The sequence below is a fragment of the Homoserinimonas sp. A447 genome (genome assembly GCF_054489325.1).
On the sequence record NZ_JBTMWW010000001.1, the window covers coordinates 3,044,752 to 3,100,985 of the forward strand.

The window sequence follows — 56,234 nt, forward strand, 5'->3', positions numbered from 1 at the left end:
ACCAGCAGAAGGTGGTAATCGGCAAGATCCTGATGACGAACCCGAAGGTCATCCTCCTGGACGAGCCGAGTCGCGGCATCGATGTCGGCGCAAAGGCTGAGGTCTTCGCCCTCCTCTCGCGACTGGCCGGGGAAGGGCTGGCGGTGCTTTACACGACCTCGGAGGTTGCCGAGTCGTTGAGCGTGGCGCACCGCGTGATTGTGATGAGCAAGGGCCGGATCTCAGCGGAATTCGATGCCCTGGGCACCGCTAAAGAGCAGGTAATGGCCGCTTCGGGTGAATCCGTGGCAGCACTCGAGACGAACGGAAACGACACATGAGCAGCACGACAGCAGCGCGTTCTGTGAGCCCCCTGGCCAGGCTCTTCCCGGATGGCTTCGACCCGCTGGCGATCCTGCTTCGCGGGCGTGCGTTCTTCGCCTTGATCGCGATCATCATCATTTTCTCGATACTGTCGCCGAACTATTTCAACCTCGGCAACCTTCTGCAGATGTCCCAGCACGTCGCGGTGTATGCGCTTCTCGCCATCGGGATGCTCTTCGTTGTGCTCAACGGCGGTATCGACCTCTCGGTCGGGGCGACGCTCGGGTTCTGCGGCGTTATTGCCGGGTTCCTGATGCAGGGCGTCACCATCCCGGAACTGGGTATCGCTTTCTACCCGTCGGTCTGGGTGGTGGTGGTGATCACGGTTGCGGCCGGTGCCTTCGTCGGCTGGATCAACGGCATCCTGATCTCCCGCTTCAAGGTGGCGCCGTTCGTGGCGACTCTTGGGATGATGTACGTCGTACGCGGCGCCGGCCTGCTCATCACCGGCGGCCTGACCTATCCGAACCTGAACGGCGACGAGGCGCTCGGCAACACCGGCTTCAACTACCTGGGTTTCAACAACTTCTTCGGGCTGCCGATCGGCGTGCTGGTGATGATCGTCGTCGCCGTCATCGCCAGCCTGATGCTGAACAAGGCACCCTTCGGCCGTTGGCTCTACGCCTCCGGCGGCAACGAGCGTGCCGCTGAGCTATCAGGCATCCCGGTCAAGAAGGTACAGGTCCGCGTCTATGTGATCGCCGGCATCTGCTCCGCGTTCGCCGGCATCATCATCGCTTCAGAACTAACCTCGGCAAACCCGACCGCCGGCGAGATGTTCGAACTGACCGCCATCGCCGCCGTTGTCATCGGTGGCGCCAGCCTCGCCGGAGGCAACGGAACCATTCGCGGCACACTCCTCGGCGCGTTCGTCATCGGCTTCCTCGCGGACGGCCTGGTCATCATCGGCGTCTCCGCGTACTGGCAGATGGTGTTCAAGGGTGCGGTCATCGTGCTCGCCGTCATGCTCAACGCCATTGAGTACAAGGGCAGGAAGGCGAAAACAGCCGCCACGCCACCCACCCCCACAGCTTCTTCCGCGTCTCAGCGCGACACCAGTGTCGATGCCGCTGACGCGAAGATAGCCGGCTGACTTCGTCCGCCGGAAACCCACACCGAAAAGGAAGCAACATGATTCGCAAAGCTGCAGCAGCACTTGCCGCTGGCGCCGTTGTCCTGGCACTAGCCGGTTGTTCGACCACCGATAACGCCGGAGCAAACGACGCTTCGACCGAGGGCGGCCTGATGACCATCATCACCAACGACCCATCCAACCCGTACTGGCTTGCAGAAGGCGAAGCAGCCAGCGGCGCGGCGGAGGAGCTCGGCTACACCACGAAGGTCGCGTCGCACGATGGCGACACCAAGAAGGAATCCGACCTCATCGACACGGCCATCACCAACAAGTCGGTGGCTGTCATCCTGGACCCGGCCGACGCGAACGGATCCGTTGGCGCCGTCAAGAAGCTGGTCGCCGCCGACATTCCGGTGTTCCTGGTGAACGCGGAGATCAACGAGGCCGGCCTCGCCCAGTCGCAGCTGGTCTCGAACAACGCTCAGGGTGCCGCCCTGGGCGCTGCCGAGTGGGTCAAACTGGTCGGAACCACCGGTGAATACGTCGAGCTGATGGGCCCGGCGTCGGACAACAACGCCGCCACCCGTTCCAACGGCTACGCATCGGTTCTCTCCCAGTACCCCGACCTGAAACTCGTCGGGCAGGAAGTCGCCGACTGGGACCAGAAGACCGGCTACGACAAGATGCAGAACCTGCTGTCGGCGCACCCCAACATTATTGGCGTGATCTCCGGCAACGACACGATGGCGCTCGGCGCGATCGCGGCAATCGAAGCGGCCGGCAAGCTCGACCAGATCAAGGTCGGCGGCTTCGATGGTGCACCGGCAGCAGCTGAGGCTGTCGCCGCCGGCACGTTGCAGTACACCGTGCTGCAGCCGGTAGCCACCTTCGCGGCCGAGGCGGTCAAGCAGGCCGACTCGTTCCTGAAGACCGGCGAGACGGGCGCCGACACCGAGAAGCAGTCGTTCGACTGCATCCTCATCACCGCGGACAACGTCGACAAGTACACGTCGTTCGCGCTGTCTGAGTAGTTAGCTGTGACCGGTTGCCACCGGGAATCTCCTGGCGGCAACCGGTCCACACCTTCCCGATACGAAGCTTCATCGCGAGAGAGCCTGTTATGACCTACCTCTACAACAACCCCGTCGAGTTCGCGGATGAGCTCATCGAGGGCTTCGTTGCGGCCAACGGGGCCTGGGTTCGTCGGGTTCAGGGCGGCGTGGTGCGCGCATCTCGCGGTCCAGCAGGAGAGGTCGCCGTCATCGTCGGTGGCGGCTCCGGCCATTACCCCGCCTTCGCCGGCCTGGTCGGACCAGGCTTCGCCCATGGTGCGGCCATGGGCAATCTCTTCGCTTCCCCATCCGCCCAGCAGGTCTACTCGGTCGCGAAGGCCGCCCACACCGGCGGCGGTGTGCTTTTCACCTACGGCAACTATGCGGGTGACGTGCTGAACTTCACCCAGGCGCAGGAGCGACTCATCGCGGAGGGCATCGACTGTCGCACCGTGGTGGTCACCGACGACATTTCCAGCGCACCGATCGCGGAAACCCACAAGCGCCGTGGCGTGGCCGGCGACTTCGCGGTGTTCAAGGCGGCTGCCGCGGCTGCCGAGGCAGGCCACGACCTGGAAGCCGTATTCGAGCTTGCGACCCGCGCCAACGAGCGCACCAGATCCTTCGGTGTCGCGTTCGGCGGCTGCACCCTTCCCGGTTCCGCAGAGCCACTCTTCACGGTGCCGGCCGGGCGCATGGCCCTTGGCATGGGTATCCACGGGGAGCCGGGCATCGGCGAGCAGGACATCCCGACAGCGGATGAGCTGGCCGAACTCTTTGTCTCATCGCTGCTGAACGAGGTGCCGGCAGCAGTGCCATCGGTCGCCGGTTCGCGAGTGGGCCTCATCCTGAATGGGCTCGGCTCGGTCAAGTACGAGGAACTCTTCGTCGTCTACCGTCGCATCGCCCAGCTCTTGACGGAGGTCGGCATCACAGTCGTCGACCCCGAGGTCGGAGAGCTTGTCACCAGCTTCCAGATGGCCGGCGCCTCGCTCACTCTTTTCTGGCTCGACGATGAGCTCGAACACACCTGGACGGCACCGGCGAGCACCCCCGCCTATCGCAAGGGCGCCATCACTGCGCAACTGCCGGAAGCAGCGGATGCCGACATCGAGTCGGAGCAGGAAACCGCGCCGGCCGCGTCGGCCGACTCCCGTGCCGCTGCCGCCGACATCCTGGCCACCATCGGCGCCATCCGCGATGTCATCGACGAGAATGTTGCCGAACTCGGCCGCCTGGATGCGATTGCCGGCGACGGTGACCACGGCATCGGGATGCAACGCGGTGCCACGGCGGCCTTAGCCGCTGCCGAGCACGCCGCCGACGCCGGGGCCGGCGCCAGAACACTTCTGGAGCGGGCTGCCGACGCCTGGGCCGACAAGGCCGGCGGAACGTCCGGGGCGCTGTGGGGTCTCGGCTTGCGCACGATCGCCGCGCAGCTCAGCGACGATGAGAAGCCGAGCGGCATGGCGGTCGCGGCCGGTATCGCGGCCGCGGCAGTCGAGGTGCAACGCTTCGGCAAAGCCGAACTCGGCGACAAGACCTTGCTCGACACGCTGATCCCGTTCAGTGAAGCACTGGGCGCCGCGCTGGCCGACGACGACCGGTTCACGGCCGCGTGGTCGAAGGCGACGGCGGTCGCGGAGTCCGCCGCCGAGGCGACCGCGGCCCTGGAGCCCAGGATCGGCCGGGCCAGGCCGCACGTCGAGCGCAGCCTCGGCACCCCAGACCCCGGAGCGGTCTCGATGGGGCTCATCATTCGCGCTGTTGACACTGAGTTCACGAGACGCCGGTTCAAGAAACAAGGAGAAGCATCATGACCAGCAAGCTGAGGATTGTCATCGGTTCCGATGATGCGGGCTACACCCACAAGGAGGCCCTCAAGGCGGACCTGCTTGCCAGTGAGCTCGTGGAGTCGGTGGAGGACGTCGGAGTGGATGCCGACGGGCACACCGCGTACCCGACGATCGCCATCACGGCGGCTGAGCTGGTTGCGGCAGGCAAGGCGGACCGCGCCCTGCTCGTGTGCGGCACCGGCCTCGGGGTGGCGATCGCCGCCAATAAGGTGGCCGGAATCCGCGCTGTGACCGCCCACGACTCCTACTCGGTCGAGCGTGCGGTGCTGAGCAACAACGCCCAGGTGCTGACCTTCGGCCAGCGGGTGGTCGGGTTGGAGCTTGCCCGCCGCCTGGCGCGGGAGTGGCTCACCTACCGCTTCGATGAGTCGAGTGCCTCGGCTGAGAAGGTGGCGATCCTGAGCGACTACGAGAAACACGACGTTGCGTAACAGCGACCGGTTGGTGATGTCATGAGCGGCCATCCCCGAACGATTCTGGGGGTCAGTCTCAAAATGTACTTCGATCACAAGCGCATGGTCGAGTGGGCGAGCCAGGTGGCCGAGATCGCACGACGTGATGACGGCATCCGCTCTGGTGAGGTTGAACTATTCATCCTGCCCAGTTTCCCGTCGCTGCCGGCAGTGCTCGAGGCCGTTGCCGGTACGCCGATCGCGGTGGGCGGCCAGGATTTGTTCTGGGAGGACCGCGGGGCGTTCACCGGTGAGGTGAGCGGTCAGGACCTGGCCGAGCTCGGTTGCCGGTATGTCGAGGTTGGCCACGCCGAGCGGCGGAAGCTGTTCGCCGAGTCTGACGAGATCGTGGCCAACAAGGTGGCCGCCGCCGTGCGCAACGGGTTGGTTCCGATCGTCTGCATCGGAGAGTCGGAGCGCGTCTCGCCAGCGGAAGCCGCCGCAGTCTGCATCGCCCAGCTCGACTCGGCCCTGTCCTTCCTGGAAACGGCACCACGGTCCGCTGGCATCGTGGTGGCCTACGAACCGGGGTGGGCGATCGGAGCGGATGCTGCAGCCACCCCCGACCACATCGGGGAGGTCTGCTCCCGCGTTCGCGAGTGGATAGCCGACCACCCGTTCGTAGAGTCGCGCGGTGTCATCTACGGGGGGAGTGCCGGCCCCGGCCTGCTCACCTCGTTGGGCGACTCGGTCGACGGCCTGTTCCTGGGGCGATTCGCCCACGACCCGGCGGCGTTGGAACAGATTCTGGCCGAGTCCCAAGCTCTCCTACCGCCGGTGGCCCGTTAGCAACTAGTACACTGGCGGCGATTTCGCGCGCTGGATGAGAGTGGGAATGATGACGACGGAACCTGCGGAAGCGCGTAGTCCCCGACAGGTCGAGCGCCAACGAGCCATCTCCGAAGCGGTGATGGCCGAGGGTGCCATTCGCATCGAGCAGCTTGCCGAGCGGTTCGAGATCAGCTTGATGACAGTGCATCGCGATCTGGACGAGTTGGAGGCGCGGGGTCTGCTCCGCAAGTCTCGCGGAGTGGCCACCGCCCAGTCGACGAGTCTCGTGGAGTCGAGCGATGTCTTTCGTCTCGGGCGTGAACTTGCCGAGAAGGCCGCGTTGGCGCAGACGGCACTGCACTACATCGAGCCGGGCCAGGCGCTGTTGCTGGATGACTCCACGACAGTGCTTCAGCTGGTCAAGCTTCTGCGGTCGAAGGCTCCGCTGACCGTCATCACCAATGTACTGACCGTGATGAACGAGCTGACCGGGGTTCGCGGGATCTCCCTGGTCGCGCTCGGCGGCAACTACTACAACTGGTGCAGCGCGTTCATGGGCAGGATGACCAATGAGGCGATCGGCCAGTTGCGGGCTGACACGTTCATCATGTCCACGGCGGCCATCACCGACGACATGTGCTTCCACCAGTCCCTGGAGACCGTGGACACCAAACGGGCGATGTTCGATGCGGCGGCGACACGCATCCTGTTGGTCGACCACACCAAGTTCGAGAAGCGCGCGCTGCACGCGGTGATGCACCTGACCGAGTTCGACCTCGTCATCGTCGACAGCCAGACCGATGAGTCGCATATCTCCCGGCTGCGTTCCCAGGGAGTGAACGTGGTTGTTGCCGGACAAGGCGGCACCAAATGACGTTGCCAGAGACGATTGTGCCGAACACGAAACTGCCAGCGACGATGCGGGCGAGCGTGCTCATCAGCCAGGGTGTTCTCGCCATCGAGCAGCGTCCGCTGCCGGTGGTCGAGAGCGACCAGGTGCTGGTGCGGGTCACCGCGGTTGGTGTCTGCGGTTCTGATGTGCACTTCTTCACGGACGGCCACCTCGGCGACTGGGTGGTCGACGAGCCGATGGTTCTCGGACACGAGTCCGGTGGGGTGATCGTTGCCGTGGGCGACCGGGTCGACCCGTCACGCATCGGGCAGCGGGTGTCGATCGAGCCACAGCGCCCGGTGCACACCTCCAGGGAATCGCTCGCCGGTCGCTACAACCTCGACCCGGGGATGCGCTTTTATGCCACCCCCGGTGTGGACGGGGCGTTCCAGGAGTATGTCGCCATCCAATCCCACTTCGCTTTCGACGTGCCGGACAGAATCAGCGATGACGCCGCTGCGCTGATGGAGCCGCTGTCGGTGGCGATCGCGACGGCGCAGAAGGCCGGGTTCACGGTCGGTTCACGGGTTCTCATCACCGGTGCCGGCCCGATCGGGATCATCACGGCGCAGGTCGCCCGAGCTTACGGGGCCAGCGAGATCATCGTGTCGGATGTCGCTGCCGAGCGTCGCGAACAGGCGCTCAGGTTCGGGGCGACACGCACGATTGATCCACTCGTCGACGACGTTGCCTCCCTGGGGCTCGGCGTCGATTCCTTCGTCGATGCGTCTGGTGCCGAGGCCGCGGTGAAGAGCGGCATCCGAGCAGTTCGGCCGGGCGGCACCGTGGTGCTGGTCGGCATGGGTGTGGCAGAGATCGCGCTGCCGATCCCGGTGATCCAGAATAACGAGCTGATCGTGACCGGTGTTTTCCGTTACGCCAACACCTGGCCGACGGCGATCACCCTGGTGGAGAGCGGCAAGGTCGATCTGGATGCACTGGTCACCGGGCACTTCGGACTGGACGATGTGGAGGGCGCGCTCAGGTCGACGGCTTCACCGTCGACCCTCAAGTCAGTGGTGAATCCGGGCCGCTGATCCCGATGCGCAGGTGACAGACTGGACCCATGGTCGACGTCACGGTCGTTGGGAGCGGTCCGAACGGACTGGCGGCGGCGGTGACCGCGGCGCGGGCTGGCCTTTCGGTGCGGGTTCTCGAGGCGGCACCGACTCTGGGCGGCGGCGTTCGCACCAGTGAACTCACCCTGCCGGGTTTCCGGCACGATGTCTGCTCCGCGGTGCACCCTGCCGCCATGGCGTCCCCCTTCTTCCAGGAGTTCGGCCTGACCGACCGGATCGAGTGGATCGTCCCCGAGGTGTCGTACGCGCATCCGCTCGATGATGGCCGGGCCGGCGTGGCCTGGCGCGACCTCGAACGCACGGCCGACGCGCTCGGCCGTGACGGACGCGCCTGGCGCCGGCTGTTCGAGCCGCTGCTGAAGCGCCTTCCCGAGATCGTCGACTTCACCGGGTCGACCCTGCTGCGGGTTCCGCCGCACCCGCTGGCGACCCTCAGCTATGGCTTGCGCACGCTGGAGCAGGGGTCGCCCCTGTGGAATGCCCGCTTCCGGGAGGATGTCGCGCCTGCCATGCTCACCGGTGTTGCTGCCCACGCGGCCGGGCGTCAGCCGTCGCTGGCGACCGCCGGCGCCGGGCTGCTGCTGGCGATGCACGCGCACGGTGGCGGGTGGGGGTTCCCGGCCGGCGGGTCGCAGGCGATCGCGGATGTGATGGTCGCCGACCTGCTGGAGCACGGTGGCAGCGTGGAGACCGGCGTGATGGTGGAGTCGCTCGCCGAGCTGGAGCCGACTCGGGTGACCCTGCTGGACACGTCGACGAAGCTGCTGTTGGACGCCGACCTCCCGTCCGGTTATCGACGGGCGCTGAAGCGGTTCCGCTACGGGTCCGGGGTGGCGAAGGTCGATTTCGCACTGTCCGGACCGGTGCCGTGGACGAACCCCGATGTGCGGCTCGCCCCAACGGTGCACCTCGGCGGCACTCGTGCGGAGATCGCGGCCGGCGAGAGTGCGGTCGCCCGCGGTCGTGTGCCGTCGCATCCGTACGTTCTGGTCACCCAGCCGAGCGTGCTGGATGCCTCGCGGGCGCCGGCCGGTCAGCATGTGTTGTGGGCGTACATCCATGTGCCGAAGGGGTCAGAGGCGGATGCGACTGAGTTGGTCACGTCGCAGGTCGAGCGGTTCGCGCCCGGCTTCCGGGACCTCATCCTGGCTAGTGCTTCCAGTTCGGCGGCGGAGCTGGCCGACTACAACCCGAACTACGTCGGCGGCGATATCTACAGTGGCGAGTTGAACCTGCGGCAGCTGATCAGGCGCCCGGTGGTGTCGCCGCAGCCGTGGCGAACACCGCTCGACGGCGTCTACTTGTGTTCGTCGGCGACGGTCCCCGGCCCGGCGGTGCACGGCATGAACGGCTGGTACGCGGCGACGCTCGCGCTACGCGAGAAATTCGGCATCACCACCCCGATTCCGCTGGGTGCGGAAGGTGACCCCCGGGCGTAACTTCAAGGCGTGGAGTGGTTCAACGCGCACGACTACGAGTTCGCCAGGGTGGTGCTGCAACGCGGCGTCGCCTTGATGTTCCTGGTCGCGTTCGCGTCGACGGCCACCCAGTTCCGTGCGCTGTTGGGGGAGCACGGCCTGCTGCCCGCGCCAGAGTTGCTGCGGCACGCGAAGTTCCTGCGTGGGCCGACGCTGTTCCGCTGGAAGTACAGCGACCCCCTTCTGCTCACGGTGTGTTTCGTCGGGATGGCGCTCGCGGCACCCGTCATTCTGGGCCTGCCGCAGTCGGGGCCGCCCTGGGTACCGATGCTGGTGTTCCTGGCCATGTGGCTGCTGTACATGTCGATCGTGAATATCGGCCAGACGTTCTACGGGTTCGGCTGGGAGATGCTGCTGCTGGAGGCCGGGTTCACCGTCGCTTTCCTTGGGTCGGATGCTGTGGCGCCGCCGATCACGATCCTGATCCTGACGGCATGGCTGGTGTTCCGGCTGGAGTTCGGGGCCGGGATGATCAAGATCAGGGGCGACCGGTCGTGGCGCGACCTGACCGCGTTGTTCTATCACCATGAGACGCAGCCGATGCCGAACCCGGTGAGCCGCTTCGCTCATCTGCTGCCGAAGCCGGTGCACCGATTCGAGGTGGTGGGCAACCATTTCGCGCAACTGGTGGTGCCGTTCCTGCTGTTCGCCCCGCAACCGGTGGCATCCGCTGCCGCTGCGGTGATCATCCTGACTCAGCTGTGGCTGGTGGTCACCGGCAACTTCGCCTGGCTGAATTGGATCACCATCGTGCTGGCGTTCAGCCGCATCAGCGACCCGGTCGCGCATTGGGCGCTGCCGTTCATCCCGCTCGATTGGGGTGCCGGCGACAACCCGGTGTGGTGGATGGTGCCGGTGATCGCCGTGTCGCTGCTGCTGGTGGGGCTCAGCGTGCAGCCGGTGCGGAACCTGTTCTCGAGGCACCAGTTGATGAATGCGTCGTTCAACCGGTGGCAGTTGGTGAACGCGTACGGCGCGTTCGGGAGTGTGACGAAGCAGCGGTACGAGGTGATTGTTGAGGGAACCCTGGATGCGTCGCCGTCCGATTCTGCGGATTGGCGGGAGTACGAGTTCAAGGGCAAGCCGGGTGACCCGGCGCGGGTGCCCCGGCAGTTCGCCCCGTACCACCTGCGGCTGGACTGGCTGATGTGGTTCCTGCCGCTGGGGTCGGTGCACGAGGAGTGGTTTTATGCGTTCCTCGGCAAGCTGCTGGAGGCGGATACCCGGACGCTTCGGCTTCTGCGGGTGGACCCCTTCGACGGGGAACCTCCCCGTTGGGTGCGCGCGAGTCTCTTCTTCTACCGTTTCTCAACCCGTGCGGAGCGTCGCGAGACGGGTCTCTGGTGGATGCGGGAGCGGGTGCGGGTTGCGATTCCGCCGGTCTCCCTGCCGCCGGACCGCTAGCGCGCTTACCCTCTCCCCATGGAGACTTTCGCGAAGCATGTCGGTACCTGGCAGGGGTCAAACGATTTCCGGTTGATGCCGTCCGACCCGTTCCATTCCGCGCCGGCCGGGGCCACGCTGCTCCGGGCTGCCGGCGGCAACCTGGCGTCGATCACCTACAACTGGGCGCATCCGGATGATGGCGAGCAGAGCGGGCAGCTGGTTGTCGGGCCGGGGGAGGAGGACGGCACTGTGGTGGCGTTCTGGGGTGACTCCTGGCACCAGCATCCGTCGCCTCGCACGCTGCTCGGCACCGTCGAGAACGGGGTGGTCATTGTCGGCTACGAGTATGCGGACGGCTGGTCGTGGAACGTGACCGTGGACGTGTCAGATGAGGCTGTGCTGCTACTTCGGATGGACAACGTCGTTCCCGAGAGTGCGGGCAACGCCGACTTCGCCGGGGGTGCTTACCCCGCAATGCTCATGTCGCTCACCCGTTGAGGCTCCTGTGGATTGAGTAGCTCGCGAAGGTCATGTCGCTCACCCGCCGAGGCCCCTGTGGGTTGAGTAGCTCGCGAAGCGAGCGTATCGAAACCTCCACGGGTAACTTCGCAGTTCCGCGGCGTTACTTCGCCAGCGGGTCGAACCAACGGAGCCCGTCGAACCGGGCGAATCCGGCATCGTGGGTAGCAAGCTTCAGACCGTGGGAGATCGCGAGGGCAGCAAGGTGCACGTCTGGCACATCGTTCGCTGAGAATTCGCCGCTCCGATACAGGTCGGCCGCTATAGACCCATGTTGCGGCGTGGGCACGGGAACCCAGGTGTTGGGCATCCGGAGCCAAGCCTCAACCTGATCCCAAGCTTGGCGCGCAGTCGACGGGTTCGGAAAAATACGCTTATTGCTTACGATGCGCGTGAATGCATTGAGCGATTCCCAAGGCAACGCCAATCGCTGGTCGCCCGCCAGCTGAACGTCGAGCCAGCGGAGGCATTGTTCGTGTTCCGGCGCCGCCGATTGATAAGCGTAGATGAGTAGGTTGGCGTCGACGAGAATCATCGATAGCGCTCACCCTCTGCCTCTGCGATGGCGGCTGACGTGTCTGTTATGTCGATAAGCGGCTCGCCGAGGTTGCGGGGCGTGGTTGGCGACTTGAATGGATGATCGCCCGGGGTGCGGGAGAGTTCTCTCAACCCAATACGCAGCGCGTCGTTCAATACTTGTTTGAAGCGTCGCCCTTCCGCAGCGCGTACGCGTTCAATCTCGGCCGCGACATCCGGATCCAGCGTCACAGTGGTTCTCATCCCTCCAGAGTATGCCGAAATGATGCCTTGATGCCTTTTCTTTTCAGCGAGAGGGGGATGTCGCGAAACTTCGGCGCTACGCGCTCGTGCGTTTCCAGCAACGCCAGGCTCCCCAACGTGGCCCAACAGGAGGTGTTACGTCGGATCGTCTGCCTCCACGCATCAATAGCGTCGAGACGGGCGTGTAGCTGCGCCGTTTTGACCGCTTCCCGATTCGCTTCGTCGAGGATCTCATCCATCGCGACCATGACTTCGCCCAACGTGATCTCGTCCAGGTGAGAGAACAGCCGCTTTATGAAATTCAGCTCCCACGTCGTGGGGATTGTCGACGCACCGTATGACGAACTCATAGATCCACTGTGGTCCTCGCGGTAACTTCACTGTCTGAGGCCTGGATCATCTGTGGGAAGCTGGTCGTGGGTCAAGACTTGAGGGAGTGGCGGGCCTTGTGCACCCACAGTTGTCGCCGCGCATCACTAGAATCCACAGCGTGACCCCGGATGATTTGCTTGAGTTCTGCCTGTCGCTCCCGCAGGCGGAGGAGTCGTTCCCGTTCGGCGAGGAGACCTCCGTCTTCAAGACGACCGGAAACGGCAAGATCTTCGCGCTGACCTCGCTGGGGGCCCGACCGCTCGCGGTGTCGGTGAAAGTCGACCCGGAGGAGAGCCTGGCGCTGCAGACGGAGTACACGCAGATCACGCCCGGCTACCACCTGAACAAGAGGCATTGGGTGACGATCATCCTGGATGGCGGTGTGCCGGATGCGTTGGTCGAAGAGCTGATCCGGGGCAGTCACGCGCTGGTGGCCCCACGCATCCGCTCGCCACGCAAGCCCGCGTAGTCAGTCTGCCGAAGGCCGCCTAGGGTCGGGGGTCGTAATGACTATGGTGGCGCCGAACCCGTCGGCGCTGCGTTCCCAGACGATCGCGTAGTGCTTCCAGATCGCACGCTTCTCGCCGGAAGTATCCGCCTGTTCCGTTTGCCTGACGAGGTGAGCGGGTGCATCCAGCGCTTCAAGCAGGCACCGGATGTCGCGCTCGGCGTCGTTCGCGGTTTCCGGCTCCTGCGCGAAGACGATGCGGCTCCCATCACGCGGGATGGTCTCCCACGCACGGTAGCCGATGTTGCAGGCTACGGACTGGTGTGCCAATGGGGTGAGGGCGGGACGAGCGCCGACCGCGATCCCGGGAAACATGATGGTTACCGCCACCGTGCCTAACATGCCGAGGGCGAGCCCGAGGATGCCGAAGAGCACTCGGTTGGTTGCGACACCGCCGGAGGCGGTCAACTGCTGGTGTCCCTCGAATTCTCGCGGGCATCGAGTTGCTTGGAATCGTGGTTGCGTTCCCAGCTGCGTTGGAGGCGCACCTCGTGTTGAGCGCAGGCGAGACAGTTGCACGGGACCTCGTGCGGCCCGGGTAGAAAGGCGACGCGCGGCAGGTGCTCGTAGCCGACGTAGTCGCGAAAGCTATAGCGCGGGCCGGTGCCGCGCACACCCTTCCCGTCGGAGAGGAACACCCCGAGCATCTCATAGTCGATCAGCTCGGGTGCAAGTCGGAGCGTCTTGACGAGGTGTTCGAATTCGGCGTCGAATTCGCCGACGAGACCGGTGTCGAGCTGGGCGAGCGCGTAGTAGGTGACGCGCCCCAGACTGTGCGCGTCAAGCGCCTTCACCACGTCGAGAATGCGGTCCTCGATGGGGGTGGATGCTTCGTCGCCGACTTCTTCCACGTAGAGGTTTCGCAGATTCTCGTCCATGGCGAGCACCCAGGTTCCCTGCCGTCTCTTGGCGGTGCGCCTCACGAAAATCTTGGGCGCGAAGAGTTCGAACAGGTCGTAGCCGGCTTCAATGATCATCTTCCGAGGCTAAGAACTGCCCGGGGCAGCAGGCTGGTGCCTACGGGAACCGGGGAGAAACCACCCGCTTCAGCAGCCTGTGGAGGACGTGATGCGTGGACGAGCCTACTTCAGGCCAGTTGCCCGATTCTCGATCGAGTCGAGCAGTAGTTCGACGCTGAACAGGAACGCGCTCTCGGTGTCCGGGTAGATGGTGCGAGCCGCCGCGGCCGCGCTCGGGAACTGGGTCGGGTTCAGCGCCGAATACTTGCGACGCTGTTCGTCGCGCAGCGCCTCGGTGGTGAGCCACGGTGAGAAGGCTGCGACCAGGCCGTTGCCCACAGTGTGGTTGTAGATGGTCTGGTGGAACAGCCCTAACTCGTCATCCGATACCCCGGCACGCTTCAGCTCGCGGATGGTCCACTCGGTCAGGTGGAAGAGCCTGGGCTCGTCGTCTGGCTGGCCGGCCATCGCCTGCGACAGCCCTTCGTTGTCGCGGTAGATCAGCCACCAGGCGTACATCAGGTTGCGAAGGTTTTCACGCCAGCTGCGGTGCGGGTCAGGCTCCGGGATGGCAACAAAGAGCTCATCGATCAGTGCGGTGAGTAGCTCGGCCTTGTTCCGGAAGTGCCGGTACATCGCTGTGGCGTCGGCGCCCAGTTCCTGGCCGAGCCGCCGCAGGGTGAGGGAGGCCAGGCCATCCTGGTGGAAGATCTCGCGCGACTTCTCGAGGATCATCTCGCGGTCGAGGTGGGCGTGGCGGCGGCCACTGGATGAGGGCGCGGGGTCTCCGTTCACGTCGCCTCCACTCATCTCCGTCGATATGCCACTCCATACTGCCAGTTCCGCTGTGGATGACCTTATCAGTGCAGTTGTCAACATAGTTGACATAAGCGTTGACGTCTGGGACGCTATCGGGCAACGGTCCTGCCGCTGCGCGCATCAAAGGTGTGCGCGTGCCTGCGCCGCGGGCCTCAAAGAGGAGAGTCATGCACAAGAAAGTCCTGGGCATTGCCACTGCCGCGCTGGTCGCGGTCAGCCTTGCCGGCTGTGGGGCAGACCTGTCTGCCGACAACGGGAAGGGTCCAGCCGCGAACGTCAGCGGCGACGAGATCATCATCGGCGCATCCCTGTGCCTCACCGGAATCCAGTCCCCACTGGATGAGCCGATCCTCCGCGGCGCACAACTTGCCGTTGATGAGATCAACGCCGCCGGCGGAGTGCTCGGTAAGCCGCTGAAGCTCGTCAACCTCGACGGCAAGAGCGACCCGGTCACGGTCGGCAACAACGCCGAGCAGCTGGTCGGGGAGGGCGCTTCCGCCATCATCACGCCAGCCGACTTCGACTTCGGTGGTCCGGCCAGCCGCGCCGCGCAGTCTGCCGGCATCGTCGGAATCTCGCCCGGTGCGTCCTCGCCCCTGTTCGGCTCCGACACACTCGGCGACAAGCAGTTCACGCTGTCGATGTGGAACACCACCATGGGTGCGGCCGCAGCCGAGTGGTCGTACAACGAGCTGGGACTGAAGAACGCGTACGTCGTCACGGACACGTTCATCGACTACACCACCTCGCTCAGTGAGTACTTCATCGAGTCGATGGAAGAGCTCGGCGGCACCATCGTCGGCCAGGACACCTACACGCAGGGTGACCAGGATTTCTCGGCTCAACTGCAGCGACTGAAGTCGACGGGATCGGAGGCCGATGTCATCTTCGTGTCGTCCTACATGCCCGACCTGGCGCTGATCATCCGCGACATCCGTGCTGCCGGTATCGACACCCCGATCCTGGGTGGAGACTCCTATGACGACCCCGAGTTGGCCAAGGTTCTCGGTGCCGACTTCGGTGACGACATCACCTACGCGACGCACAGTTTCCTCAGCGAGGAGGCCAGCCCGCTGGTGACCGACTTCATGGCGCTGTACAACGATGCTCACGGTGAAGACCCCGACACGGCTCTGGTGGTGAACGGCTACGACACCGTGAACATCCTCGCGCAGGCGATGGAGGAAGCCGGAACCACGGATGGCGCAGCTGTCGCCGAGCAGATGACGAAGATGACCTTCGACCTGCTCACCGGCCAGCTCAAGTGGTCGTCGGCTGACACCGGCCACGAGCCGCAGAAGGAAGCCGCGATCGTCTCCCTCGTCAAGGGTGAGCCGAAGTTCAACCGTTGGCTGAAGCCGGAGTGGGCTCCCGCTCCATGAGTGAAACCGTGAACAGCGAGAGGCTCACCGCCGAAGGCATCGTGATGAACTTTGCCGGGCTTCGGGCGCTCGATCAGGTGAGCCTCTCGCTGGGCAGGAACGAGATCGTCGGATTGATCGGGCCCAACGGTTCCGGCAAGACGACCCTCGTCAACGTGATCTCGGGGGCGTTGAAGCCGGCCGCCGGAAGCGTGAAGATCGACGGCAAGGAGGTGACCGGGTTCGCGCCACACCTGGTGGCGCGCGCCGGCCTGGTTCGCTCCTTCCAGTCGGTTCGCCTGTTTGCGACCATGACCGTCTTCGAGAACGTCCAGCTGGGCGCTCTCGGAGCCGGTCACGGCGCGCGCAAGGCAGCGACGATAGCCAACGACCTCATCCGCCTGTTCGAGATCGAACACCTCAGCGACGTGCTCACCGAGTCGCTGTCGTACGGCCAGGAGAGGATCGTCGAGATCCTGCGGTCGCTGGCCACCGGATGCAAGTACCTGCTGCTCGATGAGCCCGCCGCCGGGCTCAACGAGGAGGAGAGCGAGCGCCTGCTCGGCCAGTTGAGCACCATCCCGGAGAAGTTCGGATGCGGCCTGCTCATCATCGACCACGACATGAACCTGATCATGCGTCTGTGCCACCGCCTGCATGTGCTCAACCAGGGCAAGACCATTTCTGAGGGGACCGCCGACCACGTCCGCGCCGACCCCGTGGTGGTTGAGGCCTATCTGGGCAGCCAGGCGAACGCCGGAACCGAGAAGACGGAAACCCTATGAGTCTGCTCGAACTGACCGACCTCAGTGTGAGGTACGGCGCGATTGCCGCCGTCAACAACCTGCACCTGCGGGTGGCGGATGGCGAGCTGGTCGCCCTGGTCGGCTCCAATGGTGCCGGCAAGTCGACCACCCTGGCCGCCATCGCGGGAGTCAACAGGCCGGCATCCGGAACCATCGTCTTCGACGGCACCCCGATTCACGGCAAGCGCAGCGCCGACATCGCTCGCCGCGGCGTCTCCCTTGTGCCGGAGGACCGCGGGATCTTCCCCAGCCTCACCATCGAGGAGAACCTGCGCCTCGGCGCCTACTTGTTGCGAGACAAAAACTCTGTGGGCGAGGAGCTGGAGCGCGCCTTCGAGCGTTTCCCGATCCTGAAGGAGCGCAGGTCGCAGGGCGCCGGAACGCTGTCCGGCGGTGAGCAACAGCAGCTGGCGATCGCCCGCGCTCTGGTGTCCCGACCCCGCCTGCTCATGCTCGACGAGCCGTCTCTTGGCCTGTCCCCGACGCTGGTCGACCGCATGTTCGAGATCATCCAGCAGCTGCACGCCGAAGGCGTGACCATCCTGCTGGTCGAGCAGAACGTGACCCGCGCTCTCGATATCGCCGACCGCGCGTATCTGCTGACCACCGGCAACCTGTCGGCATCCGGCACCCCCCAGGAAATCAAGGAATCGATCGATATCGCGTCCGCCTACCTCGGTGGCGTTCGCGTGACCGGAACGGAGGAGTGAGATGAACGACGTTCTTCAATACCTTCTGAACTCCCTGAGCCTGGGCAGCATGTATGCGCTGATCGCGCTCGGCCTCATCATCATTTTCGGGATCCTGAAGCTCGTGAACTTCGCCTACGGCGAGCTGATCATGGTCGCCGGGTACACCTGGTTCGTGCTGCAGGGCGGCATTCTGCCGCTCGTCGTAATCGTGGTGGTGATGATCGTCGCCGCCGCACTCGCCAGTGTCGCGACCGAGCGGATCGCGTTCCGGCCGGTGAGGTCGAACTCGCTCAACGCCATGCTGGTGACGTCGTTCGCAGTGAGCACGCTGCTGCAGAACTCTGCGTTGCTGTTCGTGTCGCCGCGAGCCCGCGCGGTCCAGGTGCCTGGCTTCTTCCACACCTCCCTCGACCTGGGCGGGCTGCGGATCTCCGTCTCTGACCTCATCGTCATCGGTGTGAGCGCGCTCACCCTGTTCGCATTGCTGCTGATCATGCAGAAGACCCGGTTGGGCGTGACGCTGCGGGCAGCGGCGGACGACTTCCGGATGCTTCAACTCCTCGGTACGCGGGCCGACAAGGTCATCGTGTCCGCGTTCGCCATCAGTGGTGTGCTGGCCGGCATCGTCGGGTTCCTCTGGATAAGCCGCATCGGTTCGGTCTCGCCGACGGTCGGCATGACGCCGCTGCTGATCGCGCTGATCGCGATTGTGGTCGGTGGAATGAATAGCCTGTCCGGCGCCATCGTCGGCGGGTACTTCCTGGGCGCGATCACTGTCGGCCTGCAACTGGTGTTGCCGCAGGAGGCGCTCGCCTTCCGCGACGCGCTGATCTTCGCCATCGTCATCCTGGTCCTGGTCTTCCGGCCGCAGGGAATCATCAAGGGTCGTTTCGCGACAGAAAGAATTGGCTGATGAAGATGCCCTCCGTCATGGTCAGAGGTCGCAAATTCCTTCCTCTCGGCGTGATCCTCGTCGTCTTCGGAGTGATCGCGATCATCGCCTCCGCGCTCGGCATCCCGCTGGTGGACCGTCTGGCCACCGTGATGTTCATCAACCTCATCATGGTGTTGGGGCTGCAGATCTTCATGGGCAACTCCGGGTTGCTCTCCTTCGCTCACGTGGGGTTCATGGGTATCGGCGCCTACGCATCCGCGCTGTTCTCCATCCCGGTCGCATCGAAGGCGATGTCGCTGCCCGACCTGTACCCGGTGCTGGCCGGCATCGAGATGGGTTTCGTTCCGGCGATGTTCTGCGGTGCGGCGATTGCGGCGGTCTTTGCTGCCGTGGTTGGGTACCCGCTGATGCGGTTGTCGGACTCGGCTGCAGCGATCGCCTCTTTCGCCCTGCTGGTGATCGTGCACGTGGTGCTCTCGCAGTGGAGTGCCGTCACCAATGGGCCGCGCACGCTGTTCGGCCTGCTGAAGTACACCGACCTGTGGACGGCCGTCACCTGGGCGCTCATCGTCGTGGTGATTGCGTACCTGTTCAAGGAGTCGTCGCTCGGCATGAAGTTGCGGGCGTCCCGCGATAACGTGCACGCGGCATCCGCTATCGGCATCAATGTGATTCGTGCGCGCTGGCTCTCGTTCATCCTCTCCGCGTTCATCTGCGGCATGGCCGGTGCGCTGTGGGCACACTTCATCACCTCGTTCCAACCGAACGCGTTCTACCTGACGCAGACCTTCGTCGTGCTGACGATGCTGATCGTCGGCGGACCGCGCACCGTGACCGGGGTGGCGCTCGGTGTGCTGCTGGTGACGACAGTGCACGAGGGCCTGCGTTACGTGGAGAACGCGATCAGCCTCGACGGTACGCTGCCGTTCGACACGATCGGCATGACCGAGATCCTGCTGGCAATCCTGCTCATCCTGATGTTGGCGTTCCGGCCGGGAGGGCTGGTTCAGACGAAGGAACTCTTCTCCAGCGCGAAACGTAAGCGGGCAGCATCCGCCGCCGAATCCAATGAGTTGACCAGAAAGGCCTGACATCCATGGAAACCTTCAACTTCGATGTCCCGGATGACACTGACCTGTCGACCCTCGTCTACACCTTTGGTGGTGCCGAGCCTGTCGCCCAGTTGAGGCCGGGAACCCTCGTCAACACGTCGACGCTGGACTGCTTTGCCGGGATGGTCACCTCGCCCGATGTGAAACCGTCGGCTGTGCTCGATCCGCGGTACCTGAACCCGCAGACCGGCCCGTTCTACATTGAGGGGGCGGAGCCGGGCGACACCCTCGCGGTGCACTTCGTCTCGATAGAGCCGCGCTTCGACTGGGGTGTCAGCACCACCGTCGAGTACTTCGGTTCGCTCACCGGCACGCACGACACGGCGCTCCTGAACGCGCCGCTGCCGGAGCAGACCTGGTTCTACGAACTGGATGCTGCTACCCGGCAGGTGCATTACCACGCACGTGACAGCGACTTGAGCCTGGCACTGCCGCTCGACCCGATGCACGGCACCGTCGGTGTCGCGCCGGCGCTGGGCGAGGTGCGTTCGGCGCTGGCTCCGGGCAACTGGGGCGGCAACATGGACACACCTGAGATGCGAGCCTCCACCACCTGCTACCTCGGGGTGAACGTTCCGGGGGCGCTGTTCAGCCTCGGCGACGGGCACGCCCGCCAGGGCGAGGGCGAGACCTGTGGTGTTGCGGTGGAGTGCTCGATGAACACCTCGTTCATCGTGGAACTGATCAAGGGCGGCAGCCCGACCGCATGGCCGCGCATCGAAACCGACGAGTACCTGATCACGACCGGGTCGACCAAGCCGCTGGAGGACGCGTTCCGCATCGCCAACGTCGAGATGGTCACCTGGGTGTCGGAGCTGTTGGGACTGAGCACGATGGATGCCTACCAGCTGGTTTCGCAGATCAACCTCAGCCCGGTCGCCAACGTGGTGGATACGGTCTACACGATGGTCTGCAAGGTTCCAAAGGCACTGCTCGGTGAGACCGCTCTGGCCGCCTACGGTGGCGCGCACGCGTCGCTGCGCCGGCAGGCCGAGGTCTGGAAATCATCTGTGAGTTGAGGGTCTGGAAACTCTCTGTGGGTTGAGGGTCTGGAACGCTCTCTCTGGGTTGAGGATGTGGACCCTCTCTGTGGGTTGAGTAGGTCGCGAAGCGACCGTATCGAAACCGCCACCAGTATGGCGTGCCCTCAGTGCGCCCCGCCGACCCAGCCGAACGACTCGCCTTCGCCCGGGCCGCCCGGTTCCGTGGCCCCGCCAACCCCGAGCAGACTCCGCGTCAGCGTCGCCCCTGCAGACAGCAACTCATCGAGGGCAACCTCGAGGTCGGCATCCGTCACCGCCCGGTCATCTCGTGCGGCGGCCAGCACCGTCCGACGCATCAGCTCCTTCGCGAACGACCCGGTGACACCCTCCGCGCGGTCTGCGGCGTCGCGGACGGCGGCATCCGTCAACCCCAGCCCGGTGGCGTAGAGGGCGAACATCCGTCGCCGGGCGTCCTGGTCGGGTAGCGGGATCTCGACTGCGAGGTCGACACGCCCTGGCCGGGCGGCGAGCGCCGGCTCGAGCAGGTCGGCGCGGTTGGTGGTGAGGATGAACGCCACATCGGCGTCGCCGTCCAGCCCGTCGAGGGCGTCGAGCACCGCGAACAGCAGCGGTTGCGGGCCGCCGTGCATTCCGCGTTCGTGGGCAACCAGGTCGACGTCTTCGAGCACGACGATGGCCGGCTGCATGGCACGGGCCAGCTCCGCCGCCTCGGTGATGAAGCGGATGCTGGTGCCGGTCAGTAGCACGGCGGTCACGTTCTCGGTGCGGCTGAGCAGGTGGCGCACAGTGAGGGTCTTGCCAGTTCCGGGCGGGCCGTACAGCAGTACGCCCCGCTTGAGGTGCTGGCCGGCGTCGGTGAGCCGCTTGCGCTGGCTGCCGATGTCGACGACGTGCGCGGTGATCCGCTCGAGCACGCCAGGGCCGAGCACGATGCTGCCGGAGTCGACCTGCGGCCGTGGCACGAAGGTGGCGCCGGCGGCGCCGTGGGAGAACTCGTCCGCAGTGAAGGTGAGCACTTTGCCGCGCAGCACGCTGTGAGCCAGCATGAGCCGCCCCACCTCGGCGAGCACCCGTGCGCTGAGCTCGGTGTCGGCGCTGAGCACCTCGAGAGCGGCGGTGTCCCGACCGAACTGTCGCGCAGCCGCACGTTGCAACACCGCGACCGGCTGGCCATCAAAGCGGAACAGGCGGATGCCGTGGGCGATCACCCGGCGCCGGCTGTCCGGCCCGGTGTCCACGGTCACGTAGTCGACGGGTGCTGGCGCGAACGGCATGTGCGGGTGCATGAGCAGCTGCGGAAAGTCCTCGTGGTACCGCTGCTGCCCACCGCTCGCGCCGATCAACCGCGAGTCGTCGCCCGCCAGCATTTCCAGTGCGATGTCGGCGTCGACCAGCCGGTGTGGGGCGATCGATTCGCTGACGACCGGCAGCTCGGTGACCGATGCGCCCAGGTGCTCTTGCACAATGGTGCCGAGCGGCGTGACCTCGGCCGGGCGCATCCGCTGTTGCTGGATGACCTCCTCCAGGAATAGCCGGAACGTTTCGACGAACTGCTGCTGGCTGGCATCCATGGCTGAAGCCTAGGGGTGAGGCGGCGTCCTGCGGGTTGAGTGGGCCCGCCAGGGCCGTATCGAAACCGCCACGGAGCCCAGCCCGCGTAGGCTTTCCCCATGAAACGCATCGACTACTACGGACGCTCCTTCACCGTCTCGGACACCTTCGCGGATGCCCTGGTCGGCTACGTAAATCGCCGTGTCGAGAGTGGACTGCCACTCGGCGAGTTCATCCCGGTGCGATGTTTCACCACCGACCCGGATGCCATGGTCGAGGTCACCATCCAGTTGGTGTCCGGAGTTCCGCTGCTCATTTACCCGGCGGATGTGACGTTCATCGGTGCCGAGATCGTGGACGACCCCGAGGTGCTCGCGCGTCTCACTGGCTCCGCCCAAGCCTGACGACGAAGCGCGCTCAGTTCACCGTGTTTCGCCGATAGCGCGAGCTCGATGCGGCGCCGATCGGGCAGCGAGGATCAGCAAGGCGACGCACGCCCCGAGCACCGCACCGATGCCGTTCAGGATCAAGTCATCGATGTCGGAGATCCTTCCGGTAATCGACTGCACCACCTCGATCACCGCCGAGAGCCCGAAACCGACGATTGCGGCGACCAGGATGCGACGCCGCCTGGTCACCAGCGCTACCAGCCACCCGAGCGGGACGAACATTGCCACATTCCCGACCACATTGCCCAGACCAAAGGGATGCTCGGGGGCGGTCAGTTGCTGGTTGATCGTCCACCCGGGGATGAGGTTCGGCACGCCGTTTCCGGTCGCGGACCCGAGCAGGGTGAGCCCCAGGATCGCAACGACTGTCAGGGCGATGAGCCAGCGCGCCCAAGCGCGGGTGCGAGGCGAATCGATCACCGTCAGAACGACAAGCGCGACCAGCACGATGATGGCCGCCGCAGCGAAGGGGATCGGACTGAACCAGATGCGCATCGAGCCATCGTCCCACGTGTCCCTAATCGTGGGTTGAGTAGGCCGCTCGCGGCCGTATCGAAACCTCATCCACCGCACCTGCGCCACACTTAACCCATGCCCCTCCCCGAGGTCTGCGTCACCTACCTGCTGCGCGAGTCGCCGGCCGGCACCGAGGTGCTTCTCGGGCGCAAGAAGTTCGGCCTCGGCGAGGGCAACCTGGTCGGCCCCGGCGGCAAGCTGGAGCCGGGGGAGTCTCCGGCGGATGCTGCGGTGCGGGAGGCGCGCGAAGAGGTGGGCGTCAGCATCCGCCCTGGGTCGCTGATGCTGGTGGGCGAGCTGACGTATCCCTTCACTCATCACCCGAATTTCAGCCAGAAGTCGTGGGCGTTCGTGTGCCGCGAGTGGGAGGGCGAGCCGGCCGAGTCGGACGAGCTGGCGCCGGAGTGGCACCTGCTCGCCGACATTCCGCTCGACCGCATGTGGGACGACGCGAAGCACTGGCTGCCGCGGGCGCTGACCGGCCAGTTCGTGCGCGCCACCTTCATCTTCGGGGCGGATGCTCGGACGGTCGAGTCCTCGGACTACCGTCCCTGAGGCTGGTCGAGCTTGCTCCCTCTTGCTGGTCGAGTAGCCCGCGAGCGCAGCGAGCAGGCGTAGGTCCCCTGAGTAGGTCGCTTCGCGACCGTATCGAAGGGTCGAGACCCCCTACGGGCGACCCGTCACCGTGCATCCGCCGTCTCCAGCCGCTCGATCCGCCGACGGGCGGCCTCCTCCGAGGTGGAGATGCCACCAAGCACGAGTTGGAGCGCGCCCAGCATCACCCGGGTGGCCGTGACGGCGGGCAGCCAGGTGCGTCGGAGGCCGAGCATGGCGCGGTACCGGCGCGGCAGCGAGGCGACGGCTCCGGCGAACATGATGCGGTAGGCCGGTTTCATGGTTCTGGTCAGCGGCGGGTTGCGGATGAATCCGACCACTTCGGCGACCCGCTCGTCGTAGCGGAGCTCGCCAGAGTACGCGTCGAGCCCGTCCCGCAGCTCGGCTTCACTTCGCGGTGGGTTGGGGACGCCGAGCAGATCGCCGGCGGTGGCCCACTCGCGCACGTACTGGTCGGCACCGCCGGGGATCGGTCCACCCCAGAGCTGGTGGCAGGCGAGGAACGAGTCTGCGAACACCAGGTGCACCCAGCGGAGCAGTGCCGAGTCGCTGGCGGCATAGCTGCGCTCGTTGCCGGCGTTGTCGACGTATGTCCCGCGCACACGGTCGTGAAAGCGCTCGACCCGTGCCGTTTCGGCGCGGGCGAGTTCGGTGTCTGCGTAGGTGACGGTGACCAGCCACTTGACGGTGCCGGAGAGCCGGCCGAGCGCATCCTCCTGGTAGCGCGACCAGTCGTGCACGCCTGCCATGGCACCCGGATGCAGCGCCTGCAGCAGCAGGGAGCGGATACCGGCGACCATGGTCGGCAGCCCGCCATGAACGGCCCACGCCGCGGATCCCGGCCCGAAATAGCCGGCGTCGTCGCCGTGCTCGATTTTGTCCACCCAGGGCGGTAGGCCGTCGTCGTCGCCAGTGAGAGTGCTGAGCACATTGGAGCGCCAGCGGTTCGAGAACCCAGCCATGCCCTCACATTACGTCCTGCTCCTTAGAGCGGGTCGAGCTTGTCGAGACCAATCGAGCTTGTCGAGATTCAGCCGGGTACCGAAAGACTCACAACCGCCTGCACCGCTGCATGATCCGACGGCCACCCTTTCTCGTACCGGCTCACGTTGATCGCGGCTTTCTCCACGGTGATGCCGGGGGTCACGAGAATCCAGTCGATGCGTTTCCGGTCGTGCTCCGGCTGGCGGTAGTCCAGAAACGTCCCCCACACCTCGGTGAGGCGTTTCTGCGTGACATCCCACGTGTCGACGAGTAGTCCTTCCCCGGTGAGGGCGTCGTAGGGGTCGGTGTCAGCATCCGTGTTGAAGTCGCCGGTCATGATCGTGGGAAGCGTCGAGGCGGACACGATCTGTCGAAGCGCGTCGGCGGATCGCAACCGCGAGCTGCGCGACTTGTGGTCGAGGTGCGTGTTCACCGCCTGGAACTCGATGCCAGTGTCGAGGTCGCGCATGGTCGCGTCGACGACGATGCGCGGTACGCGGTTGCCCCACGAGGTGGAGCCGGGCACGTCCGGGGTGTCGGACAGCGCCGTCTGCCGCCACGAAAGCACCCGTAGCCGCCGGGAGTCGTAGAAGATCGGGCAACCCTCGCCGCCGGTGTTGGCTTCGCGGCCGTGTCCGATGGAGCGGTAGTGCTCGCCGAGCGTGTGGCGCACGAACCCGGCCTGGTCGAACAGGGCTTCCTGCACGCCGAGCAGCGCGGGCTGTTCCGCCTGGAGCAGTCGCCGAAGCAGCGGCTGGCGGTGTACCCACCGGTCGGGGCTGCGCGGCATGAGGTGCGGAAGGCGGCGGCGGATGTTGTAGGTCATCACATGCAGACCCGGTGCGGCGACGGGGCCGATGAGCGCCGTATCCGTCATCCCCCGAGCCTAAGCGCGTCCGCCCTTAAAGCGGGTCGAGCTTGGGGCCACGCCGCCGGTTCCGAACGATGCGGCAGCATCGGTCGGCCGTGCCGGTGGGGAGCGAGGCCAAACCGCACCCGGACCGTCTACCGCGGGTCTGTGCCGAACACATGCCGCGATAGCGCCTGAATATCGCGGTCCATGTTCTCAAGCTTCACGTTGATGATCTCGAACTTGGCGTCGACTCGTGATTCCATGGCAGTGAACCGCGCTTCCATGGCTTCGAACCGCGCATCCATGATCTCGCTTAGGGCAGTGAACCGCGCGTCCATAGTGCCAAATCGTGCGTTCATCGTGCGGTTGAAGTTCGTGGTGACGATGCCGATCAGGCTGAAGAACGCAGCGGCGAAAACGCCGATGAGTACCCATACCTGTGGTTCGGTCAGTTCGATCACCTTCCTATTGTCGCCTCGCGGTGACTGCAAAGCTAGGGGAGTTGTCGTTGGGCGTTGGCGCGCGCGGGACTTGTGTGAAGTTCTCGCCGATCCGCTGGCTGTGGAGGATGCCAGTCGAGCGCCGGCATCGCCCCTAACGGGGGCTGTGTCGCGCGAGAGATCCTCAATACGGTGAGTCGAGTATGCCTACCCACCCCGATCAGAGGATTTCCGTGAAACGTCGTAGCCCCGCCGCCCCCTTGCTTCTCCCGTTCGTCACCTTCGGCATCTATTCGATCGTCTGGTACGTCAAGACGAAGAACGAGATGAACCAGTCTGGAACCAGGATCCCGAGCGCGTGGTTGCTCATCGTTCCGATCGGCAACATTGTGTGGATCTGGAAGTACGCGGTCGGTGTCGAGCAGTTCACAAGCAACCGGATGGGTCGCCACGGCGCGTTCTGGCTGCTGCTCCTGCTCGGCCTAATCGGTAGTGCCATCGTGCAGAGTTCCTTCAACGGCGCACTCAGCAACTCCGTCAACACGGAAGCGGTTGCGGCTGTTGCCTGACCGTGTTTGAGCACTCCACAGAACTGCACGACCTGAGCCGGCGCCCCGCCGGCTACTCGGTCGTGCTCGAATGCCTCGCCCAACAGCAGCTCGCTGTGCCGCGCTCGAAGCTCAAGCGCATCCTAGGTTTCCGGCCGTTGCATCCGGATGCCTGGCCCTGGTTTGCCGGTGCCCTCGGTGAGATGCACGTCGGCCGCATTCTCGCGAAGCTGGGTCCGGAATGGCTGGTGCTTCATGCTGTTCCCGTGGGCGACAAGGATACGGACATCGACCACGTGGTGATCGGTCCGGCGGGCGCGTTCACCATCAACACGAAGCACCACCGTGGCGTGAAAGTCTGGGTATCGCCGAAGGTGCTGATGGTCGCCGGACAGAAGATGGATCATCTGCGCAATTCCCGTTCCGAGGCGAAGAGCGCCTCGAAGCGACTCTTGGCGGCGCTGGGCGTCAACGTCCCCGTGCACCCGCTCATTGTCGTCGTCGGTGCGAGTGACCTCACGATCAAAGAGCGTCCGGACGACGTGACGGTCGTCACCGATGCTCAGCTGTTGCGCTGGCTCCGACGTCAGAAGCCGGCCGTCGATGAGGCCACGCTGGCGCAGTTAAGACAAGTTGCTTCGACTGCACGCTTCTGGCATGACACGGCGGATGCCACGGTCGACCCGGCACACCTGGTCACCTTCGCCGCGCTTCAGGCGGAGGACATCCAGGCTCGCCGACGTCGAGTCGGGTGGATGCTGCTGGTGCTCGCCGGTGCCGCAGTGGCGCTCGCTCTCGCAGGACCCTCCCTCATCGCCGCTCTCATTCAGGTCTTCACAGGGGCTCTGACCTAGGGACGGCAGCGATACAGTGACCTCAACCCGATAGGAGCATCACCATGCCTGGACCCGGTTTCGCCGTCATCGACTTCGAGACCACCGGCCTTTCGCCCGCGAAGCACGACCGTGTGATCGAGGTCGCCGTCGTGCACGTCGATGAGCACGGTCGCGTGGAGGGTCAGTGGGAGACACTCATCAATCCGGGGCGTGACCTGGGGCGGCAAGACATCCATCGCATCCGTGCTTCGGACATCATGCACGCGCCCTCTTTCGAGCAGATAGCGCCGCAGCTCATCGACCTGCTGACCGGACGCGTTCTGGTCGCCCACAACGCCAGCTTCGACACCCGGTTCCTGGTGGCAGAGCTCGAACGTGCCGGCTACGAGGTGGAGCCACCGGCCGCCCTGTGCACCATGCAGCTGGCACGCGAGTACCTGCCCGGTGCTGGGCGTTCCCTTTCCGATTGCTGCGCCGCCCTCGATATCGACCTAATCGATGCGCACCGCGCATCCGTCGACGCGTTGGCGACCGCCCAGCTGCTGGGTGCCTACATTGAGTCGACGGATGATCGTGAGTTCTGGTTCTCGCATATCAGCGCCGCGCTCGACCAGGGCTGGCCGCCTGCCTCCGTCGTCTCGGTGGAGTGGATGCCGCGGCCGTCGTTCGCGCAGCCGGTGGAGGTGACGGCGCAGTCGTTCCTCGGCCGCATCACGATCAAGATGCCAGAGTACGCGGGCCCCGCTGAATGCCTCAACTACCTGGCGCTGCTCGACAGTTGCCTGCTCGATCGGCACCTGTCGGCCCACGAGGCCGAGGCGCTGGTGGCACTCGCAGAAGACCTTGGCATCGACCGCACGACGGTCGAAACCCTGCACCTCGAGTACTTCGAGGAGCTCACCAAGGTGGCGTGGGCGGACGGCGTGCTGACGACTGCTGAGATGGCCGACCTTGTCGAGGTGGGCAACCTGCTCGACGTGCCGACGGCCACGATCGCTCGGGCCTTCGAAGCTCCCGTAGTTCCGCCCACTCCGCTTGTCGAGCTTGTCGAGACCCGCCGTGCCTTCGCCCTCACCCCCGGCGACCTAATAGTCCTCACCGGCGAGATGATCCGTCCCCGCTCCGATTGGGACGCTCACCTCATGTCCCTCGGGTTCACCCCCTGGAATGCGGTCACGAAGAAGGTGCGGCTTCTCGTCGCCGCCGACCCAGATTCACTATCGGGGAAGGCATGCAAGGCACGCGACTATGGCATCCCGATCGTGGATGAGGCCGGGCTGGAGCGACTGCTTGCTGGCTGAGTTTCCCACTCATGCCATCGCCCTAGCTGAACGCGATGAGCGCGAACGCGATTAATCCAACAATGCCCACAATGATTCCGCCAATTGCGGTTCCGCGTCCGTGAGTCCTGTAGCCGTCGCGTTCTAGTTCATGTGATTTCGCAAGTCCGATTGCGGAGAACACGATGCCGAGAATGCTTAGAATCGCGAACGGGTTGATCAAGAAGGCGACGAGAGCGAGTACGAGGCCGGTGTACGCCATCGAATTGTTCTTGCGGATCTCCTTGTCTTTGTCCCCACGGGACAGGGTCTGGACAGGCTCTTGATGCTGATTAGCGAATGGTACGTACGGCTCCGGCGTAGGCGGCGGCGCGGGGTCAACACGCTTCTGATGCTCCGTCCATTTTGAACCGTCCCACCAGCGAGACTGCTGCGCATCCTGTGGATCGCTATACCAACCGGGGCTGGGCATCGTCATCTTCATCTCCGTTCGTCTCTGTCCGAGAGCGGGTGGTTCGATTCGGCGATCGCTGGCCGCCCGCACGGCGAGACACTCGTTTGCTGTTCTCGGTTCGTCGGCAGCTATTCCCCGATTGGCCAATCATCGTGAGCCGCTGCTGGAGGCTGGCGCCGTGTCCATTTGTGATGGTCCCGAAGCCCGTGGCTGACGGCCACTCGTACGAGGCCGTAGAACACGAGGAGGGTGACGGCTGTAATGAGCAGCGGAATCAGCAGCCCGAGCATTCCGAACACTGGCAGGTAGTCCATGAGTGTCATCATGGCAGTTTTGCAAGATAATTGAGAGAAACTAGGCGTTGACCCTCCTAATCGTGGAGTTGCAGCGCACTAGTTCAGCTAGCGCCGGCAAGCCGAACGAATTCAAGGTTCAATCGAGTCAATGAGTCACGGTGCCCGATACTAGCTCTAGCCATACTCAGGGTACTTTGGTACCTTTGCATACGCGTCAAATGTTGCCCACCGGAAGTGAACTCAAATGCCAGCCCTCAGCCCCATCAAAGTCGACGCTGCAACCGACAAGCGAATCGCCGATGCTGCACACTTCCTCGGGCGAACGAAGAAGGACATCGTCGACGCAGCTGTACGCGACTATGTGGATTCGCATCGCGACGAGATCAATGAGGGCATACGTGCTTCCTTGTCGCGACTAGATGGAACCCGCGCATCCGTCGTCTCCGAAATCTCCGGTTTGAGCCGTGACGAGCTAGACGATCTTGGTGGAGTTCCCGAGCGTTGACGGTGGCTGACGGTACGGTCCAGGCATGCCTGACGCCGTACGACCGACCAAACGATGCCTCACCGACCTCTCTGCTCCCATTCCTGACCTCAGCGTCAGATTGAGCGAGGTCGACCACGCGCTGGTTTCAAAGGCACAACAGCTTCCGAACGAAATCCACAGCGGTGGTGGGGATCGAGTGCGTGCACTAACTGACCGCATCTGGTTCAAAGTAAAGACAGGTCCGTGGCGCGGCGCTGGCTCAGATCTAAGCGATGAGCTTCCGCAGGAAGCTTTGAAGCTGGGTCAGAGGTGGTGGCTTGGTGCAGGCGGAGCCCGTCAGGCTGATTCTTCGCAACGCGACTTCTACGCACAGCTCTCGGTCGCAGCGCACCGGGACGGACCACACTCGTGCTCTACGGAGTTCCTGCTCCCAACTAAATGGGACATTCAGCGCCTTGTCGCTGAAGCAACCTTCAGCGCACTGTCGCTGATGGAAGGGCTAGTTCGAAAGGCAGCCGTTGAATCGCTCTTGAACTCGGACATTCGGTCCTTTGTCTTCGGTGACAGGGACGTCCGCGTTCGCATCAAGGTCCAGAACGACGGTCAGGCATATGTCGCGATTGGCGCCACCGGTTCACTCGACGTCACCTTTTTCGTCGCGCTTGTGTCGGCAATTCCAGGCGTCCCTCCTGGTGATTGGTTGCCTGAGCCGGAGGGTGGCCTCGGTATCGAGCCGGCTCCGGGCGAGGTGGTCTGGTCAGCGATGCTCGCCGCGGACGCACAAGCGCAGTTGTTAGCTTTCGAGACGTATTCCGAGTAATGCGGAGGGTCAGCATGACCGCGACTGCGGGTTACGCCGCAAACTCAGCAAACCGCGACGCAAGAGCCTCCTGCGAAGGGCGATCGGCCCGCTTGACGGGAAGCGTCAACGGCCGCCCGTGCATGTCCTGCAGTCCGTGCCTCAGCATGGGCCCGTCGATCTCGTTCAGCAGGTCGGCGTCAATCCGCACTTCATAGTCGGGCGTGATTCCGAGCAGGTTCCGGTCGTACGCGGCGTGGTGGATCTTGCAGAGCGCAATTCCGTTGGTCACGCGTGCAAGACCATTCACATCCGTGTCGCCGATGATGTGAGCGGCATCGAGCAGGTCCGCGTGTTTGAGGCTGCAGACCGCACACGTCGTGACGTAGGCATGCATCACCCGAGCACGGAATACCGGCTGGTGCAGTCGTTGGCGCACCATGCGCTCCGCATACCGGCGCTCATCCGTCGTCATGTGCAGCGGATCACCGAAGAATCGCATGGTCTCGTCCAGACCTACCAGGAACTGTCGCGAGACCTGGTCGTCAGCCACGATGTACACCGGGTAGTAGGCGACGAATGCTCCTGGGCGGCTTCCCTGCAGGTAGACGAGCGGATCCTTCTGCTCGAATGCCCGCCGCAGTTTGACGTTGTCCCCGCCGTCTCGCGATTGATACGCGTACCGCACGATTCCGTCGGCGCTGATCGTCTCGTCGCCGTACGGACTCTTCACGCTGGACATGATGGTCAGAGTGGAGTCAAAATCGCGAGGGTTGCGGATGCCACGGGCCGTGTCGAGCAGTGGTATCCGCTCGTTCCCGAAGTGGTAGCCCTCCAACTCGGCGCGTGTGAGCTCCGATTGGCCTGAACCCAGTTTCGTGTCGAGCCAGCGAAAGATGTCCTCCCGGATGATTCGCTGCTCGGCCTCGGACCTCATGAGTCATTGCTATCACGAGAATCGCTCGGCGTCCCGAAGGGCAGCTTCTGCCTCAGCTTCCTTCATTGTTTGCCGACACTTCGGGAAGTTGGAGCATCCGTGGAACCGTCCGTGCTTGCTTGTCCGCGGCACCATGACGCCATCGGCGCATGCCGGACAGTGGACGACGCTCGACTGGGCGCCGCCAGCCAACGTGAGCGGGATGCCCTGCTCCTTGACTAATTCCACGAGGAACTTTGATTCGCGATGGCGAACCGTCACCAAGGTGACCGCCCTTCGCGCGCGTGTGAGGGCCACGTAGAACAGGCGCCGCTCTTCCGCGTGAGGGAATCCTTCCCCTGCCGGCATCGCTAGCCGCAGGACCGGGTCATCCGCAGCCTTGCTTGGGAACGCGGCCTTGTCACGAGTAAGTCCGGGGATGATGACGTAGTCAGCCTCGAGCCCTTTCGATGCGTGGATTGTCGAGAATCGCACGTCGAGGTGTGCCAATTGCTTCAGCGCCGAGTGCGGGACGAGACTTTCTTGGTGGCGATAGCGCCCCAGGATGAAGACGGATGCCTTTCCGCCACGTCCAGGCGGAGCAGTCCCGGATGCGATGCGGTCGTTCAACTCCGCGAGGTGCATCCGAATGGTTCCGCTCACTTGATCGTCGTCAACTGCTGCGATTGCGACGATGCTTGGCGAATGCTCAGGGGTCGACGACATGACACGCTTCGGAAGCTGACTGGGGTTCTTGGCCACAAACTTGCTGGAGACGTCACAGAGCGACTGGGAACAACGGAACGTCCGTTGCAGTCGCAGCACTTCGCCCTCGCCGAACCATTCTTCAAATCCCGTCATGACTGACAAGTCAGCGCCGGCGAACCGGTTAATGCTCTGCCAGTCGTCACCGACCGCAAACAAATACCTTCCAGGCTGGTTCACGAGGGCACGGGCCAGCCGTGCTCTCGCGTAGCTGGCATCCTGCATCTCGTCGATCATGACCAACCGGAAGGGATTCTGCCATTGGCCGGACTCGACGTGGTCGGCGGCGAGGTTCAGCATGTCCTCGAAGTCGATGCTGTCGCTGAGGCGAAGCTCTTCTTCCCAGCGGTCGCGGATGGCCTGATAGAGCCGAAGGAACATCTCCTGCCGGAACCGTGTCTGTTGCCGTGACAACGATCCGGCACGGTCGACGAGCTCGCTGTCACTGAGTTGGTTGCTCTTCGCGTGAATCATGAACGAACGGAATGTGCCAACGAGCCGCTCGGCGTCGATCGGTTGTTGCCCGACGATAGGGCGCTCAGGGTTGGGGTCGAGTTCGATCCCTCGGCTGGTCAGTTCGTCCCGCAGATGTGCGAAGGCGGAACCGTCCCAGAGGTGCGCCATGGTCGTTTCAATCACTGTCGTGCCACGCTCAGCGTGAAGCCGCCGTTTCCATGCGACCCCTTCCGCATAGCCTACGAACTGCTCGGGCGCGTGACCGTGCTCGTCAAGCGCATAGTGCTCGTGATAAACGTCAATCGTGGGGTAATAGAAGTCAGGTTTGTACTGCCGGTGCTCCGCATCGGCAGTGTCCGTCTCGTATGGTCGCTCATACTCGTACTCGACACCGTTGTAGTAGAGCCAGTCGGCGATCATCCGCTCGCCTTGAGACTTCACGACCTCGTTTCGGAGGGTGCGGAATCCTTCTCGTCGTTGGGCGGCATCCCAGCCGTCGGGCTCGTTCTCTTCTTCGCCGAAGTCGGGCAGCTCGCGACTGAACACCATGCGGAACAGATCCCACTCAGTACGGAACCTTTCGTCGCTATCCCGGAGCAAGTCCACGATTTGAGCGAGCTTCTCGATATCTCCACCCGCCCTTTCCACCCACGGCGCGAGGCTGGGTTTGCGGCCGGTGGCCTGCCCGATCACGCTGAGCCCGAACGAGTGAAACGTGCGCGCCACGATGCGGTCGGCTGCGAGACCAAGTGGAGAGAGACGTTCGGTTATCCGCTCCTGCAGCTCGGTTGCCGCCTTGCTGTTGAAAGCCAGCATGAGCACCTGGTCGGGCGTAACGATGCCGCGGTAGACGGCGTACCCGGCCTTCGCGATCATCGTCGAGGTCTTGCCTGACCCTGCTGCCGCAATCAGCTGCACTCGATTGTCAAAGCACACCACCGCCAACGTCTGCTCGTCGGTAAGGGGCGAACGCTCGACGTTGTCGAAAAACGATCGGAGGTTACCCTGCTCCTCTTCGACGAAGCGGTCATTCCATTTGAAGACGTACTCGGCGAGGTTGGACGTCCACAGGTCAATTGCCTCCAGAATGTCACCAGGTTGATCAACCCGATGGGCTGCTAACTCCGGCAGCTCGAGCAACTCGCCGAACCTTCCTGCCGGCTTCGACTGTTGCCAGACCGCTGTGAACTCTCGCGTCAGCCATCCGCTGGCATTTTGATGTGTCGTGGCCGCTGAGAAGAAGTCGCGCGCCCAGTCCCGGACGACCAACCCGAGAAGGTCGAACTCTCGGGCTAGTTGCGCCAGACGGATGCTGGCAAGCACCCTGTCGCGCTCCCTCTCGATGGCATCGCGCAGGTCACGTGCACCAGCCGGGGACAGGCCGCGTAACCGGAGCGGTGACTGCCCACCCCACTCAACGCTTGACGACCCGAGACCGGGCCGAATTCGAGTGCGGCCGATGTCAGCGAGTGGAATACATCTGACGGCGCCATCGTCGCGAATGACGAGCTCATCGCCGATCAGCTCTGCCCGCCATGCGGAAGCACGCGTGATGCGCGCTCCCCACCTTGATGGCGTCCACGATGATGCCACTGCTGATCCCCCGATCATCCCCTGGGTGCAGCCTAATGCAGCCCACGTTGACCGTTGGAAGGCGCTTCCAATGCACCGCGTAGCCATGCGCCGGGTGCGAGGGGCGCTGTGCTGGGCTCAATAGGATTGGCAAATGACCGGCTTTGAGGTGCTCATAAGGAAACCGACATCATCAGCGAACGTTGCTGTGGGGCGGGTGATCTCGAGCCCGGCACAGACCCTAAAGGTGGTCGACTGGGGAGACGGTAACCCCGTGGAGGTGAAGCTTGGACCAGAGTTCGCTCCGGCGCGGGCCGGCTCTGTTCGTTACCTGCAATATACGAGACCGGACATGCTGAAGGAACTGCTGACGAACGACCCGAAACGGCTCTTTGTTCTCGTACTGGCAGAGCTGCGGAAGGCAACCACCGCGAAGGACCTCATTACTGCCGTTGCCTCGCACGATCTCGATCGAGGTCGCGTATCGGCGGTGTGGAAGAAAATCGGTCCCACTTTTCATGAGCTGAGCGGGGTCGAGCGTAGCCACGCTAAAACACCCACCTACAAATGGAGCAGGTCGGAGATCCCGTATGTTGCCGTTGAGAATCTCGTCCCCGAGACTCCGCTGTCCATGCCTAGCATTTCGGCGGCAGAAGTGAAGCTTGAGTCGATTGATGATTCCAGTCAAGACCCGCCCATTGAGCGGGACGTCCCTGATCAGCAGGCTCCCATCCGAGACATGGGCACAGGCAACCTACCGAAGGCCATGGAGCGCTTTCTCCAAGAGCCCAGCGAAGTCTCACGCGGTGAGATCCGTTCCGCCATGTCAGGTGAGGTAGGGGTTGGGACGAAGCTCTTGCTCAGCACCCTTCTGGGAGAGGACCTGAATATTGCTGATGCCGATTCCTCGGAGCTGGCGGAGCGTCCCATCAGGGTTGCGATTGATATACCTCCGCTCAACACGACGATAATCAACGGCCTGTTGGCGAAGTCACCTGAACCTAGGGAGACGCTCTGGCCCGTGTTGTTGGCGCACTCGGGTGCAGCTCGGTCCCAACTCAAGGATGATCCAAGTTTCCGCGATTGGCTTCAAAGCCCAGCGTTCGCTAAAACGACTTCCGCCATGATGCGCGAGGTCAATACTGCTGCACCTGACTCGCTGCTCGCGGAGCGCTTAATTGGCGCAATGAACCTGGCGCTCGCATCATCAAAAAACCTCGGTGCCTTGAGTGATCCCGCGCTCGCCGAGATGCTCGACGGGATATCCGCGGTTGAGTCGCGGGAATCGGACCAACTGCGCTCTTCGCTTGCGAAGGTGCTTGTGGAAAGGTGGAAGCAGGAACCGCTAAGCGGGCTGCAAAGAGCGGAACTCGAACTATTTCATGCGCGGCTCGCCCGCGGAATTCGCCCGATGCCGTTTGAAGGCCGAGGTGGACGTTCTTCGCTGACTGCAGCAGTCTTCCGGCGGGATCCGAAGGAAGCCTCGAAAGCCCGCTGGTGGGTCGGCTTCGACTTTGCAGCGCTTGCCGACGTTGGAGACGGCGTTTTGTCGCAAGCGCTTAATAGCGATGAGATCCTCCGCTCGGTCGTCGTCCCCGTCGTCGAACGAGAGCTCGACGCCGCAACGACTCGACGGGGATTGATGAACATCCTGGCGGCATCGTCCACAGTCGCTGGAGTCGTGACCGGGGAGCGAGTCGATAAGAAACTCCGCGAAATAGCCAGTGTCGACTCCAGAGTCGACTCGTGGCGCCAGGCGCTTCGGCAGGCAGCGTACGTCGAGCAGCTGGAAGTTAAGCTCCGTGAAGCAGAGTCCGACGCGGCGCGTGCTCGTACATCGGAAGCTGAGGCGAGGGACAGGGAGGTCGGGCTGCAGGGGGCGAATGACCTGCTAACAAGCAAGTTGGCGCAGGCCTCCACTGCGCACTCTGGAATTCGAAATCAAGAGCTTCGCCAAGCCCAGATCGATGCCGTACGTGCGCTGGCGCAAGCGGCTTCCCTGGTCGAAAGCGAAATATCGAAGCTTGAGTCGCAGGAGATGGTGACCCGGCTCCAGAGCTTCCTCGCACGTCAGGGAGTCGAAAAGATCGGGTCTGCCGGCAGTGTGGAACCGTTCGATCCAGAGCGACACGACGCTCCGGGAGCCAGGCCCGATGTCGGAGAACCGGCTCATGTCGTGCGCTCAGGCTATAACTGGAGAACACCCGAAGAGGAAGTTCTGCTCATGAAAGCGCGGGTCGTTAAGCCAGAAGGAGAATAGATGTCAGCAGAGGGTGTGCGCGGAGTCGACTTTGGGACGTCGACTTCATGGGTCGCCGAATCGACAGTGTTTGGCCCCCAAATTGTTCCGGTGGGCAGGGCTGAGCGGTGGTTTCCCTCGATTGTTGGCATTGATGGCGCTGCCTGGCTTGTCGGGGAAGAGTCGGGCGTGCTCCCGGAGGAACAACTCGTTCGCTCTGTTAAGCGGCTGATCACCCAGCGCGATGACACCGCGGTCGTGTCAAACGGCATTGCTGAAGTCGAAGTTGATGCCAACGAAGTGATCGTCGCAATCTTGACCGCATTGTCCGAATCTGCGGATGCGAACCAAGCGCCTCTCAACGTACCGGGGAGCATACGTCTCGGATGCCCTGCGATCTGGGATGGCGAGCAGCGCAAGAGGTTCATTCACCTAGCGAATAAGGCTGGCATCGCAGTTGGAGACAGCACCCTGATCGACGAACCAATTGCAGCGGGTGTTGCGTGGGTTGGGGAGATGCTTCGACGTCGGCAGACGGTTCATGGCAAAGTGTTGGTGTTCGACATGGGGGGCGGAACCCTCGACGTCGCGGTAATCGAGGTCGACGCGCGCTCTGATCGAGAACCAGGCATATCCGTACAAGCGGCTGACGGACTCGACGAGGCTGGCGATGATCTGGATGTTGGCATTGTGCGTGACCTCGAAGCCAAGTATGAGGCAGCCGGATTCTTCATCGACGCATTACCGCAACGCGACGACGTTCGAGCATGGGTTAGAGCAGCTGCAAGCCACGCCAAGGTCGAGCTCGGCTCGTCACTCGATGTCCCAGTAGTTGTCGATTTTCCGGATGTGGACGTCCCAATTGTCAATTACAGCCGTGAAGAACTGGAGACCGTGTTCGAGCCTCAACTCGACAGGGCGATGGAGGTCGTGGCTCGGGCGCTTCGAGCCGCGCTGATGGTGCAGGTCGCGGGGAGGCAGGACTCGACGACGCTCACGCCAGCTGAAGCTCGCGCGCGTACCCCTGAACAACTGATGAAAGGGGTGAGCTATGTGATCCTGGCGGGAGGCATGGCAAAGGTCCCCGCTGTCCTCAAACGCATGACGATGCATTTTCCCCCGGATGCCGTCTACATCGGCGCCAGTGATGATCCGTCACAGACCATCGTCGCTGGACTCGCAGAGCCCGAGTCATACGAGCGACTGAACCTCCATCGACCAGGCTTCGATTTCGCGCTGGAGTGGGAAGACGAATCAGGCGAGACCATGAGCGACCTTGTATACGCTGCCTACTCTCGCCTATACACGGAGCATGACGTGTTTCATCGGAACTCGACCAAATACTCCTGGAACCCCGCAAGCGGCTCTCTCCCCGCACAGGGTCGAGGCATGGTGAAGGTGAAGTCAGTGAGTGGGGTGCCCATTACGTTCCGGTTCGAGGGCGCGGATGCCGAGGGGATAGTTTTCGACTTTGGCCACGTCACTCCGCACATCAGTTTGGAGCCCAGTGGGCGTGTGTTCATCCGGGATGGCATGGGTCGACAATCTTCTGTCCGAATATCCCAATGGCCCGTAATCCGCGGAGTGGGTTTCGAAGCGATAACCGTTGTACGAGATGAGACCAAGGAAAGAAAAGGAGTGCCTGAACTCGTTTGGCATCAAAAACCATACGACTGAGAATCAGGCGTGCACCACGATCGTTGCGGCTAGCTCCACGCTGAGCGTCAGATGCCGCTTGTCCTCATACCGGCTACGGATCTCTTCTTTATTCTGTGTGAGGTTTCTGATGCGACCTTCGAACATCCGGCTCAGGCTCGATTCGGATCGTTCCGAGCGGTGCCGAATCAGTTGATCCTGGGCTCGATCAAGCTTTATCGAAACAGAGTTGAGCTCCGAACTGATGCGGGCGTCGACAAGGGCTGAATTGTCCTGGCCGCGTTCCAGTCGCACGTGCGCTTGCCGCTGCGACACGATCCGTTCAAGCTCCCGTGACAACGCTGAGAGGGCCGGTGGCACTGAGGTTGTATCCGTGGCGAGCGTTCCTTCGGCCAGCTCGACCATGAGCTGATCTTCGACGTCCTCATTTCGCAAGCCTTTTTCAACGTCGATGGCTGTGACCCAGAGTTCGCACAAGTCCCGCACTCCACTAGACCGCACGATGTCGATGCGCGCTAAGTATTTGCGGCCCCCAACGTCAGACGACTTTAGTCTGACCGAACCGAATCGCTGCAAGCGATGAGGTTCTAGCCCCAGTTGGTGGGTCGCCAGTCTGATCAACGGATGCCGCGCGGTGATGAGCTCACAATTCAAATCCTGGGCAACCTCGGGGCTTGTCGCAATGATGATGGGAATAGAGTCTCTCAACTGACCCGCCAGCTTCCCGAAGCCGATCATGGTGCCCCGGTCTGTGCGAGGCACTTCGCGTAGAGCAATAGAGAGGGACTGGGTGCCGCGAAACGTGAAGAGATTCTCCCTAGCGCCGTCGCTGAGAGATCCCCCGTACTTGTCGACCAGAAAGCGAAGTAGCCGCTCCAGCTCGGAACTGCCAATGTAGCGTCCGCTGGTAGGCCCATCGGGAGTCATGCCGTCAACGTCGAGTTGGGACACGGTTGTCAGCACGCCGCTTGATTCTTCAAGCTGACTCAAGTCGTCTTTCCTGCGTTCGGTGGCCACCGCCAATCGATCAATCTCAGCGGCCATCTGAGCGGGGGTCAGCCTCACATCCAGCACGCGCTCGTTGATCTCCCGCATGGTGTCCCGCATGATCGGTTCTAGGTCTCCAATGGACCGCTCGAACACGCCGATTCGGTTATAGAGTCGCTCGATGATGTCGCTTTCGATGGTTCCCGGCACGTGCATATTGAAGATGAAGATCTTCTCGAACTTCTGCCCAAATCGGTCCAGCCGGCCGATTCTCTGCTCCACCTGCATCGGGTTCCATGGAAGGTCGTAATTCACGAGCACGTTACAAAATTCGAAGTCGAGCCCTTCGGAGCCAACCTGATTCGCCACCAGGATGTCGAAATCCCCGCGCCTGAAGCTTTGGATGATCGCCTCTCGGTCCTCCATCGGCACTCCGCCGTGCAGCAGACGAGCCGAAAATTCTGAGCCGAGGCGGCGTGCGAGATACTCGACGGTGCCCTTGAAGAAGGAGAAGATGAGCACCTGCGTCATTCCGTTGGCACGCGCTATCTTCAGGCGCTCATATAGTGCGTCGAACTTGGAATCGTGGGTGATTCGCGTAGCCAACGCTGAAGTGTTTGTTCCGTGCCAGTCGTCGACTGCTTCGGCATCCTCTTCCCAGAAGTCGTAACCAACGTCATCGTCGCTAGAAGTCCAAGATTCTTTCTGCCAGAGGCGCTCCTGTGCTACAGGAATACAGCTGGACGCTTGGCGAAGCGGCATCTGCATGGCGAACCCGAGCGGCAAGTTGCGACTCAAAGCGAGCTGGCGGTAGTGCTCGTGAATTCCGTCGTAGAAAGCACGCTCCTGTTCGGTCCATTTCACATCGATTTGTTCGGCGATCCTTATCGCTTTCCTGTTCGGCACGTCCACTTTGCGGGTTCGGCTAAGAACTCCTCCCAGCGTGTTTAGTTCCGCCACCATGCGCTTGATCGCGGCGACCTCACCGTGCTCAATCGGCCTATTTCCGCTCAGCGTCTCCCGAAGCCTCCTGAAGTCAGGGCGCCGAGAGATCGCTTCACCGTGTTCCATGGCCGGAATCGACTCCAGTTCCAAGCGAGCGATTTGGCGCGAACGGGTAGTCACCGAACTAACGTTGCGTGCGATCGCGTTCAGCGCGCGATTGGGTTCGAGCTGACCTTCAAATATCTCCCGGTCCGGGAAGCCTCCTTCGTCTAGTAGGTTCACCAAGTTGAACAGGTCTTCGGAACCGAGATTTAGCGGAGTGGCTGACAGGAATACCAGGTAGTCAGCCCAGTCGGACAGCAGGTTTCCCACATGGTAGGACCGTGACGAACGATTGCGGAGCACATGTGCCTCGTCGACGATCGCAAAGTCGAAATGCGGGTTCAACTCTGCGAGATCTGCTAGAAGTTCGGGCGCTCCACGGAGCGCTTCGATGGAGATAATGCCGAGGAGGTCAGGATCTTGGTCGTCACGGAGCTGTTGTGCGAATTCCCTCATGTCGGATGCTTTGAGTATCGGAAGCGGTCGCATGAATCGACGCTCCATTTCTTGCTTCCATTTCACTTGCAGCGACGCAGGGACGACCACCAACCCTCGCCGAATAGGTGCGCGTTGCTCGAGTTCGGTCCAAATGAGTCCCGCCTCGATTGTCTTGCCGAGGCCCACTTCGTCGGCTATGAGTAGGCGTCCGGTTGATGACGTAAGAATTTTCAGTGCAGGGATGAACTGATATGGCTGAAATGTCGTCTTGGTGGCGGCATACGAGTAGAGCATGTCGGTCAACGGATAATTCAGCTTGAGCCACGTCAGGAGCATTGCGATGTCATCGGCTGTGGCCGGTTCCCGCGAGAGCCAAAACTCCGGTGAGCTTGGGTCACCGATCACTACCTCGAGATCGTCCGCATCGAAGGATTGGATCGTGTCCTTGAGCTCCACTTCAACCAGGTGACGCGAATCTTGGCGTGTCACGCGCCGTACACGCCCTATGACCTTCTGTGACAGTGGCCTGACGAGGTCGCCGGCTGCAATGGGAGCCGAGCCGAGGAATTGGCGAGCGTTAGCCCAGTGGTCAGTAAAGAGGTCCCGCGCACTTCCTAGGTGACTGTCATCTGTGCGGTACTTGCCGTGAGTGGCCTCCGTCTCAGGGCGGGCGTCATAGACCAGCACGCCGTGAACCGTCCCGTCAATGTCCGCAAGGTAGACACCATCGTGCAGCAGCCTACTTGCAGTCAGGGAATCGACGGTACGAGTGTCACCAACGGCTATCGATTCAAGTCGCTTCGCATCGAGATCCGTGCATCGCCCGACAACAAGAACTGAATACGGCTTCAGTTGAGCAAGCCAACTCCAACCGTCGTCACCGTGCGGTCGATAAGCGAGGTCGGCACCGTCATCGAGCATGAGCAATCTCCGAAATCCTTGAAGGTAATTCGACAGTATCCGAGCGCTAAGGTTCTGGAAACGCCGCGTTCGGGGTCCTCGACCTCGAATTCAGCCGGAGATGTCGACGTCGAATCAAATTGCCGTAGGAGGCCGAAGATCCAGCACCGGCACCACCGATCCATCGACCCCGCGTTGCTTGAGTATCTCCAGCATGTCCTCTTGTCGTGGCTGCCCGAGCGTCAGGCGGTAGAGCGTCAGCGCTTCCTTCAGACGATCGATCTTCGCCAGGTCGCGACTGAGAGGGAACGACACCAACTGGCGTTCGATCTTCGCATCGCCAGGGTAGATCCAAAATGGCGAGAACTCTCCGAGCTCCGAGTGGGTTTCCGCCGCTGCATCGAAGGCTGCCCGCCAGGGGTTCGGATCTCCTGAGGCCATGACGTCTGCACGGTGTGCTGCAGCGATGTTCTTACGCACAGCATGGCCGGCAAAACGATTGACTCTGCCCTCACGTTGTTCGAAATCCACTGGGTTCGACGGCACATTCCAGTGGACCACCGCATGACTCCACCAGTGGAAATCGATGCCTTCCTGGCCAACGCTGGTCGACGCAAGTACGAACGGCCAGAAGGGACTGTTGAACGCGTTGCGAATCTCCGGCTGCCTCGCACTTTCCTCCTCCTGGGCTTTGCCTCCGTAACGAAGAGCAAAGCGTGAAGTGAACGGAATCCGCTCACCTCCGTCGGCGAGGTTTCGCGCATGGTACGTGGACGGTCGCATGGTTACTGCGTTCACTGCCCGAATTGCCAGGGACATTAGCAATTCATCGTCGAGGGCAGCGCCAGCAGTCTCGCTTCGAAGCTGGAAAAGGTACTCATCGAGCGCGGCCTGTAAGTTGCCGTCAGCGCAATAGTCGAGCACCGAGTGCCAATAGGCTTCACCTTCAAACGCCTTGACCTTGTCCAGCAACAGCATGCTCTCAACCCTGTTGAACAGGCTGCGCAGACCGTTTGACAGCATCGCAGCGGCAGCCCATTGGCCGAGGTCCGTGGTCGCATCGTCGGCGTCACGCACGCGTCCGAGCGCGCGATAAGCGATGTTGCCGGGCGCATGTAGGGCGAGCTTTGCCAGGTCAGGATGCCACGCTGCGGCTCCTGCGGCCGCCATCGTCTCGACTGCTTGGACAACGTGCGCCATTACCTGGCTGCCTGCAGCGCTCTCCTCTAGCTCATCTTCTGTTCCGCTCGGCCGAGCCGAAACTAGCTGCGCCAAGTCGTCCGCGTCGAGCGGTACGCCGTTCGGGGTGGCGCCCGGTGTCGAGAAGAACGCCTCCCAAGCGAACCCGGATTCCGGCCCGTATGCGAGCCGGCCGGCCACAATGGCTTGAGCCTCTTCGGCGGTGACCTGGGCGGTGGCGCTCGTCCGAACCATATTGAGCGGATCGCCGGCTTCGGCCAGTGCGGGGTGCGGCCAGAAAAGCGTGAGCGTCGACATGCTGGCCGGCCCGAATTCCGCCGAAACTTTGTAGTTGAGACGGGCAGATATTGACTTTCGATTCTCGGCCGAATTCACCTTGAGGCGTGAGCCTTCCACGATTCGCCGGTCTGCTTCATAGCTCAAGAGGCTTGCTATGGCGGTCGGTGTCGCCGTCCAGGAAGAAAACACAACTCGCTTCGTGGCACTATCGTGCGCGATCGAGCCATAGACATCACCTGGCAAGAAGTAGGGGAGTGATGGAGGCATCCACAGGAGCTTCCACCAACCCTGCCCGAGTGTTTCATCTGCGACCGCCCGCAAATGGCTACTGCCGAGATCAACTTCGCCGTAGCCGCGAATCGTTTCCGCATCCAGCTGCTGGAGCGCCGTCAACTCGGCGCGCAAGCTGCCGTCGGTCTCGACCAGACGTCGATCGACTGCTCCGGCAATCTTGTAGTTGTCCATGAAGCTGGCAAAGTAGGGGATCGACTTCCAATACTCGAGCCCGATCGGAACGTCGAGTTCGGTTGATAGACGCTCAAGTGCGACATAGCCCGCGAGGTCGGCCACGCTCGCGGCGGAGGAGGCGAGCCGCCGTTCGATGAGCATGCCCGCGTCGTGGGGTCGCTCTGTCCTGCTCATCACGGTAAGGAGAGTTGTGCGTAGGCGATCCACCGATCCATCGACGGGTTTACCGGTCACGACTTGCTGCCGGTATTCAGCAAAGCCCGCGCGGATCTCGCCCAGTGAGACCGTGGACCCGTCAGCCAGAAAGCCGAGCGTGGTCATCAGGTCTGAATAATGATCGTCGCCGGATTCTTCGACTGCTTCCGTATACGGCTTGTAGGGGGTTGCCGACAGGAGAAGTACCTTCGCCGCTGAATAGTTGAAGAGCGTGTGCGCGAGCTCAGCCGCGTCACCTCCTTCTTCCACATCGAGAAGGTGCCTGAATCGTTGGAATTCGTCGAGTATGACGAGGTCCGGCTCCAACGAGTCCACGCTCGCGCCGGCGAGTGCAGCTCGTAGCCTGGATGTGAGGTGCCGAATCGGATCCTTGAGAGAGTCGGGTATTTTTTGCTTTCCCGCCAAGTCGTCCAGCGCGATGAGGTAGTCATTGAGCAGACCCGACTCCGTGATGCCTTGGCGGAATGAATTGAGGATGGACGGATCCACGCGCCCACCCAGACCGCGCTCCATTCGGCTGATTCGGTAGGAGAACGCATCTCTGGTCTTGATTGACGCTTGAAACAGCATCCGCGATGCACGCTGCTGCGGCCTCGACAGGCTCAGCAATTCGGTAAGCATGATGTGCAGAAGTGCGCGTTCCTCGCCGGAACCGGTGCGCCAGGAACCCATGTCGAATGATGTTCCTGGAGTGAACGAAACCAGGTTAACCGGCTTACCGTGCGCTGTCGGTACGCCAGAGAGTCGATGCGACTCGCGTGCAAGCAGTGTGAGCCTGCTCGTCAGACCGATGTGGGGGTCGCCGGTGACGTTGAGTCGTCGCAAGTTCTGCGAAGCCAAGTCTGAGTTTGAGCAGATGTAGACGATGTCGATTCGGTTAACGCTGTCATCGTTCTGCAGACGCTCGATGGTTCGGGCAATGATTCCCCGGGCGATAACACTCTTGCCCAGCCCCGTCTCGTCGGCGACAAGAAAACGCCCGCTGGCGTTCGGCGCATCGTAAAGGCGGTGCATCACATGATCAACGGCGTCTCGCTGAAATCCCTTGAGTTCCGAGAGGATGGCATCCGCGGAGAATCCGTTCATGTGGGTTCCTCTTTCTGTGCGAGCCGCGCACGCCAGACTGGCTCCCACACTTCATCGAACCCAGCAGGCAGCGACGCGGCGGAGTCGACCTGGGCCCTCATCCGCTCGACCAGCCTGGCCAGGTCGTCGAGAGCGTCAGGGTTTGTGGCAAGCGCTCGAACCAGGGTTTCGAAAACTCCTGCTGCATCACTCGACCATGAGCCGAAGCCACCCGTGTTGCCGAGTGGCAAGCGCATGTTGGTGGATCCGCCGAGGGTGAGCATGAGATAGAGGAACCGGAGGAACTTCTCCGGTGTGTTGATCTGCTGGGCCAGCACCGCATCTCGCCTGTTCGGAACATCGCCGATCAGTTCTGCGCATACCACCGTGCTTCTGCGTTCACCTCGCGAGTCGGTCGCATGGATGATGACGAAAGGTGTGATTTCAGTGAGGTCTAGACCAGCGAAAACTGCGGACGGGCCACCTTTTGTTGGCAACGGTTGCGCGTTCCCTGGTCTGGTCAGCAGCTGCACTTGGGTGACGATGTCGAGGGAGGTTTTCGGAGCGGTGAGCGCTCGCATTTCGATCGAGTATCGGTCTTCACCGTCGCGCTGCACGGTGTTGCGCAGGCGGACAGCGGCGAGAGATCGGATGGCCTCCTCTAGCGCACGGTCGGCTTTCTCTGCATCCGTCTCTTGTACTCCGCCAGCCGTCACATAGGGGATGGTGAGTTTTCGCAGATCTGACTCTTCGCCGAAGACAGCGCCGACCCCAATGCGCGGTTGTGGTCCCACCATCTCGACCAGCAACTCGACATTGCCCCCGAACGCTGCCTGCGTGGCGTTCGCCGATCCAACGAAGGCTCGTGACCCTGACAGGCGATCCAGGAAATAAGCCTTCGCGTGCAGGCCAACCAACGGGTCGTCGTCGACTTCATCGTTGTCGCGAACAGCATCGTCGAGCACATGCGCATTGATGTACTTGAGCGTGTCTGGTTGTAGTCGGTCAAAGCTCTCGGCCCGCGAAATAACTTGCACCGGCTCCCTGCGGGACGAAGTGATACTGGCGATTCCGTCATCCGAGACGAACGGTGAAATCACGAGGTGCCGCTTCCCGGTGAAGTTGAGCGTCTGTGGCCGGCCAATGCCGAGTGCATGGAACGAGAGTTCGCGAATATCGGGCGGGAGGTCCCATGCAACTTTCGATAGGCGATCTGAAAGACCTTCGATGCGGCTGAGACGCTCAGCGGGAAGCGGTGTTACCGCGAGTGTTGGAAGGGTGCGCAAGAGGTCGCTGAGTGGCTCATTTTTCTCGCTCGATACTTCACTCTCGGACCCGTCAAGCCGCACGACGAGATCCCAGCTCCGGTCACTGGTGATGTTGCGACTGGAGCAGAGCATCCGGTAGCTACGGTGATTGCCGCGGGCGTATTCAAGCAACCAAACTTTGGGATGGAACAGTGCGCCCGGTCGGGCTGGGGTGACCGAATGCACCATCGGCTCCAGGAATGCGACAAGATCGGATGCTGCCCTCGGCACCGCGATTTGACCGGCCTGGGCGAAAATGTCCACGCGGTCCGCGGCTCGTCGCACGGCGTCGAGAATGGCGATCGGATCATCACTCTCTCGCACCTGATGCCCCGCGAATGACAGCGGAACCGTGAGGGCGCTCGTGAGGTCAAGAGTGAAGGTCGTGCCGACAGCGTGCACGAGCTCGTAGCCGCTTGGTGGGCGCAATTGCTCGGTGAGGGCTGCGCGAGCATCAGGTTCAAGCATCGTCACGTTCCAGTCCGTCATGCAGGTCGATGAGGATGCCACGTACTTGTCGCCATCGGTAGGTGAGCGCGCCGGCGCCGGATGCGCCTTGCCAGCTTTGGAGTAGCCGAGGGTTTTGCAGCCTCGCTTGCGGACCCTTGTGCCGTCTCTCGCGTCGGTCGATGAAGGCGCGCAAATCACTATTGTCTGAAACCGGAGTGTGCCCGCCGGTTGTGACGGCGTCTAGCCACGCGTCGACGAACACCCTCGACGAGTTGTTGATGCGCGGGTTCTTCGAGTACACGAGCGTCCAAAAATCGTTGCGCCGCCACAACGCAAGTTCAGGTGCCAACACATCGCGGTTGGTCTGCCATTCGACGAGACGCTCGCGGTAGGCGTCTGCTGCTCCGGAAATGCGGTCGTATCCGGCTGCTTCATATGCTTCGGCGAGCAGGAGGTTGTAGAGCAGCGAGGCGCCATGCATGGCGAGTGAGAACATCTGTGCATGGTGAAGCTCGTCAGCGGTGTTCGAGGGCGCTTCGATGGTGGCCGGATCGAACCAGGGGGCAGCGCTTTCTGGTTGCGGTCGATTGTCCACGAGGTGGGCGAGAAGAGAACCCTCGGCCCCTTCGAGCATCCGGTCGTGCAGCCATCCTGCTTCTGGTTTGTTGAGGTCAAAACCTCCGTTTGTGTTCTCGGGGAAGCCGTCGGGGAGGGGAGGTAGCGTGCCAGACCAGGGGCCAATCGGATGCGGAAGGTCATCCTCTCCTGTGGTGCGGCCAAATCCCGCCGCGATCGCGTCAGCCTGGCTGAGCGATGGGTCAATGAGGATGCCATACTGTCGAAGCGCAACCCAATAGATGCTCGACGGGAGCGTCTTGAGGGCAGCGCCCGCAGTCCTGCCTAGCAGTCCCTCGCCGTCAGTGTCGCGCTTAAGCGAGACGATGAGGTTGCGTTCATTCTTGTCGATGCGGCGCTCGATGTCTTCAGCGTCCGCGCCATATCTTGTGGCTGCGACGAATGTCCAGGGGATGAGTAGCATGTAGCGAGCACGCGTGAGCAGGGTCGATGTGCCGGGGAAGAGTTTGTCACTGAGAGCGTCCCGAATCTGGCCGATACCCAACTCGTCGCGGCTGTCGCGCTCGCTGAAGAGGTTGACGATCTCGCGCATGCGGCGCTGGTCCTCGCTCGATGCGTCGAGCCAAGCTACGAGTGACGGCATTGTCTGTTCCCCCATTGCGCCCCGATTGGTCACCGGCGTTTGCACTGTCACACTATCGGTGACTCAAGCCGTCCTCGTGGCTAGTGGACAGTCTCTAGCCCGCAACGGGTATCCGCCGCACCCACTCAAATCTCTGCGCACCCTGCTTCCTGGTAGGCAAAAATGCATCAGTGCGCGGGATACAGCGTTCAGGAGATCACCGACATTCTGGCGATTGACCTCGCTGAGCTCAAGGCCCGAGACAGGAGCGCCCCAGGCGGCTCCGAGACATGGCTGCCGCGAGCCGAATGACAACCAAGAATCCCCGGAGCCTGACGGCCTCAGGGGTTCTCTCCTCGATCGACCTTGCTTAGGTCAGCTCGATCCTGAGCTCAAGGGCTAGCACGATCTTCTCTAGGGTCGCGGTCGAAATGTCGTCTCCGCGTTCAATGCGGGCGACCGTGGGGCGGGAAACGCCCGCGCGCCCAGCGAGCTCGTTCTGCGTCCATCCGAGCGAGACGCGGGTCTCGTGGATCTTGGTGGCGATCTCCGCCATCGGAGCGTCAGAAGCCCGATTTTCGCCCATGATCACCCCATCGGCTTGATGTGTAAGTCGATGAAAGCAATCTCGTCGGCATCGAGCTTGTACTTCGAGTAGAGCTGCTGGTCGATCTCCGGGATCGACTTCGACCAGTCAACGTCAGCGGCGCTTGTGAAGTCCTGAAGGGGGACGTACTTCCAGACCTTCGCCGGGTTGTGCTGCGTGATCTTGAGCACGCCGAGCATGGTTCGGGCGAACTTGCTCTTCACATATTTGAGGCAAGCATCGGCCTCTGACTGCTCCGCGAAGGAGCCGATCGTGATGAACGTCTGAGTAGCGGCTTCGTTCGGCGCCAGAACGAGGGGAGAAGACAGTACTTCGCCGAGAACGCCGGAACCGTTGGAAGCGGGCATCGCGACCTTGTGAGTGGTGAAACTTTCGGGGCCTGTGACGTAGTCGCTCCGGATCCAACGCGAAACGCGCTTGTTCTTGATAAGACCAAGCATCCGGACGTAACGGTGACTATCGGCAGGCTGGTTCTCATGGTAAAGAAATGAGAGCTGTTCAAAAGTCCTTGTGTTGACCTTGTATTGCTCACCTGCCGACATTGTGTCTACGGCCTCAGGGTAGTCGGCGTGCATCGCCTCGGTGTAGCGGTACGAGCGCGAGCTAGTGATTACGGATGCGATAGATCCACTCTTACCGAGGAGTACTTTGTGCAGAATCGCATTGAGCTCCGGGGACTTCGTGAAGGTTCCGATGGGCTCTTCGTTCTTCTCTTCGTCACGGTAGGTGACTGCGATACCACCCTTTATGTCGGTTCCAGGGAACAATTGGTCGCTGTTAGGGACATAGTGCGGCACAGTCAGATGCGGATCCGAAAGCATCTTCGCGTTCCAAACCTTCGGCGTGTATCCCGCGTTAAAGAGGAATCGCGCAGGGGTGATAAGCACGGCCTTCTTCCCGACCTCGTACGCGGCCTCCATGAACAGGTGGTAAATGGGCATGTTGTGCGTGGCGTCACCAGTGGCTTCGTCCTGGTAGGGCGGGTTGCCGATGACGACGTCGAACTTCTTGCTCATTATCAGTGTCCTTCCGTCAACATCTTGTCGACAATCTGCTGTCGTTCTTCCAGGCTCATCCGTGCAATGTCCCCGACCTTGAAGTGCCCGGAGCCTTCGATCCACGCCCGACGCTCGGGCACACCGCCGGAGACGGCCTCGAGAGTGATCTTGTGCAGCAGCTCGTTATGGCTCATCTCGAAGATCTGCTTCGTGAGAATGTGCCGCAGCCGCTCTTCCTGGTCCGGAATCACGCCCGTTAGTCCTGCATCGAGACGCCGCACGAGCTCCATGAGAAACAGCCCGGCAGTGGAGAACAGGTCGGCGAACGTCTTCGTCGGATCCTCGAAGATGCCGGGGTTCTCCGCTTCGAGCACATCGACCATCGTCTCCACCACCGAGCGAGGCGTGAACACAAGCGACGTCTTCTGCTGCGGGATGTAGGCGAAGATGTCCTCAGCCTGTGACTCGTTGAAGTAGTCAGCGAGCGATTCCTTCTTGTCAAGGAACTCCTGGACTGCCTTGTCGAAGACGGCTTCGTCAAACATCCCCGGGATCTGGATGACAGTTCCGTCTTCCTCGGTGACCTCCTGACCGTCGCGTAGCACGCGGAAGTCGGCCTCGGTGATGCCGGTGATCTCCTCGAATACGTGGTCAGGCGTGTAGTCATCGAAGTTCGCCAGACGGATGTCTCTGTTGCCGTACGCCATGAGGAACATGGGGATCGTGCGGGCGAAGCCGCGCAAGTGCGAGCGTGCGTCGTCCATCGTCTGGTTCGCGCGCTTCTGCTCCTTCTTCGTCTCTTCGCGAGTAACTACGTCGGCCGCGATCTCGTCGGTGCGCGCGTTGACCAGCGCGAGGATATCGGCACTGAACGACTCGTGGTGCGCAGCCTTCTCTTGCTCAATCGCCGCGGCGTCAGCTTCGGTGGCTGCTTCATCCAATGCGTCAGCGAAGTGCTTCTCGGCGATGCCTCGCTCGGTGAGAACGCGCTCAACGTCGGCCATGACGCGGGCCTCAGTTTGCTTCTCATCGCGCTCTACCTGCTTTGCAGAGAGGGTGTACTCCTCCGCGAGCTTCTCGCGGGTCTCGCGGGCCTTCTCGGTCACCAGCTTCGCGATCTGTCGCGCAGTGCTCTGCGGGGAACCCTCGCGATCAACGGGCGCGATGTCTTCGATGCGCCAGACGGGCTTGCCAAGTTCTGCGACCTTTGGATTGATGACCGTCTCGATGTCGACCTGGACATTGCCGTCGGGATCGAGCGAGGGCATAGGCTCTGGGAGGTCGATGCTCCCGCCGGTCTTGGTTTTCCCCTGCTTCGCCTGCGGCAGTTTCTCCAGGATCTCCTTGACGTGCTCCGAGTATCTGAAGATGCCCCCGACATTGGCGAACAACAGGTTCGAGAGGAACCCGCGGCGAACCACTTCCCGAGCCTTGAATGTCTGAGGGAAGGTCAGCACCTGTGATGCGTCGAGCTCAACCATGCGGCCATCTGAGTCCTCGCCGATCACCGGGAAGAAGTTCAGCAGCTCGCGGATGTTGTCCTGACGAACGCTCTGATCGTTGGACGGTGTCGAGCTCAGATTGTTCGCGAACGCGTCGAAAATTGTGAGCGTGCGCTCGGGTGCGAAGTCGAAGATGTATGCGTTCTTCTTCTGGAACGCCTTGCCGCCGCGCTCGAACGTGCACGAGTTCTGCGCGCGGAACGCGGCCTGCATGTAGAGCGCTGGCGACGAGAGGTTCGACAGCATGATGACCGCGGTCCACTCGGGCACGGTGACGCCCGTGGTGAGCTGACCGACAGAGAGTGTGATCGTCTTGCCACCCGTGCTTTCGGCTGAGGCGATCGCGGTGCGCACGTTATCCAGGGACTTGCCGACAACAGCCAGATCGGCATCGTCTTCGCGGCCGTCGCCTGCGGCGAGGATCACGTCGTAGTCCTTGAACACCTCGTGGTTCTTCAGGAGTCTCTGGAGTGCCTTCGCTGAAGCAACACGGTTCAGAAGCCAGAACGAGTGACGGATCTCGTCGCGCAGCTCAGGAGTGGAGAATGGGTACTTCTCGTTCGTCGCGAGGCAATCGAGGAACTTCACTACCTCGCTCTCATGCTCGAAGAAGCCGTTGTCCTTCGTGCTGAAGAACTCGTTCAGGTCGAACGTGAAGTCGATGTTTGCGCTGTCCTCGTCGCTTGCGACGCCGAGAGCGAGTTGGTCGGTGATCATCCGAGAGACCTGGTAGGTCAGCATGTTGAGTCGCGGAAGAGCCCCGTATGGATTCTCGACAGCGTCGTCGTCCCAGCTCGCGCGCGCCGTTTGCTCGTCTTCGTAGGTCCAGTTGAAGATTTGGCTGTCGCTGAATCGGCCAGACACCAATGCCTTGAACGGCGTTCCCGAGAGGTGCAGCGTCCACGACCGAGTGATCTGGTCGAACGCGACGTCAGTCTTCGTCGTGTCGACGCCCTCATGGGCCTCGTCAATGACTAGCAGATCCCACTCGAAGTCAGCGATGTGCTTGAGCTTTTTGTGGACGCCGCCGAAGTACTGCGAGCCCTTGAGGTCCTGGAGAGAGACGAACTCGACAATCCGGGGATCCTCGCTGCTGGCGCCTGTGAGATGCTTGCGCCATTGCTCACGAGTCATGCACGAGCGCGATGCGAGCGAAGGCGAGTCCGAGACGAACTTGTACGTCGTCTGGTGTCCAATGAAGCGAGTGAAGTCGTCGAACCACGAGTTGGCGATCGCTGGCCGGTTGGTGACGATGAGCACCTTTCTGGCTTCGATTTTGCGCATCAGGTCATAGGTCGTGAGCGTCTTGCCGAATCGCGGCTTGGCATTCCACAGCGCCTCTGTGCCACCCTCGTTGAACACGGCGAGCGCTTGCTCGACTGCGGCTAGCTGCTCGCGGCGAAGAGCGTAATCGTCCTGACCGGACGTCTGAAGATCCGCAAAGTCCTGGCCGGCGAAAGAGTTGAAGTACTCGAGTGACGACTTTGCGGCACCATCGAAGTGGTGCCACTCGGTGCGTTCTGGCTTGAGTTCACGTTCGACACCCAGTTGACGCAGATAAGCGTGGAAGTCGCCGTCTTTAAAAGTCCCGCCGGCCTCGGACGTGAAGAAGGCGCGACGCGACCAGTTTTGTTTCTTGGCGACCGAGAGTTGTGAAGCCTGCTGAGCGATGCGCGTGGCGGCGCTGTCCTGCTCCGTGTATCCGATCTTCTCCCAGCCCGCGTACTTGGGGATGTCTGGGGTAGACCATGAGTAGATCAACGGGGTGATCTCGCGGTAAGTGTTGATGTTCGGGCTAGACAACGGCTCTCACTTCCTTGTGGACATGGTCGATTCGGCACTGCGCGTAGGTGTCGTAGACGGCGAAGTCAAAGGCGCCGGTACTCGCTCCACGCAGCGAGGCAAGTGTGAATGGGTCGCGCTGTATCATCCCGGGGACGTTGAGCACCCGGTGCCACCACGAGAACTGGATTGCTTCTCCAGAAGCATCAATCCCGGTGAGTGTGTTCCCGTGGAGGATGTTCGTGGCTACGAGGTATTCGGCGGCGCGATAGAGGTTCGTCCGATAGTTGCAGCGCACGCCGTAGCCTTCGTGGAAGGCTGTGAACTCTGTGAGCAGCCCGGACTTCGCCGCCGTGAGGTTGTCTTCGAGAAGCTCGATCCCATAAATCGACGCGAGCGCGAACAGCGACTCGGTCGGCCAGAACTCCGGCTGGTAACGCCTCTTGATCGCGTGCAGTTTGCGCCGCAGGATGGCGATCAGGAAGTTGCCGTCGCCGGCGCTCGGCTCGAAGAAGGTCTTGTCGACGAACTGAGGGCCAGTTTCCAGCTCAGTGCGGACGAGGTCGAGCATCTGATTCACCATGCGGCGCGGCGTGAAGACTTCGCCATACGCCTTCACTCGTTGACGAGACTTGATCGACTGTTCGTACTCCCCATCACGCGCCGTCGCATCGGCAGCGTGGCTGAACTGCGTGCGGGGCGAGGAGGTACTCAATAGGGGCTCTCTTGGGCGTTGCGTCGGTTAGCTGCGTGTATCAGATATTTTACAAGACGCCACCGATATTGGTGATCAAGACGCACAGCGAGTCAAGAAGTCGTCAGGGTCTAAGTGTTGCGTTCCGTCTGCCAGTTGTGGCTTGCAGCACCTCTGCCCTTGTCCTTCCGTGAACTGCCCAGATTGCCATTGACCACGGCGGCTCGCTTGGTGCCTCGAGGCAGGGGGAGTTGGTCGTCGGCTGAAGTCTGTATCAAGTACGAAGGCTTCACGTGCGTTGCGCCAAGCGCTTCGCACAGAAGGCCCACCGGTCGAACGCATCGCAGCCATCATCGACATCCTTGAAGAATTCGGTATCCAGCCAGAAAAGGTTGAGCCGCTCCTACCGATCGACAAGGGCGACGTCAGACTGATCGCATGGATGGCTTTGGAAGGTACGAAGCTTCTTAGAGGTGGCCCCTCAGCAGGCGATACCGTCACCGTCCATGTCCAAACCGTAGATGTCGTCCCTGACAACAGTGACCGGGCCGCGGACATACTCCGGACCATTCCCGCTGCCGCCGGCGCAGCCCACGTCGCTGGCGATCGGCACACACGCGCCGTAGTAGTTCGTGTCGCAGCCAGACGCAACCGGCGCCGGTTCAGGTGCAACAGGCGCGACTACCGGCACAGGGACGGGTTCGAACACCGTGGGCGCATCCGCACACGAGCTCAACACGCGGGTCATCGCCTCGTGCTCCGCCTTCGTTACCCACAGCCCGTACGCCGCCTTCACCGACACCTGGTGCGAAACATAGGTGCACCGGAACGACTTCGACTTCGGCAGCCAGGTCGCCGTGTCGCCCGCACCCTTCTGCGAGTTCGATGCACCATCCACCGCGAACAGGTTCATCGGATCATTGGCGAACGCGATCCTCTGGTCTTGGCTCAACTGCTGCGCACCCGTCTGCCATGCATTTGCGAGCGCCACCACATGGTCGATTTGCACGGCCATCGACGTCTCGTTGCCGCGCACGAAGTTGATGGTCTCGCCCGTGTACGGCGACACCAGCACCCCGCTCGTCACCTTGCACGGCCCGCTTCTCACGGTCGACGCAAAGTCACGCTGCCGGATGTCGTTGCGGGTGTCGCATCCGTTGCGGTCCACGTCCAGCCACGCGCTGCCGAACATGCCGGTGCGGTCGTGGCCGGTCATCGGCGACTTGCCCTTGACAGGCAGCGTTGCCAACAACGCGAGAGCCGTCGAGTCGCCACCGGATGCCGCCGGCTGGGTTGTCGGGGAGGCGACCGGTTCTGGCTCCGGCGCCGGAGCATCCGTCACCGTCGGCTTCGGGGTCTGCGTTGGCTTCGATGCTGGCGACTCCGCGCTCGCCAGCGACTCGTCAGCGCGCGGCGGTAGCAGCGTCGCGCCAACCCCCATCACGACAAGGGACACCGCCAACACGACGGCAGCGACCTTGCGACCGGGAACGGATGCCCAGCCCGCGCGTCCGGTCACCACCGAGTACAGTGCGGTGGCCAGCGCGACGAGACCCCACGCGAGCAGCAGCCCGCCCAACCCGCCGGATGCGACGCCCGCGATGGTGAAGACCACCACCAGCGGCGTCACCACCCAGAAACTCGCGCCGAACTTTGGCCGCCACGGCGCTCTGCCCACAACATCCCCCTAGGTACGCCTACACGCTAGGGGGAGAAGCGGGTGCCGGCGCAGACCCAGTGCGGGTGTCGGCCGTGCGGAGCAGCAAGGGCGTCAATCGTCCGTACTCAAGATCACTCGGCCGCTTCCGTCGAGGATCATCCCGTCGGGGAACGCCTTCTTGCCGCCGTCGAGGATGAGCCCGGCCGCGCGCATGGGTGTCATCCCTGATGCGACGAGTTCCGGCCACAGCACCCAGTCGGATGCCTTAATGTAGCGGCACTCCGGCCCGCCCCGGTTTCCCCGGTGCAAGTACAGGAGCCGGTGGTCTCGCCCTCCATTCAGGCTGGTGCTGATGCACATTCGCAGCAGGTAGTACTGCTCGGGCGTGAAGCCGGCATTCTCGAAGTCGTGCGCGACCTCCACCCACTCGGTGATGTTCGTGTACCCATCCCGCTGCGCCGCGCGTGCCGTGTAGATCATCGGGAATGTGCCGAACCACACGGGCGGATAGTCCAGCTGCATCTGACACCAGCGCACCCGGCGCTCATGCGGAATCGGATCCCACTTGGCCTGCGCTTTCGCCAACCCCGTGGCATCCGCATCGAAATTCTGAGGCATGACGCCTCCCTCCCGGAGGCGCACACCCCCATCGACTTGCCGGCGACGGATGCCGCGGGCCAGTTCTTCCCCTGGGGCACCCCACACGATGGAGAGGGTTGCCGGACAGCCAGCCAGGTACCTACGGCCGTCACTCTTGAACCTGAGCACCACTGTAGCGGCGGGCGCGGACATCCGCCCCGCTCGGGGGAATTTCGCCCATCGCAGGGCTCTGCCATAATCGCGGCATGAGCAACCCCGAGCCGATGCCGCCGTACGGACCCTCGCGGACCATCTACCAGCAGGTGGTGCGTCCGCCGTCAAACGGTATGGCCGTGGCCGCCCTTGTGCTTGGCATCGTCGCTATCGCCGTGGGTGTGTGGACCGTCATCCCGATCCTCGGGCTGGTGGCCGCGTTCTTTGCATTCGTCCCAGGCGTGCTCGCGGTGATCTTCGGCGTGATCGGGCGCACCCGTTCACGAGCGCTCGGCGGGCTCGGGCGCGGGCAGGCGCTTGCTGGGCTCGTGCTCGGCGCGGTAACCCTTGGCATCATCGTCCTTGTCACGATGGGGTGGATCCTGCTGTCGATTCCGGCTGGCTACAGCTACTCGTAGGCTCCCTTCGACAAGCTCAGGGAGCGGGGGTCGCTCAGGGAGCGGGGTCGCTCAGGGAGCGGGGGCTCAGGAATCGCGCTATGCAGTCTGCCCGGCGTGCTCTCCCTCGGCGAACTCCTCCACTATCTTCGCGTTGAACGCCGGCAGATCGTCCGGCCCGCGGCTTGAGACGAGTCCCTGGTCGACCACAACCTCCTTGTCCACCCAGTCAGCACCCGCGTTGCGCAGGTCGGTCTTCAGGCTTGGGTACGAGGTGAGTGTGCGACCACTCACCACCTCGGC

General features: G+C 62.7%; 54 protein-coding genes and 1 riboswitch (2 of these 55 only partly in view). Of the genes, 28 read left to right on the plus strand and 26 right to left on the minus strand.

Annotated elements, in window-relative coordinates; all coding sequences use genetic code 11:
• The 11 genes from ACX3O0_RS15090 to ACX3O0_RS15140 form a co-directional block, all read left to right on the plus strand.
• Positions 1 to 320, plus strand: partial view of a sugar ABC transporter ATP-binding protein gene (locus ACX3O0_RS15090; RefSeq protein ID WP_459108264.1) — the 3' portion only. It extends 1,249 nt beyond the left edge of the window; 320 of the gene's 1,569 nt are visible here — the last part of the coding sequence; the start codon falls outside the window, past its left edge; the stop codon is at positions 318 to 320.
• Positions 317 to 1,456, plus strand: coding sequence for an ABC transporter permease (locus ACX3O0_RS15095; protein ID WP_459108265.1), 1,140 nt, complete (start codon positions 317 to 319; stop codon positions 1,454 to 1,456). The genes ACX3O0_RS15090 and ACX3O0_RS15095 overlap by 4 nt, the downstream gene beginning before the upstream one ends.
• A 38-nt stretch (positions 1,457 to 1,494) precedes the next feature.
• Positions 1,495 to 2,469, plus strand: coding sequence for a substrate-binding domain-containing protein (locus ACX3O0_RS15100; RefSeq protein WP_459108266.1), 975 nt, complete (start codon positions 1,495 to 1,497; stop codon positions 2,467 to 2,469).
• A gap of 89 nt (positions 2,470 to 2,558) precedes the next feature.
• Positions 2,559 to 4,310 carry a dihydroxyacetone kinase family protein gene (locus ACX3O0_RS15105; RefSeq protein WP_459108267.1) on the plus strand — a complete coding sequence of 584 codons (1,752 nt, stop codon included), beginning with the start codon at positions 2,559 to 2,561 and terminating at the stop codon, positions 4,308 to 4,310.
• On the plus strand, positions 4,307 to 4,777 hold the full coding sequence (locus ACX3O0_RS15110; protein WP_459108268.1) for a ribose-5-phosphate isomerase: 471 nt from the start codon (positions 4,307 to 4,309) through the stop codon (positions 4,775 to 4,777). Before ACX3O0_RS15105 ends, ACX3O0_RS15110 begins: the two co-directional genes overlap by 4 nt.
• A 21-nt stretch (positions 4,778 to 4,798) precedes the next feature.
• Positions 4,799 to 5,587 (plus strand): triose-phosphate isomerase family protein, encoded by a 789-nt coding sequence (locus ACX3O0_RS15115; RefSeq protein ID WP_459108269.1) that lies wholly within the window; start codon positions 4,799 to 4,801, stop codon positions 5,585 to 5,587.
• Between the two features lie 49 nt (positions 5,588 to 5,636).
• Positions 5,637 to 6,443 (plus strand): DeoR/GlpR family DNA-binding transcription regulator, encoded by an 807-nt coding sequence (locus ACX3O0_RS15120; protein WP_459108270.1) that lies wholly within the window; start codon positions 5,637 to 5,639, stop codon positions 6,441 to 6,443.
• Positions 6,440 to 7,498, plus strand: a complete 1,059-nt coding sequence (locus ACX3O0_RS15125) for an NAD(P)-dependent alcohol dehydrogenase (protein WP_459108271.1) — start codon at positions 6,440 to 6,442, stop codon at positions 7,496 to 7,498. The genes ACX3O0_RS15120 and ACX3O0_RS15125 overlap by 4 nt, the downstream gene beginning before the upstream one ends.
• A gap of 29 nt (positions 7,499 to 7,527) precedes the next feature.
• Positions 7,528 to 8,979 (plus strand): phytoene desaturase family protein, encoded by a 1,452-nt coding sequence (locus tag ACX3O0_RS15130; RefSeq protein ID WP_459108272.1) that lies wholly within the window; start codon positions 7,528 to 7,530, stop codon positions 8,977 to 8,979.
• Positions 8,980 to 8,988: 9 nt separating this feature from the next.
• A complete protein-coding gene (locus ACX3O0_RS15135) occupies positions 8,989 to 10,422 on the plus strand; it encodes a lipase maturation factor family protein (protein ID WP_459108273.1) in 1,434 nt (477 codons plus the stop codon).
• 18 nt (positions 10,423 to 10,440) lie between these two features.
• Positions 10,441 to 10,902 carry a hypothetical protein gene (locus tag ACX3O0_RS15140; protein ID WP_459108274.1) on the plus strand — a complete coding sequence of 154 codons (462 nt, stop codon included), beginning with the start codon at positions 10,441 to 10,443 and terminating at the stop codon, positions 10,900 to 10,902.
• A gap of 124 nt (positions 10,903 to 11,026) precedes the next feature.
• Here the strand turns inward: ACX3O0_RS15140 and ACX3O0_RS15145 are convergent, their stop codons facing one another.
• The 3 genes from ACX3O0_RS15145 to ACX3O0_RS15155 are packed head-to-tail and all read right to left on the minus strand — an operon-like array spanning position 11,027 to position 12,053.
• Entirely contained in the window at positions 11,027 to 11,458 is a 432-nt protein-coding gene (locus ACX3O0_RS15145) for a TA system VapC family ribonuclease toxin (protein ID WP_459108275.1), read from the minus strand.
• Complete coding sequence (locus ACX3O0_RS15150; protein ID WP_459108276.1) at positions 11,455 to 11,703, minus strand: hypothetical protein; 249 nt, start codon at positions 11,701 to 11,703, stop codon at positions 11,455 to 11,457. Before ACX3O0_RS15150 ends, ACX3O0_RS15145 begins: the two co-directional genes overlap by 4 nt.
• Positions 11,700 to 12,053 carry a hypothetical protein gene (locus ACX3O0_RS15155; RefSeq protein WP_459108277.1) on the minus strand — a complete coding sequence of 118 codons (354 nt, stop codon included), beginning with the start codon at positions 12,051 to 12,053 and terminating at the stop codon, positions 11,700 to 11,702. The genes ACX3O0_RS15150 and ACX3O0_RS15155 overlap by 4 nt, the downstream gene beginning before the upstream one ends.
• 140 nt (positions 12,054 to 12,193) lie before the next feature.
• Here ACX3O0_RS15155 and ACX3O0_RS15160 point away from each other — a divergent pair, with 140 nt between their 5' ends.
• Entirely contained in the window at positions 12,194 to 12,544 is a 351-nt protein-coding gene (locus tag ACX3O0_RS15160) for an MmcQ/YjbR family DNA-binding protein (protein WP_459108278.1), read from the plus strand.
• On the opposite strand, the gene ACX3O0_RS15165 is transcribed toward ACX3O0_RS15160, so the two are convergent.
• The 3 genes from ACX3O0_RS15165 to ACX3O0_RS15175 form a co-directional block, all read right to left on the minus strand.
• A complete protein-coding gene (locus ACX3O0_RS15165; RefSeq protein WP_459108279.1) occupies positions 12,545 to 12,991 on the minus strand; it encodes a hypothetical protein in 447 nt (148 codons plus the stop codon).
• Positions 12,988 to 13,560 (minus strand): hypothetical protein, encoded by a 573-nt coding sequence (locus ACX3O0_RS15170; RefSeq protein WP_459108280.1) that lies wholly within the window; start codon positions 13,558 to 13,560, stop codon positions 12,988 to 12,990. The genes ACX3O0_RS15165 and ACX3O0_RS15170 overlap by 4 nt, the downstream gene beginning before the upstream one ends.
• Before the next feature lie 105 nt (positions 13,561 to 13,665).
• Complete coding sequence (locus tag ACX3O0_RS15175) at positions 13,666 to 14,337, minus strand: TetR/AcrR family transcriptional regulator (RefSeq protein ID WP_459092616.1); 672 nt, start codon at positions 14,335 to 14,337, stop codon at positions 13,666 to 13,668.
• Between the two features lie 191 nt (positions 14,338 to 14,528).
• Between ACX3O0_RS15175 and ACX3O0_RS15180 the strand changes: the two genes are divergently transcribed.
• From ACX3O0_RS15180 to ACX3O0_RS15205, 6 genes are read left to right on the plus strand one after another with little or no spacing between them, the layout of a single operon-like run.
• The gene (locus tag ACX3O0_RS15180; RefSeq protein ID WP_459108281.1) at positions 14,529 to 15,743 is read left to right on the plus strand and encodes an ABC transporter substrate-binding protein; all 1,215 of its coding nucleotides are present in this window, start codon (positions 14,529 to 14,531) and stop codon (positions 15,741 to 15,743) included.
• Positions 15,740 to 16,507, plus strand: a complete 768-nt coding sequence (locus ACX3O0_RS15185) for an ABC transporter ATP-binding protein (RefSeq protein ID WP_459108282.1) — start codon at positions 15,740 to 15,742, stop codon at positions 16,505 to 16,507. Before ACX3O0_RS15180 ends, ACX3O0_RS15185 begins: the two co-directional genes overlap by 4 nt.
• Complete coding sequence (locus ACX3O0_RS15190; protein ID WP_459092622.1) at positions 16,504 to 17,238, plus strand: ABC transporter ATP-binding protein; 735 nt, start codon at positions 16,504 to 16,506, stop codon at positions 17,236 to 17,238. Before ACX3O0_RS15185 ends, ACX3O0_RS15190 begins: the two co-directional genes overlap by 4 nt.
• 1 nt (position 17,239) lies before the next feature.
• Positions 17,240 to 18,133 (plus strand): branched-chain amino acid ABC transporter permease, encoded by an 894-nt coding sequence (locus ACX3O0_RS15195; protein ID WP_459092624.1) that lies wholly within the window; start codon positions 17,240 to 17,242, stop codon positions 18,131 to 18,133.
• Entirely contained in the window at positions 18,133 to 19,206 is a 1,074-nt protein-coding gene (locus tag ACX3O0_RS15200) for a branched-chain amino acid ABC transporter permease (RefSeq protein ID WP_459108283.1), read from the plus strand. The genes ACX3O0_RS15195 and ACX3O0_RS15200 overlap by 1 nt, the downstream gene beginning before the upstream one ends.
• Positions 19,207 to 19,211: 5 nt before the next feature.
• Positions 19,212 to 20,246 carry an acetamidase/formamidase family protein gene (locus ACX3O0_RS15205; protein WP_459108284.1) on the plus strand — a complete coding sequence of 345 codons (1,035 nt, stop codon included), beginning with the start codon at positions 19,212 to 19,214 and terminating at the stop codon, positions 20,244 to 20,246.
• 128 nt (positions 20,247 to 20,374) lie between these two features.
• On the opposite strand, the gene ACX3O0_RS15210 is transcribed toward ACX3O0_RS15205, so the two are convergent.
• On the minus strand, positions 20,375 to 21,802 hold the full coding sequence (locus tag ACX3O0_RS15210; RefSeq protein ID WP_459108285.1) for an AAA family ATPase: 1,428 nt from the start codon (positions 21,800 to 21,802) through the stop codon (positions 20,375 to 20,377).
• Positions 21,803 to 21,901: 99 nt separating this feature from the next.
• Between ACX3O0_RS15210 and ACX3O0_RS15215 the strand changes: the two genes are divergently transcribed.
• A complete protein-coding gene (locus ACX3O0_RS15215; protein ID WP_459108286.1) occupies positions 21,902 to 22,186 on the plus strand; it encodes a hypothetical protein in 285 nt (94 codons plus the stop codon).
• A gap of 18 nt (positions 22,187 to 22,204) precedes the next feature.
• On the opposite strand, the gene ACX3O0_RS15220 is transcribed toward ACX3O0_RS15215, so the two are convergent.
• Positions 22,205 to 22,726, minus strand: coding sequence for a VanZ family protein (locus ACX3O0_RS15220; protein ID WP_459108287.1), 522 nt, complete (start codon positions 22,724 to 22,726; stop codon positions 22,205 to 22,207).
• Between the two features lie 96 nt (positions 22,727 to 22,822).
• Here ACX3O0_RS15220 and ACX3O0_RS15225 point away from each other — a divergent pair, with 96 nt between their 5' ends.
• Complete coding sequence (locus ACX3O0_RS15225) at positions 22,823 to 23,302, plus strand: 8-oxo-dGTP diphosphatase (protein WP_459108288.1); 480 nt, start codon at positions 22,823 to 22,825, stop codon at positions 23,300 to 23,302.
• Between the two features lie 125 nt (positions 23,303 to 23,427).
• On the opposite strand, the gene ACX3O0_RS15230 is transcribed toward ACX3O0_RS15225, so the two are convergent.
• The 3 genes from ACX3O0_RS15230 to ACX3O0_RS15240 all read right to left on the minus strand — a co-directional run bounded on the left by ACX3O0_RS15230 (position 23,428) and on the right by ACX3O0_RS15240 (position 25,660).
• Positions 23,428 to 24,324 carry an oxygenase MpaB family protein gene (locus ACX3O0_RS15230; protein ID WP_459108289.1) on the minus strand — a complete coding sequence of 299 codons (897 nt, stop codon included), beginning with the start codon at positions 24,322 to 24,324 and terminating at the stop codon, positions 23,428 to 23,430.
• A gap of 68 nt (positions 24,325 to 24,392) precedes the next feature.
• Positions 24,393 to 25,223 (minus strand): endonuclease/exonuclease/phosphatase family protein, encoded by an 831-nt coding sequence (locus tag ACX3O0_RS15235; RefSeq protein WP_459108290.1) that lies wholly within the window; start codon positions 25,221 to 25,223, stop codon positions 24,393 to 24,395.
• Positions 25,224 to 25,351: 128 nt separating this feature from the next.
• Positions 25,352 to 25,660 (minus strand): hypothetical protein, encoded by a 309-nt coding sequence (locus tag ACX3O0_RS15240; protein WP_459092642.1) that lies wholly within the window; start codon positions 25,658 to 25,660, stop codon positions 25,352 to 25,354.
• Positions 25,661 to 25,872: 212 nt separating this feature from the next.
• On the opposite strand from ACX3O0_RS15240, the gene ACX3O0_RS15245 reads away from it, so the two are divergent.
• Genes ACX3O0_RS15245 through ACX3O0_RS15255 form a run of 3 tightly spaced genes read left to right on the plus strand, consistent with a single transcriptional unit; the run spans position 25,873 to position 28,324 of the window.
• Positions 25,873 to 26,208 carry a DUF4234 domain-containing protein gene (locus tag ACX3O0_RS15245; RefSeq protein ID WP_459108291.1) on the plus strand — a complete coding sequence of 112 codons (336 nt, stop codon included), beginning with the start codon at positions 25,873 to 25,875 and terminating at the stop codon, positions 26,206 to 26,208.
• 2 nt (positions 26,209 to 26,210) lie between these two features.
• The gene (locus ACX3O0_RS15250; RefSeq protein ID WP_459108292.1) at positions 26,211 to 27,041 is read left to right on the plus strand and encodes a nuclease-related domain-containing protein; all 831 of its coding nucleotides are present in this window, start codon (positions 26,211 to 26,213) and stop codon (positions 27,039 to 27,041) included.
• A gap of 44 nt (positions 27,042 to 27,085) precedes the next feature.
• A complete protein-coding gene (locus tag ACX3O0_RS15255) occupies positions 27,086 to 28,324 on the plus strand; it encodes an exonuclease domain-containing protein (protein WP_459108293.1) in 1,239 nt (412 codons plus the stop codon).
• Positions 28,325 to 28,346: 22 nt separating this feature from the next.
• Here ACX3O0_RS15255 and ACX3O0_RS15260 read toward each other — a convergent pair whose 3' ends face one another.
• Positions 28,347 to 28,781, minus strand: coding sequence for a DUF2510 domain-containing protein (locus ACX3O0_RS15260; RefSeq protein ID WP_459108294.1), 435 nt, complete (start codon positions 28,779 to 28,781; stop codon positions 28,347 to 28,349).
• Positions 28,782 to 28,885: 104 nt separating this feature from the next.
• Positions 28,886 to 29,080 carry a hypothetical protein gene (locus tag ACX3O0_RS15265; protein ID WP_459108295.1) on the minus strand — a complete coding sequence of 65 codons (195 nt, stop codon included), beginning with the start codon at positions 29,078 to 29,080 and terminating at the stop codon, positions 28,886 to 28,888.
• Between the two features lie 217 nt (positions 29,081 to 29,297).
• Between ACX3O0_RS15265 and ACX3O0_RS15270 the strand changes: the two genes are divergently transcribed.
• The gene (locus tag ACX3O0_RS15270; protein ID WP_459108296.1) at positions 29,298 to 29,558 is read left to right on the plus strand and encodes a hypothetical protein; all 261 of its coding nucleotides are present in this window, start codon (positions 29,298 to 29,300) and stop codon (positions 29,556 to 29,558) included.
• A gap of 25 nt (positions 29,559 to 29,583) precedes the next feature.
• On the plus strand, positions 29,584 to 30,360 hold the full coding sequence (locus ACX3O0_RS15275; protein WP_459108297.1) for a hypothetical protein: 777 nt from the start codon (positions 29,584 to 29,586) through the stop codon (positions 30,358 to 30,360).
• Positions 30,361 to 30,391: 31 nt separating this feature from the next.
• Here the strand turns inward: ACX3O0_RS15275 and ACX3O0_RS15280 are convergent, their stop codons facing one another.
• Both ACX3O0_RS15280 and ACX3O0_RS15285 read right to left on the minus strand, forming a co-directional pair.
• Positions 30,392 to 31,276: an HNH endonuclease gene (locus tag ACX3O0_RS15280; RefSeq protein WP_459108298.1), complete on the minus strand. Its 885-nt coding sequence runs from the start codon at positions 31,274 to 31,276 to the stop codon at positions 30,392 to 30,394.
• A gap of 12 nt (positions 31,277 to 31,288) precedes the next feature.
• Positions 31,289 to 34,069: a UvrD-helicase domain-containing protein gene (locus ACX3O0_RS15285; RefSeq protein WP_459108299.1), complete on the minus strand. Its 2,781-nt coding sequence runs from the start codon at positions 34,067 to 34,069 to the stop codon at positions 31,289 to 31,291.
• A gap of 133 nt (positions 34,070 to 34,202) precedes the next feature.
• Between ACX3O0_RS15285 and ACX3O0_RS15290 the strand changes: the two genes are divergently transcribed.
• Both ACX3O0_RS15290 and ACX3O0_RS15295 read left to right on the plus strand, forming a co-directional pair.
• Entirely contained in the window at positions 34,203 to 36,308 is a 2,106-nt protein-coding gene (locus tag ACX3O0_RS15290) for a nucleotide exchange factor GrpE (RefSeq protein WP_459108300.1), read from the plus strand.
• Complete coding sequence (locus tag ACX3O0_RS15295; protein ID WP_459108301.1) at positions 36,309 to 37,964, plus strand: Hsp70 family protein; 1,656 nt, start codon at positions 36,309 to 36,311, stop codon at positions 37,962 to 37,964.
• Between the two features lie 3 nt (positions 37,965 to 37,967).
• On the opposite strand, the gene ACX3O0_RS15300 is transcribed toward ACX3O0_RS15295, so the two are convergent.
• The 10 genes from ACX3O0_RS15300 to ACX3O0_RS15345 form a co-directional block, all read right to left on the minus strand.
• Positions 37,968 to 41,336, minus strand: coding sequence for a DEAD/DEAH box helicase (locus ACX3O0_RS15300; protein ID WP_459108302.1), 3,369 nt, complete (start codon positions 41,334 to 41,336; stop codon positions 37,968 to 37,970).
• Between the two features lie 114 nt (positions 41,337 to 41,450).
• Positions 41,451 to 44,564, minus strand: coding sequence for a helicase C-terminal domain-containing protein (locus tag ACX3O0_RS15305; RefSeq protein ID WP_459108303.1), 3,114 nt, complete (start codon positions 44,562 to 44,564; stop codon positions 41,451 to 41,453).
• The gene (locus tag ACX3O0_RS15310) at positions 44,561 to 46,324 is read right to left on the minus strand and encodes a phospholipase D family protein (RefSeq protein ID WP_459108304.1); all 1,764 of its coding nucleotides are present in this window, start codon (positions 46,322 to 46,324) and stop codon (positions 44,561 to 44,563) included. Before ACX3O0_RS15310 ends, ACX3O0_RS15305 begins: the two co-directional genes overlap by 4 nt.
• Positions 46,311 to 47,519 carry a DUF6361 family protein gene (locus tag ACX3O0_RS15315; RefSeq protein ID WP_459108305.1) on the minus strand — a complete coding sequence of 403 codons (1,209 nt, stop codon included), beginning with the start codon at positions 47,517 to 47,519 and terminating at the stop codon, positions 46,311 to 46,313. Before ACX3O0_RS15315 ends, ACX3O0_RS15310 begins: the two co-directional genes overlap by 14 nt.
• Positions 47,520 to 47,868: 349 nt before the next feature.
• Entirely contained in the window at positions 47,869 to 48,084 is a 216-nt protein-coding gene (locus tag ACX3O0_RS15320; RefSeq protein WP_459108306.1) for a helix-turn-helix transcriptional regulator, read from the minus strand.
• Between the two features lie 2 nt (positions 48,085 to 48,086).
• Complete coding sequence (locus ACX3O0_RS15325) at positions 48,087 to 49,121, minus strand: Eco57I restriction-modification methylase domain-containing protein (protein WP_459108307.1); 1,035 nt, start codon at positions 49,119 to 49,121, stop codon at positions 48,087 to 48,089.
• A gap of 2 nt (positions 49,122 to 49,123) precedes the next feature.
• A complete protein-coding gene (locus ACX3O0_RS15330) occupies positions 49,124 to 52,408 on the minus strand; it encodes a DEAD/DEAH box helicase (RefSeq protein WP_459108308.1) in 3,285 nt (1,094 codons plus the stop codon).
• Positions 52,401 to 53,102 (minus strand): hypothetical protein, encoded by a 702-nt coding sequence (locus ACX3O0_RS15335; RefSeq protein WP_459108309.1) that lies wholly within the window; start codon positions 53,100 to 53,102, stop codon positions 52,401 to 52,403. Before ACX3O0_RS15335 ends, ACX3O0_RS15330 begins: the two co-directional genes overlap by 8 nt.
• A 460-nt stretch (positions 53,103 to 53,562) precedes the next feature.
• Positions 53,563 to 54,759 (minus strand): HNH endonuclease family protein, encoded by a 1,197-nt coding sequence (locus ACX3O0_RS15340; protein WP_459108310.1) that lies wholly within the window; start codon positions 54,757 to 54,759, stop codon positions 53,563 to 53,565.
• A 93-nt stretch (positions 54,760 to 54,852) separates the two neighbouring features.
• The gene (locus tag ACX3O0_RS15345) at positions 54,853 to 55,359 is read right to left on the minus strand and encodes a hypothetical protein (protein WP_459108311.1); all 507 of its coding nucleotides are present in this window, start codon (positions 55,357 to 55,359) and stop codon (positions 54,853 to 54,855) included.
• 27 nt (positions 55,360 to 55,386) lie between these two features.
• A riboswitch (SAM riboswitch) is annotated at positions 55,387 to 55,501 on the minus strand.
• 85 nt (positions 55,502 to 55,586) lie between these two features.
• On the opposite strand from ACX3O0_RS15345, the gene ACX3O0_RS15350 reads away from it, so the two are divergent.
• Positions 55,587 to 55,952: a DUF4190 domain-containing protein gene (locus ACX3O0_RS15350; RefSeq protein ID WP_459108312.1), complete on the plus strand. Its 366-nt coding sequence runs from the start codon at positions 55,587 to 55,589 to the stop codon at positions 55,950 to 55,952.
• A 78-nt stretch (positions 55,953 to 56,030) separates the two neighbouring features.
• Here ACX3O0_RS15350 and ACX3O0_RS15355 read toward each other — a convergent pair whose 3' ends face one another.
• A protein-coding gene (locus tag ACX3O0_RS15355; RefSeq protein WP_459108313.1) for a type 1 glutamine amidotransferase domain-containing protein crosses the window boundary here: on the minus strand, positions 56,031 to 56,234 show its final stretch. Its footprint extends 345 nt past the window's final position; only the last 204 of its 549 coding nucleotides appear in the window; the start codon falls outside the window, past its right edge — the gene reads right to left on this strand; its stop codon occupies positions 56,031 to 56,033.

Bases quoted from the DNA above. Each gene is read 5' to 3' on its own strand.
- ACX3O0_RS15170 (WP_459108280.1), bottom strand. From the start codon at position 13,560: ATGATCATTGAAGCCGGCTACGACCTGTTCGAACTCTTCGCGCCCAAG.
- ACX3O0_RS15195 (WP_459092624.1), top strand. From the start codon at position 17,240: ATGAACGACGTTCTTCAATACCTTCTGAACTCCCTGAGCCTGGGCAGC.
- ACX3O0_RS15320 (WP_459108306.1), bottom strand. From the start codon at position 48,084: ATGGGCGAAAATCGGGCTTCTGACGCTCCGATGGCGGAGATCGCCACC.
- ACX3O0_RS15225 (WP_459108288.1), top strand. From the start codon at position 22,823: ATGCCCCTCCCCGAGGTCTGCGTCACCTACCTGCTGCGCGAGTCGCCG.
- ACX3O0_RS15235 (WP_459108290.1), bottom strand. From the start codon at position 25,223: ATGACGGATACGGCGCTCATCGGCCCCGTCGCCGCACCGGGTCTGCAT.
- ACX3O0_RS15205 (WP_459108284.1), top strand. From the start codon at position 19,212: ATGGAAACCTTCAACTTCGATGTCCCGGATGACACTGACCTGTCGACC.
- ACX3O0_RS15270 (WP_459108296.1), top strand. From the start codon at position 29,298: ATGCCAGCCCTCAGCCCCATCAAAGTCGACGCTGCAACCGACAAGCGA.
- ACX3O0_RS15105 (WP_459108267.1), top strand. From the start codon at position 2,559: ATGACCTACCTCTACAACAACCCCGTCGAGTTCGCGGATGAGCTCATC.
- ACX3O0_RS15265 (WP_459108295.1), bottom strand. From the start codon at position 29,080: ATGACACTCATGGACTACCTGCCAGTGTTCGGAATGCTCGGGCTGCTG.
- ACX3O0_RS15095 (WP_459108265.1), top strand. From the start codon at position 317: ATGAGCAGCACGACAGCAGCGCGTTCTGTGAGCCCCCTGGCCAGGCTC.
- ACX3O0_RS15345 (WP_459108311.1), bottom strand. From the start codon at position 55,359: ATGCCTCAGAATTTCGATGCGGATGCCACGGGGTTGGCGAAAGCGCAG.
- ACX3O0_RS15130 (WP_459108272.1), top strand. From the start codon at position 7,528: ATGGTCGACGTCACGGTCGTTGGGAGCGGTCCGAACGGACTGGCGGCG.
- ACX3O0_RS15280 (WP_459108298.1), bottom strand. From the start codon at position 31,276: ATGAGGTCCGAGGCCGAGCAGCGAATCATCCGGGAGGACATCTTTCGC.
- ACX3O0_RS15120 (WP_459108270.1), top strand. From the start codon at position 5,637: ATGACGACGGAACCTGCGGAAGCGCGTAGTCCCCGACAGGTCGAGCGC.
- ACX3O0_RS15325 (WP_459108307.1), bottom strand. From the start codon at position 49,121: ATGAGCAAGAAGTTCGACGTCGTCATCGGCAACCCGCCCTACCAGGAC.
- ACX3O0_RS15315 (WP_459108305.1), bottom strand. From the start codon at position 47,519: ATGCCGTCACTCGTAGCTTGGCTCGACGCATCGAGCGAGGACCAGCGC.
- ACX3O0_RS15140 (WP_459108274.1), top strand. From the start codon at position 10,441: ATGGAGACTTTCGCGAAGCATGTCGGTACCTGGCAGGGGTCAAACGAT.
- ACX3O0_RS15185 (WP_459108282.1), top strand. From the start codon at position 15,740: ATGAGTGAAACCGTGAACAGCGAGAGGCTCACCGCCGAAGGCATCGTG.
- ACX3O0_RS15215 (WP_459108286.1), top strand. From the start codon at position 21,902: ATGAAACGCATCGACTACTACGGACGCTCCTTCACCGTCTCGGACACC.
- ACX3O0_RS15350 (WP_459108312.1), top strand. From the start codon at position 55,587: ATGAGCAACCCCGAGCCGATGCCGCCGTACGGACCCTCGCGGACCATC.
- ACX3O0_RS15190 (WP_459092622.1), top strand. From the start codon at position 16,504: ATGAGTCTGCTCGAACTGACCGACCTCAGTGTGAGGTACGGCGCGATT.
- ACX3O0_RS15145 (WP_459108275.1), bottom strand. From the start codon at position 11,458: ATGATTCTCGTCGACGCCAACCTACTCATCTACGCTTATCAATCGGCG.
- ACX3O0_RS15295 (WP_459108301.1), top strand. From the start codon at position 36,309: ATGTCAGCAGAGGGTGTGCGCGGAGTCGACTTTGGGACGTCGACTTCA.
- ACX3O0_RS15305 (WP_459108303.1), bottom strand. From the start codon at position 44,564: ATGAACGGATTCTCCGCGGATGCCATCCTCTCGGAACTCAAGGGATTT.
- ACX3O0_RS15150 (WP_459108276.1), bottom strand. From the start codon at position 11,703: ATGAGAACCACTGTGACGCTGGATCCGGATGTCGCGGCCGAGATTGAA.
- ACX3O0_RS15180 (WP_459108281.1), top strand. From the start codon at position 14,529: ATGCACAAGAAAGTCCTGGGCATTGCCACTGCCGCGCTGGTCGCGGTC.
- ACX3O0_RS15115 (WP_459108269.1), top strand. From the start codon at position 4,799: ATGAGCGGCCATCCCCGAACGATTCTGGGGGTCAGTCTCAAAATGTAC.
- ACX3O0_RS15230 (WP_459108289.1), bottom strand. From the start codon at position 24,324: ATGGCTGGGTTCTCGAACCGCTGGCGCTCCAATGTGCTCAGCACTCTC.
- ACX3O0_RS15255 (WP_459108293.1), top strand. From the start codon at position 27,086: ATGCCTGGACCCGGTTTCGCCGTCATCGACTTCGAGACCACCGGCCTT.
- ACX3O0_RS15290 (WP_459108300.1), top strand. From the start codon at position 34,203: ATGACCGGCTTTGAGGTGCTCATAAGGAAACCGACATCATCAGCGAAC.
- ACX3O0_RS15100 (WP_459108266.1), top strand. From the start codon at position 1,495: ATGATTCGCAAAGCTGCAGCAGCACTTGCCGCTGGCGCCGTTGTCCTG.
- ACX3O0_RS15200 (WP_459108283.1), top strand. From the start codon at position 18,133: ATGAAGATGCCCTCCGTCATGGTCAGAGGTCGCAAATTCCTTCCTCTC.
- ACX3O0_RS15125 (WP_459108271.1), top strand. From the start codon at position 6,440: ATGACGTTGCCAGAGACGATTGTGCCGAACACGAAACTGCCAGCGACG.
- ACX3O0_RS15210 (WP_459108285.1), bottom strand. From the start codon at position 21,802: ATGGATGCCAGCCAGCAGCAGTTCGTCGAAACGTTCCGGCTATTCCTG.
- ACX3O0_RS15220 (WP_459108287.1), bottom strand. From the start codon at position 22,726: ATGCGCATCTGGTTCAGTCCGATCCCCTTCGCTGCGGCGGCCATCATC.
- ACX3O0_RS15155 (WP_459108277.1), bottom strand. From the start codon at position 12,053: ATGAGTTCGTCATACGGTGCGTCGACAATCCCCACGACGTGGGAGCTG.
- ACX3O0_RS15260 (WP_459108294.1), bottom strand. From the start codon at position 28,781: ATGACGATGCCCAGCCCCGGTTGGTATAGCGATCCACAGGATGCGCAG.
- ACX3O0_RS15275 (WP_459108297.1), top strand. From the start codon at position 29,584: ATGCCTGACGCCGTACGACCGACCAAACGATGCCTCACCGACCTCTCT.
- ACX3O0_RS15110 (WP_459108268.1), top strand. From the start codon at position 4,307: ATGACCAGCAAGCTGAGGATTGTCATCGGTTCCGATGATGCGGGCTAC.
- ACX3O0_RS15300 (WP_459108302.1), bottom strand. From the start codon at position 41,336: ATGCTCGATGACGGTGCCGACCTCGCTTATCGACCGCACGGTGACGAC.